Origin of the sequence: Anaerocolumna chitinilytica, from assembly GCF_014218355.1 — a bacterium.
Lineage (GTDB): Bacteria > Bacillota > Clostridia > Lachnospirales > Lachnospiraceae > Anaerocolumna > Anaerocolumna chitinilytica.
Genome location: NZ_AP023368.1, coordinates 230,685 through 288,355, shown reverse-complemented (window position 1 = coordinate 288,355; position 57,671 = coordinate 230,685). Strand labels below are relative to the sequence as shown.

At 38.6% G+C, this 57,671-nt stretch carries 58 protein-coding genes and 1 tRNA gene (2 of these 59 cut by a window edge); 23 read left to right on the top strand and 36 right to left on the bottom strand.

Annotated elements, in window-relative coordinates; translation table 11 throughout:
• The 4 genes from bsdcttw_RS01290 to bsdcttw_RS01275 form a co-directional block, all read right to left on the bottom strand.
• A protein-coding gene (locus tag bsdcttw_RS01290; RefSeq protein WP_207726475.1) for a pre-peptidase C-terminal domain-containing protein crosses the window boundary here: on the bottom strand, positions 1–675 show its start. The gene continues 843 nt to the left of window position 1, outside the view; 675 of the gene's 1,518 nt are visible here — the first part of the coding sequence; its start codon is at positions 673–675; its stop codon lies off the left edge, out of view.
• Positions 676–967: 292 nt separating this feature from the next.
• Positions 968–1,843 (bottom strand): ribokinase, encoded by an 876-nt coding sequence (locus tag bsdcttw_RS01285; RefSeq protein ID WP_185257657.1) that lies wholly within the window; start codon positions 1,841–1,843, stop codon positions 968–970.
• Positions 1,844–2,134: 291 nt separating this feature from the next.
• Positions 2,135–3,187 carry an NAD(P)H-dependent flavin oxidoreductase gene (locus tag bsdcttw_RS01280; RefSeq protein WP_185257656.1) on the bottom strand — a complete coding sequence of 351 codons (1,053 nt, stop codon included), beginning with the start codon at positions 3,185–3,187 and terminating at the stop codon, positions 2,135–2,137.
• Positions 3,188–3,345: 158 nt separating this feature from the next.
• On the bottom strand, positions 3,346–4,170 hold the full coding sequence (locus bsdcttw_RS01275; RefSeq protein WP_185257655.1) for an alpha/beta hydrolase: 825 nt from the start codon (positions 4,168–4,170) through the stop codon (positions 3,346–3,348).
• 192 nt (positions 4,171–4,362) lie between these two features.
• Between bsdcttw_RS01275 and bsdcttw_RS01270 the strand changes: the two genes are divergently transcribed.
• The gene (locus bsdcttw_RS01270; RefSeq protein WP_185257654.1) at positions 4,363–5,238 is read left to right on the top strand and encodes an ROK family protein; all 876 of its coding nucleotides are present in this window, start codon (positions 4,363–4,365) and stop codon (positions 5,236–5,238) included.
• A gap of 108 nt (positions 5,239–5,346) precedes the next feature.
• Here bsdcttw_RS01270 and bsdcttw_RS01265 read toward each other — a convergent pair whose 3' ends face one another.
• Entirely contained in the window at positions 5,347–5,553 is a 207-nt protein-coding gene (locus bsdcttw_RS01265; RefSeq protein WP_185257653.1) for a DUF951 domain-containing protein, read from the bottom strand.
• Between the two features lie 155 nt (positions 5,554–5,708).
• On the opposite strand from bsdcttw_RS01265, the gene trhA reads away from it, so the two are divergent.
• The 3 genes from trhA to bsdcttw_RS01250 all read left to right on the top strand — a co-directional run bounded on the left by trhA (position 5,709) and on the right by bsdcttw_RS01250 (position 7,536).
• On the top strand, positions 5,709–6,380 hold the full coding sequence (trhA, locus tag bsdcttw_RS01260; RefSeq protein WP_185257652.1) for a PAQR family membrane homeostasis protein TrhA: 672 nt from the start codon (positions 5,709–5,711) through the stop codon (positions 6,378–6,380).
• Positions 6,381–6,443: 63 nt separating this feature from the next.
• On the top strand, positions 6,444–6,845 hold the full coding sequence (locus bsdcttw_RS01255; protein ID WP_185257651.1) for a Fur family transcriptional regulator: 402 nt from the start codon (positions 6,444–6,446) through the stop codon (positions 6,843–6,845).
• Between the two features lie 148 nt (positions 6,846–6,993).
• Positions 6,994–7,536, top strand: coding sequence for an NADH peroxidase (locus bsdcttw_RS01250; RefSeq protein WP_185257650.1), 543 nt, complete (start codon positions 6,994–6,996; stop codon positions 7,534–7,536).
• Positions 7,537–7,885: 349 nt separating this feature from the next.
• Here the strand turns inward: bsdcttw_RS01250 and bsdcttw_RS01245 are convergent, their stop codons facing one another.
• Both bsdcttw_RS01245 and bsdcttw_RS01240 read right to left on the bottom strand, forming a co-directional pair.
• Positions 7,886–8,323, bottom strand: coding sequence for a GNAT family N-acetyltransferase (locus bsdcttw_RS01245; RefSeq protein ID WP_185257649.1), 438 nt, complete (start codon positions 8,321–8,323; stop codon positions 7,886–7,888).
• A gap of 356 nt (positions 8,324–8,679) precedes the next feature.
• Complete coding sequence (locus bsdcttw_RS01240) at positions 8,680–9,051, bottom strand: pyridoxamine 5'-phosphate oxidase family protein (protein ID WP_185257648.1); 372 nt, start codon at positions 9,049–9,051, stop codon at positions 8,680–8,682.
• 179 nt (positions 9,052–9,230) lie between these two features.
• Here bsdcttw_RS01240 and pdxR point away from each other — a divergent pair, with 179 nt between their 5' ends.
• Together pdxR and bsdcttw_RS01230 are read left to right on the top strand one after the other, a co-directional pair.
• Positions 9,231–10,655: a MocR-like pyridoxine biosynthesis transcription factor PdxR gene (gene pdxR / locus bsdcttw_RS01235; RefSeq protein ID WP_185257647.1), complete on the top strand. Its 1,425-nt coding sequence runs from the start codon at positions 9,231–9,233 to the stop codon at positions 10,653–10,655.
• 81 nt (positions 10,656–10,736) lie between these two features.
• Positions 10,737–11,480, top strand: a complete 744-nt coding sequence (locus tag bsdcttw_RS01230; protein WP_185257646.1) for a class I SAM-dependent methyltransferase — start codon at positions 10,737–10,739, stop codon at positions 11,478–11,480.
• Positions 11,481–11,673: 193 nt separating this feature from the next.
• Here bsdcttw_RS01230 and bsdcttw_RS01225 read toward each other — a convergent pair whose 3' ends face one another.
• From bsdcttw_RS01225 to bsdcttw_RS01185, 9 genes are all read right to left on the bottom strand, one after another.
• A complete protein-coding gene (locus bsdcttw_RS01225) occupies positions 11,674–12,837 on the bottom strand; it encodes a glycoside hydrolase family 130 protein (protein WP_185257645.1) in 1,164 nt (387 codons plus the stop codon).
• Positions 12,838–12,994: 157 nt separating this feature from the next.
• The gene (locus tag bsdcttw_RS01220) at positions 12,995–14,167 is read right to left on the bottom strand and encodes an AGE family epimerase/isomerase (RefSeq protein WP_185257644.1); all 1,173 of its coding nucleotides are present in this window, start codon (positions 14,165–14,167) and stop codon (positions 12,995–12,997) included.
• A gap of 332 nt (positions 14,168–14,499) precedes the next feature.
• Positions 14,500–16,092, bottom strand: coding sequence for a DEAD/DEAH box helicase (locus tag bsdcttw_RS01215; RefSeq protein WP_185257643.1), 1,593 nt, complete (start codon positions 16,090–16,092; stop codon positions 14,500–14,502).
• A 307-nt stretch (positions 16,093–16,399) separates the two neighbouring features.
• On the bottom strand, positions 16,400–17,380 hold the full coding sequence (locus tag bsdcttw_RS01210) for a DHH family phosphoesterase (RefSeq protein WP_185257642.1): 981 nt from the start codon (positions 17,378–17,380) through the stop codon (positions 16,400–16,402).
• A gap of 272 nt (positions 17,381–17,652) precedes the next feature.
• Positions 17,653–20,244 (bottom strand): ATP-dependent chaperone ClpB, encoded by a 2,592-nt coding sequence (clpB, locus tag bsdcttw_RS01205; RefSeq protein ID WP_185257641.1) that lies wholly within the window; start codon positions 20,242–20,244, stop codon positions 17,653–17,655.
• A 162-nt stretch (positions 20,245–20,406) separates the two neighbouring features.
• Entirely contained in the window at positions 20,407–21,315 is a 909-nt protein-coding gene (locus tag bsdcttw_RS01200) for a sensor histidine kinase (protein WP_185257640.1), read from the bottom strand.
• Positions 21,316–21,359: 44 nt separating this feature from the next.
• Positions 21,360–22,157 carry an ABC transporter permease gene (locus tag bsdcttw_RS01195; protein ID WP_185257639.1) on the bottom strand — a complete coding sequence of 266 codons (798 nt, stop codon included), beginning with the start codon at positions 22,155–22,157 and terminating at the stop codon, positions 21,360–21,362.
• Entirely contained in the window at positions 22,150–23,076 is a 927-nt protein-coding gene (locus bsdcttw_RS01190; protein ID WP_185257638.1) for an ATP-binding cassette domain-containing protein, read from the bottom strand. The genes bsdcttw_RS01195 and bsdcttw_RS01190 overlap by 8 nt, the downstream gene beginning before the upstream one ends.
• A gap of 101 nt (positions 23,077–23,177) precedes the next feature.
• Positions 23,178–23,858 (bottom strand): response regulator transcription factor, encoded by a 681-nt coding sequence (locus bsdcttw_RS01185; protein WP_185257637.1) that lies wholly within the window; start codon positions 23,856–23,858, stop codon positions 23,178–23,180.
• A gap of 216 nt (positions 23,859–24,074) precedes the next feature.
• On the opposite strand from bsdcttw_RS01185, the gene bsdcttw_RS01180 reads away from it, so the two are divergent.
• The 3 genes from bsdcttw_RS01180 (at position 24,075) to bsdcttw_RS01170 (ending at position 27,982) form a co-directional block, all read left to right on the top strand.
• Positions 24,075–24,683, top strand: coding sequence for a hypothetical protein (locus bsdcttw_RS01180; protein WP_185257636.1), 609 nt, complete (start codon positions 24,075–24,077; stop codon positions 24,681–24,683).
• Positions 24,684–25,314: 631 nt separating this feature from the next.
• Positions 25,315–26,172: a YitT family protein gene (locus bsdcttw_RS01175; protein ID WP_185257635.1), complete on the top strand. Its 858-nt coding sequence runs from the start codon at positions 25,315–25,317 to the stop codon at positions 26,170–26,172.
• A 73-nt stretch (positions 26,173–26,245) separates the two neighbouring features.
• Positions 26,246–27,982: a S8 family peptidase gene (locus tag bsdcttw_RS01170; RefSeq protein WP_185257634.1), complete on the top strand. Its 1,737-nt coding sequence runs from the start codon at positions 26,246–26,248 to the stop codon at positions 27,980–27,982.
• On the opposite strand, the gene bsdcttw_RS01165 is transcribed toward bsdcttw_RS01170, so the two are convergent.
• The 6 genes from bsdcttw_RS01165 to bsdcttw_RS01140 all read right to left on the bottom strand — a co-directional run bounded on the left by bsdcttw_RS01165 (position 27,966) and on the right by bsdcttw_RS01140 (position 33,308).
• A complete protein-coding gene (locus bsdcttw_RS01165) occupies positions 27,966–28,994 on the bottom strand; it encodes a M42 family metallopeptidase (protein ID WP_185257633.1) in 1,029 nt (342 codons plus the stop codon). The two genes, bsdcttw_RS01170 and bsdcttw_RS01165, sit on opposite strands and share 17 nt — an antisense overlap.
• A 184-nt stretch (positions 28,995–29,178) precedes the next feature.
• Entirely contained in the window at positions 29,179–29,751 is a 573-nt protein-coding gene (locus bsdcttw_RS01160) for a cyclase family protein (protein ID WP_185257632.1), read from the bottom strand.
• A gap of 40 nt (positions 29,752–29,791) precedes the next feature.
• Positions 29,792–31,072 (bottom strand): LysM peptidoglycan-binding domain-containing protein, encoded by a 1,281-nt coding sequence (locus bsdcttw_RS01155; RefSeq protein WP_185257631.1) that lies wholly within the window; start codon positions 31,070–31,072, stop codon positions 29,792–29,794.
• 115 nt (positions 31,073–31,187) lie between these two features.
• The gene (locus tag bsdcttw_RS01150; protein WP_185257630.1) at positions 31,188–31,943 is read right to left on the bottom strand and encodes an exodeoxyribonuclease III; all 756 of its coding nucleotides are present in this window, start codon (positions 31,941–31,943) and stop codon (positions 31,188–31,190) included.
• Positions 31,944–32,085: 142 nt separating this feature from the next.
• Entirely contained in the window at positions 32,086–32,736 is a 651-nt protein-coding gene (locus tag bsdcttw_RS01145) for an HAD family hydrolase (RefSeq protein ID WP_185257629.1), read from the bottom strand.
• 56 nt (positions 32,737–32,792) lie between these two features.
• Positions 32,793–33,308 carry an STM3941 family protein gene (locus tag bsdcttw_RS01140; protein ID WP_185257628.1) on the bottom strand — a complete coding sequence of 172 codons (516 nt, stop codon included), beginning with the start codon at positions 33,306–33,308 and terminating at the stop codon, positions 32,793–32,795.
• Between the two features lie 293 nt (positions 33,309–33,601).
• Between bsdcttw_RS01140 and bsdcttw_RS01135 the strand changes: the two genes are divergently transcribed.
• The 4 genes from bsdcttw_RS01135 (at position 33,602) to bsdcttw_RS01120 (ending at position 37,678) form a co-directional block, all read left to right on the top strand.
• A complete protein-coding gene (locus tag bsdcttw_RS01135; RefSeq protein WP_185257627.1) occupies positions 33,602–34,780 on the top strand; it encodes an MFS transporter in 1,179 nt (392 codons plus the stop codon).
• A gap of 125 nt (positions 34,781–34,905) precedes the next feature.
• Positions 34,906–35,763 (top strand): Cof-type HAD-IIB family hydrolase, encoded by an 858-nt coding sequence (locus bsdcttw_RS01130; RefSeq protein ID WP_185257626.1) that lies wholly within the window; start codon positions 34,906–34,908, stop codon positions 35,761–35,763.
• Positions 35,756–36,229, top strand: a complete 474-nt coding sequence (locus bsdcttw_RS01125; RefSeq protein ID WP_185259646.1) for a methylated-DNA--[protein]-cysteine S-methyltransferase — start codon at positions 35,756–35,758, stop codon at positions 36,227–36,229. Before bsdcttw_RS01130 ends, bsdcttw_RS01125 begins: the two co-directional genes overlap by 8 nt.
• Before the next feature lie 102 nt (positions 36,230–36,331).
• Positions 36,332–37,678, top strand: coding sequence for an MFS transporter (locus bsdcttw_RS01120; RefSeq protein WP_185257625.1), 1,347 nt, complete (start codon positions 36,332–36,334; stop codon positions 37,676–37,678).
• Positions 37,679–37,797: 119 nt separating this feature from the next.
• On the opposite strand, the gene bsdcttw_RS01115 is transcribed toward bsdcttw_RS01120, so the two are convergent.
• Positions 37,798–38,532 (bottom strand): GntR family transcriptional regulator, encoded by a 735-nt coding sequence (locus bsdcttw_RS01115; RefSeq protein ID WP_185257624.1) that lies wholly within the window; start codon positions 38,530–38,532, stop codon positions 37,798–37,800.
• Between the two features lie 249 nt (positions 38,533–38,781).
• Between bsdcttw_RS01115 and bsdcttw_RS01110 the strand changes: the two genes are divergently transcribed.
• The 8 genes from bsdcttw_RS01110 to bsdcttw_RS01075 are packed head-to-tail and all read left to right on the top strand — an operon-like array spanning position 38,782 to position 46,636.
• Positions 38,782–40,347, top strand: coding sequence for an amidohydrolase (locus bsdcttw_RS01110; protein WP_185257623.1), 1,566 nt, complete (start codon positions 38,782–38,784; stop codon positions 40,345–40,347).
• An 18-nt stretch (positions 40,348–40,365) separates the two neighbouring features.
• Positions 40,366–41,199, top strand: a complete 834-nt coding sequence (locus bsdcttw_RS01105; protein ID WP_185257622.1) for a sugar phosphate isomerase/epimerase family protein — start codon at positions 40,366–40,368, stop codon at positions 41,197–41,199.
• Between the two features lie 26 nt (positions 41,200–41,225).
• Positions 41,226–42,644 (top strand): YfcC family protein, encoded by a 1,419-nt coding sequence (locus bsdcttw_RS01100; protein ID WP_185257621.1) that lies wholly within the window; start codon positions 41,226–41,228, stop codon positions 42,642–42,644.
• A 36-nt stretch (positions 42,645–42,680) separates the two neighbouring features.
• Positions 42,681–43,649, top strand: a complete 969-nt coding sequence (locus bsdcttw_RS01095) for an SIS domain-containing protein (RefSeq protein WP_185257620.1) — start codon at positions 42,681–42,683, stop codon at positions 43,647–43,649.
• A gap of 17 nt (positions 43,650–43,666) precedes the next feature.
• The gene (locus tag bsdcttw_RS01090; RefSeq protein ID WP_185257619.1) at positions 43,667–44,524 is read left to right on the top strand and encodes a PfkB family carbohydrate kinase; all 858 of its coding nucleotides are present in this window, start codon (positions 43,667–43,669) and stop codon (positions 44,522–44,524) included.
• Positions 44,505–45,332 (top strand): fructoselysine 6-kinase, encoded by an 828-nt coding sequence (gene frlD, locus bsdcttw_RS01085; RefSeq protein ID WP_225903758.1) that lies wholly within the window; start codon positions 44,505–44,507, stop codon positions 45,330–45,332. Before bsdcttw_RS01090 ends, frlD begins: the two co-directional genes overlap by 20 nt.
• Before the next feature lie 21 nt (positions 45,333–45,353).
• Complete coding sequence (locus bsdcttw_RS01080; RefSeq protein WP_185257618.1) at positions 45,354–46,214, top strand: amidohydrolase family protein; 861 nt, start codon at positions 45,354–45,356, stop codon at positions 46,212–46,214.
• The gene (locus bsdcttw_RS01075; RefSeq protein WP_185257617.1) at positions 46,208–46,636 is read left to right on the top strand and encodes a secondary thiamine-phosphate synthase enzyme YjbQ; all 429 of its coding nucleotides are present in this window, start codon (positions 46,208–46,210) and stop codon (positions 46,634–46,636) included. Before bsdcttw_RS01080 ends, bsdcttw_RS01075 begins: the two co-directional genes overlap by 7 nt.
• Positions 46,637–46,877: 241 nt before the next feature.
• Here bsdcttw_RS01075 and bsdcttw_RS01070 read toward each other — a convergent pair whose 3' ends face one another.
• Positions 46,878–47,465 carry a hypothetical protein gene (locus bsdcttw_RS01070; protein ID WP_185257616.1) on the bottom strand — a complete coding sequence of 196 codons (588 nt, stop codon included), beginning with the start codon at positions 47,463–47,465 and terminating at the stop codon, positions 46,878–46,880.
• Between the two features lie 223 nt (positions 47,466–47,688).
• Between bsdcttw_RS01070 and bsdcttw_RS01065 the strand changes: the two genes are divergently transcribed.
• Positions 47,689–47,759 (top strand) — tRNA-Gly (locus bsdcttw_RS01065).
• Positions 47,760–47,890: 131 nt separating this feature from the next.
• On the opposite strand, the gene bsdcttw_RS01060 is transcribed toward bsdcttw_RS01065, so the two are convergent.
• The 6 genes from bsdcttw_RS01060 to bsdcttw_RS01035 all read right to left on the bottom strand — a co-directional run bounded on the left by bsdcttw_RS01060 (position 47,891) and on the right by bsdcttw_RS01035 (position 52,837).
• Entirely contained in the window at positions 47,891–48,664 is a 774-nt protein-coding gene (locus bsdcttw_RS01060) for a VCBS repeat-containing protein (protein ID WP_225903757.1), read from the bottom strand.
• A gap of 117 nt (positions 48,665–48,781) precedes the next feature.
• The gene (locus tag bsdcttw_RS01055; protein ID WP_185257615.1) at positions 48,782–49,378 is read right to left on the bottom strand and encodes a hypothetical protein; all 597 of its coding nucleotides are present in this window, start codon (positions 49,376–49,378) and stop codon (positions 48,782–48,784) included.
• A 359-nt stretch (positions 49,379–49,737) separates the two neighbouring features.
• On the bottom strand, positions 49,738–50,013 hold the full coding sequence (locus bsdcttw_RS01050) for a GNAT family N-acetyltransferase (protein ID WP_185259643.1): 276 nt from the start codon (positions 50,011–50,013) through the stop codon (positions 49,738–49,740).
• Positions 50,014–50,061: 48 nt separating this feature from the next.
• Positions 50,062–50,289 (bottom strand): hypothetical protein, encoded by a 228-nt coding sequence (locus bsdcttw_RS01045; protein WP_185257614.1) that lies wholly within the window; start codon positions 50,287–50,289, stop codon positions 50,062–50,064.
• Positions 50,290–50,386: 97 nt separating this feature from the next.
• A complete protein-coding gene (locus bsdcttw_RS01040; protein ID WP_185257613.1) occupies positions 50,387–50,842 on the bottom strand; it encodes a hypothetical protein in 456 nt (151 codons plus the stop codon).
• Positions 50,843–51,418: 576 nt separating this feature from the next.
• Positions 51,419–52,837: an MDR family MFS transporter gene (locus bsdcttw_RS01035; protein ID WP_185257612.1), complete on the bottom strand. Its 1,419-nt coding sequence runs from the start codon at positions 52,835–52,837 to the stop codon at positions 51,419–51,421.
• Between the two features lie 170 nt (positions 52,838–53,007).
• Between bsdcttw_RS01035 and bsdcttw_RS01030 the strand changes: the two genes are divergently transcribed.
• A complete protein-coding gene (locus bsdcttw_RS01030; protein ID WP_185257611.1) occupies positions 53,008–53,763 on the top strand; it encodes a MerR family transcriptional regulator in 756 nt (251 codons plus the stop codon).
• 315 nt (positions 53,764–54,078) lie between these two features.
• Here the strand turns inward: bsdcttw_RS01030 and bsdcttw_RS01025 are convergent, their stop codons facing one another.
• From bsdcttw_RS01025 to bsdcttw_RS01000, 6 genes are all read right to left on the bottom strand, one after another.
• Positions 54,079–54,846 (bottom strand): GNAT family N-acetyltransferase, encoded by a 768-nt coding sequence (locus tag bsdcttw_RS01025; RefSeq protein ID WP_185257610.1) that lies wholly within the window; start codon positions 54,844–54,846, stop codon positions 54,079–54,081.
• A 75-nt stretch (positions 54,847–54,921) separates the two neighbouring features.
• Positions 54,922–55,419 (bottom strand): hypothetical protein, encoded by a 498-nt coding sequence (locus bsdcttw_RS01020; protein ID WP_225903756.1) that lies wholly within the window; start codon positions 55,417–55,419, stop codon positions 54,922–54,924.
• A gap of 34 nt (positions 55,420–55,453) precedes the next feature.
• Entirely contained in the window at positions 55,454–56,161 is a 708-nt protein-coding gene (locus tag bsdcttw_RS01015) for a DUF5131 family protein (protein ID WP_185257609.1), read from the bottom strand.
• Between the two features lie 2 nt (positions 56,162–56,163).
• Positions 56,164–56,631 (bottom strand): hypothetical protein, encoded by a 468-nt coding sequence (locus tag bsdcttw_RS01010; protein ID WP_185257608.1) that lies wholly within the window; start codon positions 56,629–56,631, stop codon positions 56,164–56,166.
• Between the two features lie 77 nt (positions 56,632–56,708).
• Positions 56,709–57,464, bottom strand: a complete 756-nt coding sequence (locus bsdcttw_RS01005) for a nucleotidyltransferase domain-containing protein (protein WP_185257607.1) — start codon at positions 57,462–57,464, stop codon at positions 56,709–56,711.
• 36 nt (positions 57,465–57,500) lie between these two features.
• Positions 57,501–57,671, bottom strand: the end of a protein-coding gene (locus bsdcttw_RS01000) for a VOC family protein (protein ID WP_185257606.1). The gene runs 255 nt beyond the window's last position; the window shows 171 of its 426 coding nt (coding positions 256–426); its start codon lies beyond the right edge, outside the window; the stop codon is at positions 57,501–57,503.

The following is a 57,671-nucleotide window of genomic DNA, read 5'->3' as shown; positions in this document are numbered from 1 at the left end:
ACTAAAACTTTTCCCAAGAGCTTGAGTACATTCTTTATCCTTATATATTGTTCCTTTAATCTCATTAAAAATTTCATAGGACGGTTTCATAGAGATATAAATCCCACCTTTTCTGTCAACAGTGAATGGAATAACTATACTTTTATCCTTTTCAAAATCTCCAAACTGCAATTCGCTGTATCCTTTATCTGTTATTTCATCCAAGGAATTAATAGCATTCACCTTTAATTCCGATATGTTTGTTACCTCCGTTGGGAGTATCTCAATAGTACACGTCAACGAAATTGCTGTATTCGTGCGCTCTCCTGAGGCATTGCTTAATACATAAGAAACATAATAGTTACCTGCATCTAAATCAACTATGGCATCTGTTATTGGAGATGAAGCTGTAATCCCCGTAAACACCTGAACTATTGCCCGATCTTCATCATCAGCTTTGCGAAAAGAAACCTTTAAAATACCAGGTATGCTGTCTTTGTCCGTTATACTTATATTAACTTTAACTTTTCCGTCCTTTGGCATAGTAAAATCGGATTCTTGATAATCATTGTTATTATCCATACTGCAAGTTGTAGTACTCACTTCATATTCTGCAAAAGCAGTAATCTGTGACAGCGAGAATATTGCTATTAATACTACTGTACATAAAAATAATTTTTTTAATAATTTTTTCATTGGTTTTCCCCCTATTATATGTTTCTTTTCAAATAACAGCCTAATTATATCAATATTTTTCCATGCAAACAATAAGCTCCCTACTTTTAATTTACCTAAAATTTGAAAATCCAAAAAATAAGCAGAGCCTTTAAGCTCTGCTCTATTCTTGTCTTACTATCATTTAATATTGATAATTTAAATAAATCCACCAACATCATAAACAACTACTCAAAGAGTTTGTCCCTGTTAAATGGTATAAACGTACGTTAAAAATATCTTGTTATATCAAAGGCATAATGATCCATCCGATTTAACTTCTAACTTCACAAAGCATCGGTATAGAACTGGCAGCTCCTTCCCTGGACACCGCTATAGAGGCTGCTCTGGCAGCGGCATCTAATGCCTCCTCCGGTTCCGCCCCTCCTGCTGTGAGACTTATAAAATATCCCATAAAAGTATCTCCTGCTGCTGTCGTATCCTTTACACTGGTCTTATAGGACTTCTGAGCATAACAGGTGTCCTTATCCTGATAGATGGCTCCCTTTTCACCAAGGGTTAAGAGAATACGCATATCCGGATACCGTTCCAACAGATTTTTTATACATTCTTCTGTGTTTTCAGAGCCTCCTAATTCTACCACTTCAATCTCATTTAATATCAGCCAGGTGATTCCGGATAAATCCATACTCTTTAACGTCTCATCAATAGGTGACGGATTCAGTGCTATTTTAATTCCCTGCTGCTTTGCTTTCTTTAAGACATATTCCAGATTATTAATCTCATTCTGCAGTACTAAAAGCACATCCTCCTGAAAAGCAGAGAAGACTTCATCCACATACTGAGTGGTAATCTCCTGATTGCTTCCTCCAAAGACAAGTATACAATTCTCACCTTCTTTATTAACCTGAACAATAGCATGACCTGTTTGTGAACCGGTAGTATCTAAGAGTGTAGTATCGATTTTATCTTTTTTTAGAACGTCAATTAAAAAATCTGAGTTCTCCCCGATCTTTCCCGCATGATAGACAATCGCTCCGGCTCTTGCCATGGCAATGGACTGGTTCAGACCTTTTCCTCCCGGAAAACGACTGTACTTGGAGGAAGAGAGTGTTTCCCCCGGATGCAGAAAATGCGGCACTTCATACACATGGTCAATATTTAAAGACCCAAAGTTTAATATCTTCATATTATAAAACTCCTTAACATTTTATAGTTATCTCATACGGTTTTTCCTAGTTCTTTTTTACTTCTGTGGTCATCAACCAGTAAATACCATATTTTCTTTATATCATTTATTATCTGTGGAGTCAATGCACTTACAGCCAGCCTTTCCTGATTTTACAATCCAGTACAAAAGAGCCCGCAAAAAAACCCCATGGTTTTCTGCAATACCGCGAAAACCACAGGGCTAAAATTGTGAAATATAAAATGCCTGGCATTTGTATATTCTGTAATTGCTTCTACATCTTAACTGCCTTTAATCAAAATAATCCCCTAGTACTTCTTCCACTCTTCTTATACGATTTTCCAGATAGGCATTAGCTCCGCAGAAGATTAGTGCATTTTCAAGATTGCCTCTGGCTGCATTGACTAATGCATCTGTAATACAATAAGGTGTATCTTTGGGGTCACAGGTTTTAATGCAGCCATGACATCTTTTAATAGGAATCTTTCCAAGGAAAGTTCTTTCAATAAACTCATTCTTAATAGCTCGTCCGGGCATTCCCACAGGGCTTTTGACAATAACGATATCTTCTTTTTTGCAGGCTATATAAGCATCTTTGTAGCGAGGATGAGCATCACACTCCTCCGTAGTTACAAATTTAGTCGCTACCTGGATTCCTCTTACTCCGAGAGAAAAATAACTCTCCATATCCTTCTTATCCTGTATTCCGCCCGCAGTGATAACCGGTATATCCTTACCGTATTTATCTCCGTATTCCTTTGTAAGATTAACAATCTCTTCAATTTCCTTTTGGTAAGCCTGTTCCTCATGGTTCTCCAGCTCATCAAGGGTAAAGCCAAGATGCCCCCCGGCCTTTGGTCCCTCTATCAGTACCGCATCCGGTGCTGTATTTTCTTTTCTATCCCACAGCTTTAAGAGTACTCGGGCTCCTTTTAAGGAAGAAATTATCGGAATCAACTTGGTTTTTGTTCCTTTTACCAATGACGGAAGCTCTAAAGGCAGCCCGGCTCCGGATATAATAATATCGATTCCGTTCTTTACAGCCTCCTTCACATAAAGCTCATAATTCTTGGTGGCTACCATGATATTCACCCCCAATATTCCGCTTCCGGCTATTTTTCTAGCTCTTTTTATATGTTCACCTATCATTCTAAGGTTTGCTTCCAGTGGATTTTTATCATAGTCTTCTTCTGTAAATCCAATTTGAGCGGTTGATATTACACCGATTCCCCCTTTAGCCGCAACAGCTCCGGCCAGGGAACTAAGACTGATACCAACCCCCATTCCACCTTGGATAATGGGCAGCTTCGCAGTTAATTCGCCTATCTTTAATGGCTGATACATCTATTCCCTCTTTTCTACCTGCTGACATAAATCCCGGTACAATTTTTATGCTAATGCCTGCAAGGATTCATCGCAGATTTGTGAATTCTTTTACTCATACACCGGATTTTTTCATATCTTGCAGAAAGAGAGAGAGAAAACAACGCAAAACTATTAACTTACTTCGAATAAATGAATCTTACAGCTTTTTCTAACCACTCTGAAGAAGGATGTTCTTCTCCATATTTCCATCCGCCATTTACGACGCTATTGCCAAGGGAAAGGCCGTGAAATCCTGAAGGGTAGATATGAGCTTCTGTTTCCACTTTACTTTTAGCCAGAGCAGTTGCAAAAAACAATGTATTCTCAACCGGTACAACCGTATCATCCCAGGTGTGCCAGATAAAGGTTCTCGGAGTATCAGCAGCAACCTGCTTATCCAAATCATTAAAGAGTACAAGCTCCTCATCCATTCTCTTATCCCCAAGGAGGCTTTTCATGGAACCTTCATGAGTATATTCACCGCTGGTGATTACCGGGTAGCACAGCACGAGATTATCCGGTCTGACCGTAGCTGCTTTTTTACCGATATACTTTAATACACTTTCTTTATTCCAATGAACGCCGACAGAAGCAGCAAGATGACCTCCTGCAGAGAAACCGCATACGCTGATATTTTCACTGTCCACCTGATATTCCTCACTGTTTTCCCGGATAAATGCCATAGCCGTTAGCGCTTCGCATAATGCAGCCGGAAATCTGGCAGGCGCAACATGATATTTTAACACAAAAGCACAGATGCCTTCCGCCGCAAACCGTAATGCTACTGCTTCCCCTTCTCTCTCAGAGGTAAATTCATAGCCGCCGCCCGGCAAGATTAAAACGGCAGGGTGTTTTCTGTTTTTATCAATTTCACCTGAATTATCAGGAATATATCCCCACAATAAGGCCGGTTCCTTTACTCCGACGGCTTCTACTTTTATTTCTTTTGAAAAAAATCTCATATGTTCTTTCCTCCCTTATGATAATTAAAATATTATTTATGTTTTATAAAGCATATATATTCTGTTTTATGATATCCCATAAAATTATACCGTTCAACCCTATTTTTTATAGTATTTGAAAAATACTACTGTATTTTTTATAGTATTTCCGTTAAAATAGAAATTACGAATATATTTACGGAGGACATAATAATGTTATTAGGCGCATTAGAGGCCGGCGGAACCAAAATGGTTCTTGCGATCGGCAACGAAAACGGAGAAATACTGGAACAGACTTCTATTCCAACTGAAACCCCGGATATTACACTTCCAAAAATCATAGACTATTTTAAAGACAAGGATATTAAAGCTCTTGGTATCGGCTCCTTTGGCCCCATTGACCTGGATAGAAACTCCAAAACCTATGGCTACATAACTTCTACCCCTAAATTAGCATGGGTAAATTGTGATATTGTAGGCACACTTACCAAACACCTCGGAGTTCCGGTCGGTTTTGATACCGATGTCAATGGTTCTGCCTTGGGGGAAGCTACCTGGGGAAGTACAAAAGGCGTTGACAGCAGCATCTATATTACGATTGGAACCGGTGTTGGGGTTGGAGTATACCAAAATGGGAAACTGCTTCATGGTATGCTGCATCCGGAAGCCGGACATGTTCTCTTAAGCCGCCACCCGGAAGACAGCTTTACCGGTGCCTGCCCTTACCACTCCAACTGCTTTGAAGGCCTTGCAGCCGGACCTGCTATTGAAAAACGCTGGGGCAAGAAAGCTTATGAACTTGCACCAGACCATAAAGCCTGGGAATTAGAAGCATATTATATTGCGCAGGCTCTGGTAGGTTACATCTTTACCCTCTCACCTCATAGAATCGTTTTAGGCGGTGGCGTTATGCATCAGACACACCTTTTCCCTATGATCAGAGAACAGGTTATTACGCTCATAAATGGCTATTTAAAAACACCTCTTCTTGAGGATATTGACAACTATATCGTTCCTGCTGCTTTAAATGATGACCAGGGTATAATGGGATGCATTAAATTAGCACTTATGGAATTAGAAGAAAAATAGTATATTAAAGAAACAGACGGTTATCTGATTTATCTACCCAAGTAGGTATAAAAGATACTCCGTCTGTTTCTTTGTTATCATAAATATAAAATTTTGATCCCTCTATGCCTATTTTTGAATTTCTTTATTCTCTTCCTCTTTTCGAATTAATTGTCTTAAGTTTTTTTCTACTAATTTTCTCGGAACCATGATCTGATGGCCGCAGCCTTCGCATTTTAATCGAAAATCCATTCCGATACGCAATACTTCCCACAAACTGCTTCCGCAAGGATGCTGTTTTTTTAGTTTTACAATATCTCCGACTCTAATATCCATCTGATTTTCCAACCTTTCTAAAACAAAATAAAAAAATTTAAATTAACCCCTTGATTTTTTTAAACTACGTGATATAGTATAGATAACTGCTTATGTAGTTTTTAATACTACATCATATATTTATTAATATCACAACATGAAAGGAATGATTTAACATGGCTCAGTTTCTTAAACACCCAAAAGACCCTGGAAGCGCAATCACTCACTTTATCGGCATGCTTATGGCTGTCTTTTCTGCTTTTCCTTTATTGTACAAAGCTTCCAGGACACCTGATAAAACCGGTATCTTAGCGCTTGGCATCTTTGCCCTTAGTATGATATTACTTTATACCGCAAGCACAGTATATCATACCTTTGATTTGTCTGACAAGGTGAACCGGATACTTAAAAAATTCGATCACATGATGATCTTTATATTAATTGCAGGGACCTACACACCTATTTGTCTAATTCCTTTAAAAGGAAAAGTAGGAACAACCCTTTTAATCATTATATGGAGTATGGCCATCCTGGGAATCGTATTAAAGGCCTTTTGGGTTTATTGTCCCAAATGGGTATCCTCCGTTATTTATATCATTATGGGCTGGACTTGCGTATTAGCATTTTCTCCTATATTAAGCACCTTGCCTATTGAAGGCTTTAACTGGCTGTTAGCAGGTGGTATTATCTACACCGTAGGCGGAATCATTTATGCTCTAAAGCTGCCCATATTTAACAGCCGCCACAAGAATTTCGGTTCCCATGAGATATTCCACCTCTTTTGTATCGGCGGAACTGTATGCCACTTTATCTTAATGTATAAGTTCATCGCCGGGAATATTTTTTAAATATTGACAGAATAGCTCACATATGTTAATCTTAGTAATAATTATTGTTATTGGAGGTGAGCTATGACTACAACTAAGTTCAGCCGGCAAAGGGAATCTATTAAGAATTACCTCGCCACTACAAAAGAGCACCCAACAGCTGATATGGTGTATGATAATATTCGGAAGGTATATCCAAATATCAGTCTTGGAACGGTCTATCGTAACCTAAACTTTCTTGTTGAGCAAGGGTCCATCATTAAGATTTCATATGGTGATGGCAGCGACCGCTTTGACGGTAATGTCTTACCTCATTATCATTTTGTTTGTAAGGAATGTTCAGCAGTGGAAGATATTACTTTACCCGAAGGTGCAACAGAATACCTATTGAAATCTGCCACAGAGAATTTTGATGGTACCATAGATGCCAGCAGCACCTACTTTTTTGGGGTTTGCGGTAAATGTCTTAAGAATAGCAAAGAATAAAAATTATCAAATCCGGTATCAGTATTTCTGGTACCGGATTTTTTTACTTATTTTTTAAAAAGACTATTGACAAATAATACAATATGTTATAATATAATTTCAATAACAGTTACTATTATTAAATAAATTATCGAAGGAGATTATTACAATGAAGAAATTTGTCTGTCAGGTATGTGGTTATGTTCATGAAGGAGATTCAGCACCGGAGCAATGTCCCGTTTGTAAGGCACCCTCTACTAAGTTCGCTGAACAAAGCGATGATTTTACATGGGCTTCTGAACATGTAGTAGGTGTTGCACAAGGTGTTAGTGAAGATATCTTAAAAGATTTAAGAGATAACTTTAACGGAGAATGCTGTGAAGTAGGCATGTACTTAGCAATGGCAAGAGTGGCACATAGAGAAGGATATCCTGAGATTGGTATGTATTATGAAAAAGCTGCTTTTGAAGAAGCAGAGCATGCTGCTAAGTTTGCAGAGCTCCTGGGCGAAGTACTCACCTCCAGTACCAAGAAGAATCTTGAGCTGAGAGTTGCTGCCGAGAATGGCGCTACTGCAGGAAAGACAGATCTTGCAAAACGTGCAAAGGCTGCTAATCTGGATGCTATTCATGACACTGTTCACGAGATGGCAAGAGATGAAGCAAGACACGGCAAGGCATTTGCTGGTTTATTAGCAAGATATTTTGGTTAATTCATAATTTTAATTTGGCTTATATCTAAAGTGTGTATAACCCCTTATTATATACACTCCCCCCTTATATATTTTTCCCAAAAAGAAGATAGGTCTCTCAAGGAGCCTATCTTCTTTTTGTATTGAAATGGTACAGATACTCTTTTTCTAAAATCTCAAGAGTAATCCATAGGAAATAACCGCGGTTTTATAACTCATATGGAAAGCTATAGAAATAAGTATTTGAATTTACCGATATATCTTTTTATTTGTTTTAAAACCCTAAACAGACACAATAGACTCATATTTCACTGTCGGTCAAAGATGTACTCTAAACAGATGGTGTCATGACATTTCTACCAAGGAAATCTTAAACTTGTGTTCTAAAAACATAACTTGATTTGGTATATGCCATCTTATTTTCATAAAATCTATGTGCACTGGCTCTTTCGAAGCCAGAAGAAAGTGCTACTATGCCACATCCATTTTCCTTACCCCAAGTTTGTATATATATTAAAAGTTTTTCTCCATATCCTCTTGACCTTTTACTTTCATCGGTGATTAAGTCATAAACCCATATATGTTTTCCATAATATAAGTTTGTAAGCTGGATTACACCTGTAACTACAACAATTTTCCCTTTTTCAAATAGGGCAAACATTTTATAGCCTTCTTTATGCATTTCTTTTATAAGTTGTAAATATTTTTTCTCATCCAAATCAGTTAGTAACTGTTTCATTACTAAAAAAGCATCTTTCCACTGCTCTTCTTCGGTTAATTCTTTAATTGTTATTAAGTCCTCGCCCATTTTTTATTCTCCTATTTATCTAATACAATGTTTACATCATAATTATGATCTTCTATTATTAAAAGCATCCATTTTTATATTTTTTATGGTACCAGTTGTAGGAGGTTATTGAAATGTTTGGAGTAATACCTATTTTAGATAGTCATAAAAATACTCCATTCTATGTTTCACTTTATGATTATATAAAACAAGAAATACAAAAGGGGACGATAAAACATTTTTTTTAGTGCATGGCACAGATGCTCCTACTACCCTAATTAAGTTAAAAATATTTAAAATGAATAACATAAAAGAGTACTTTTTTAGTTATTTCACTAATATAAAGTACTCTTTTCAAGGATTGAGTTTTATTATGACTATAATGTTTGCTTAGCAGTGGTAACTGTTATCTCTAATACTCTACTTAAGAAAGGAAATTTTTTCTTCACCATATCAAAGTCTGGACCCTCTATAAGGAATTTTGCAGTTCCTTCTATTAAAAATCCTGCTCCAGGATGTTGATGTCCCATAACCTCTTTGCTACCTAAAGTAACTTTAACTTTATTATTTGCTTCTATGTTTTTTTGAGTTCTTCTCATGCCTCCTGCAGGTAATAATATCCTGCCATCTTCAGTAACACTAAGAAATGAATGCCAAGTATTAACCACATGTGCCTCATTGTTACTACAAGATACTATAGCTACTACACCTTCATGTGATATAACTTCAAGCAATTTTTCATTCAACATTTAAATTCCTCCTCTTTAATTATTTTTCATTTTTATTTTTTTAAAAGTCTTAAAAAGTCTTAATTTGTGCACATTGACTTTTCAATAAAGCAATTATACAATTGATGTGTACTCATTAAAAGTGCCAATTTGTTTTATTTTATAGGATACAGTTATTCTTAAGGAGAGTGTTTCAGAAAATGATTGTTCTAGATAACGATTCAAGAGTTCCACTATATTTGCAAATTTATGAGCAGTTAAAAGAAGATATAATTTCAGGACAGCTTTTAGAAGGCTGTAAGCTATATTCGACACGAACGCTTGCAACAACATTAAATGTCAGTAGAAATACAGTAGAAAGTGCCTATCTACAACTTTCATCTGAAGGATATGTTACTAGTAAAGCAGGCAGCGGGTTTATAGTTGAAAAACTAGATAGTGAGTTTATCACTAAGTTAAAGCGAGATAACTCTGTCAATAATGAAAAATACATAAATACTACTTTACCTAATATGAATTCTGATAATAATTATAAGTATAATTTCAAATATGGAAAGTTAAATGCTTCTGATTTTCCTTTGCGCTTATGGAGAAGGATATCAAATAAATGCTTGGCCTCTATAGATGCCGAGGTTATGACATCTTATACTAGCAGTAAAGGCGAAAAAGAATTACGAATGGAAATAATGGATTATTTAAATAAGTCAAGAGGTGTCTCCTGTACCGCAGAACAGGTTATTATTACTTCAGGCTTTGAGCTGTGTTTAAGTTTATTATGTCAGATGTTCAAAAACGATTTTTCTAAAGTAGCTTTAGAAGATCCTGGCTACATTGGTGCAAGAAAAATTTTTAACAATAACGGGTATGATGTTGTTCCAATTAGCTTAGACAAGAGTGGAATAAATATTACTGAATTAGAAAATAGTTCTACAAATATTGTATATGTGACCCCCTCACACCAATTTCCGACTGGATCAGTGATGCCAATTCAAAAAAGATTGCAATTATTAGATTGGGCAAGAAGAGAAAATGGAATTATAATTGAAGATGATTATGATAGTGAATTTCGTTACAGTTCAAGGCCAATCCCTTCTATACAAGGGATTGATTCAAAAGGTTGTGTTATATATATTGGTACTTTTTCAAAGTCGTTGTCTCCAAGCTTGCGGTTGAATTATATGGTATTACCCCAATCATTACTAGAATTGTATGATAAACTTTTTATTAGCTACCAAACCTCAGTTCCAGTAGTCGAGCAAAAAATAATCCAACAATTTATGCATTTAGGACATTGGGATAGTCATCTGCGTAAAATATCTCTTCTAAACAAAAGAAGACATGATACTTTAATCTACTCTATTCATAAATTTATGGGAAACAATGTCATTATTCATGGTAAAAATGCAGGTTTGCATATCTTGCTAGAATTAAATAATGGATTATCAGAAGAAGAGATAATAGAAAAGGCTAAAGAATATGGTGTTCTAGTCTCTCCTGTATCTACATATTGGTTACGCAAGGATAAATATCCTAATAATATGGTTTTTCTTGGCTTTAGTGGAATGACTGACAGTGAGATTGCTGAAGGTATTGATTTACTTAGTAAAGCATGGTTTAGTAAATAACTTTTAATACCATTTAATTGTTAACATCATCCATATATTATATAATTAAGTTAGTGTACAAAAGGATGAAAGGATAGTAACATGGAAAATAAAAAGATACATGAAGTTAATAAAACATATTGGAATATGACTGCTGATGATTGGTTTGGTGTAACGGCTCTTCCTGAATATGGAGTTCAGTTTGTTACAGAAAATGAGTTGCATTTATTTGGTGATGTAACCGGGAAAACAATGCTCGAGGTTGGTTGTGGGAGTGGACATTCATTAAAATATCATGCAGATAGAAACGCTGGTGAGTTATGGGGACTTGATATTTCACAAAAGCAACTTGAAAACGCTCAAAGGTTTCTTTCTGAAAATAATTATTCTCCAAAACTGATATGTTCTCCCATGGAAGATGAATGTGGGATACCACAAAACTATTTTGATATAGTTTATTCAATATATGCAATGGGATGGGCAACTGACTTAAAAAAGGTGTTTCAACGTATTTCTTCCTATTTAAAAAAGGATGGTATTTTTATATTTAGTTGGAAACATCCTTTACACGGTTGTACTATAGTGGATGATGGAAAACTTGTTTTTAAGAAAAGTTATTTTGATGAAGAATGGCATAGTCAAATAGTTGATGGTATGGAAATATTATTACCCAATAGAAAGATTTCAACATATATAAACGCTCTAGCAGACACTGGGTTTATTGTCGAACGTATGATAGAGCAAACTGATGAAAAAACCTTACAGCTGAAAGAAGAAGTTGATGATAGGTCGAGAAAGGCACAAAAACTGCCATTATCTTTTGTCTTTAAAGCAAGAAAGGCATAGTGTGAATTAGTATAATCGTATATAAAAATCTTCAATTTCCTTTGAAGTCTGCTTTATTCCCACGACCACATTTAACTATTCCTTTCAATTTTATATATTCATCCAAAAAACCACTCGGAAGCCCTTTACTTCCAGAGTGGTTTTTTGTGAATCCTGCTTCTCACGAAATATATTAAAGTTGGAATACCTGTCTTTATTTTAAGAATTCCAGATTTTTTGCAATCAAGTCACATCTTTGTTTTACACAATCTACAGAGCGCAGAGGATCAGCCGGTGTATTGAAGGTATAATCCAAAAGCTTATCAATTGTAGTGGAGGCTACATGCAGTCTTGTGTCAGAGGAAGCATAGTAGATATACACTTCTCCGTTATCTGTTACAATAGCACCGTTGGTAAAAGCAACGTTGGAGACATCACCTACTCTCTCTTCACCAAGAGGAGCAATAAAGAAACCGGAAGGTTCTGCTATCACCTTGGAAGGCTCTTTTAAATCTGTAGCAAATACATAGATGACATAGCGAAGTCCTGCTGCTGTATTACGTACGCCGTGTGCTATGTGTATCCAGCCCTTTTCAGTCTTAATAGGCACTGCACCTGCTCCATTCTTAGCTTCTGTGATGGTATGGTATTTTCTCTGACTGGTGATGATTTCTTCCCCAATCACAGCATGGGTAATATCTTCACATAGTCCGAAGCCCACGCCACCACCGGAACCGGTGTTGATAAAGTCATCCATGGGTCTGGTGTAAAATGCATATTTACCATTTACAAATTCCGGATGGAGTACAACATTTCTCTGCTGAGGAGAATTTAGAGTCTTTAAGTTATCAAGTCTTTCCCAGGTCTTTAAATCCTTGGTTCTTACAATCCCTGCCTCTGCTTTCGCCGCAGATAAATCATTGCTGGTGGTATCCTTACTCTCTGAACAAAATACGCCGTAGATATAACCGTCTTCATGTTTGGTAAGCCTCATATCATATACATTGGTTTCTTCCTTGCAGGTATCAGGAAGAAGGACAGGGTAATCCCAGAAACGGAATCCGTCTACCGGACTGTCGCTCTCTGCCACACCAAAGAAGGACTTTCTGTCATTCCCTTCAATTCTCGCTACGAGATAATATTTACCGTTTAATTCAATGGCTCCGGAGTTAAATACCGCATTGACGCCAAGACGCTCCATGAAATACGGATTAGTCTCCTCATTTAAATCATATTTCCAAAACAACGGGATATGTTCGTTTGTCAGAACCGGATTTATATATCTGTCGTAAATACCGTTATAGATGGGACTGATTTCATTCTTTTTTGAGATAAGTTTTTCATACTTCTCTAATTGTACATAATAATTGGGATGCATGATATACCTGCCTTTCTTATTTTTGTAATTTTTATTAACTTAATAATTCTTTTAAAATGACTGTACATAAGCTTCCGATTTTTCTGGCCTCTTTTTTTCTTAAGCACAGGTAATAACCTTCCGCTCTAGACTTTCCATTTATGACATTTTAGTTTCTTTACCAGTCAATACCGCGCTTTATGACTTCAAAGCACATTCTTCCATTGTGATAAGGGCATTTCCAAGGTCCCACGATCTCACGCCTGTTAACCGGCTGTCCTTCTTTATTAAGGTCATAGAACCACTCAGAACCTGCTCTTTTATCAATTACGTATTCTTTAATGAAATTCCAAAGGCTCTTTGCCGCTTCCAGATAATCTTCTCTTTCTTTGTTAAGCTGATAGCCGTTTAAAAAGCCAAGAAGAGCTTCCGCTTCCACCCACCAGACCTTGGTTGTGTCTACTTCTCCCTTAAAGCACTCATTGTTCAATGAAATGCCGTCATATCCGGCTTCTAATATATGCTGTCTTAAGTTCTCTGTCACTTCGAACATTTTCCTGGTATATTCTTCATCCTCCAGTACCTCACAGCCTCTGTCAATCAGCCAGGAGGCCTCAATGTCATGTCCGTAGGAATTCAGGTCTGATAGCGTCTTCATATTCTCATCAAAGAATACCTCGAGAATTCTTCTTTCCTTATTATAAAGAACATCTGCAAACTGGTCCATTATCCATTTTAACCGGTCTCCTACTTCCTTCTTATGGTCCACACGATAAAGCTCTGTATATGCTTCAAATACATGAAGAAGCGTGTTCATCGTCTTGCTTGCCATAAGCCCATTCTCGGATAATTTCTCATTATCTACCGGTTCAAAAGTCCTGTCAAAGGCCTCTAAGTAACCAATTGCGTCTTTGCACTTTGTTTCAATCAGATTGTAGATGCCATAAGCGATCTCCAAGGCTTCCTTATCTCCTGTAGCATTATAATATGAAGACAATGCATAAATAGCAAAGGCTTGATTATAAGTATGCTTTATTGTATCCTCCGGTTTTCCCTCAAAAGTAAGGGACCAGTAGACACCGCCATACTCCTTATCCAGACAATGGTCTTTCAGAAAATGGTACGCATAGTGTGCATGCTCCAAGCATTCTTTGTCGTCAATTGTCATATAAGCATTGGAGAAGAACCATAATATTCTGCTGTTTAAGATAACTCCTTTTATTGCATCTTTGTGCAAATTCAGATCAAAATCATAAAAGCCGTAAAAACCGCCGTAGGTTTCGTCTTTCAGACCTTTCCAAAAAGGAATTATCTGCTTTATAAGATTTTCTTTTACTTCATTTATAAACATCGTACTTTCCTATCCTTTCTCATGTTGTCAGGAATTTCATAGGCTAATTATAACATAGCAAAAAGCAATTACAAGTCTTTATAATGCTTTTTATGCACATTATATAGTTGTTTTATAGTGCATTTATAATGCATACAATATACTAATCTTCCGTTGTCCTATTCTCCCCTGCTATCTTCAATAGCTGCAATATACCACAATAACTCTATATGAAACCCCTAATATCTTTTCTCATTATTACCCATAAGCTCTTAAGAGATACCACATCAAAAAAGAAGAGATTATCCATATTTATGTGGACAATCTCTTCCCTTTCACATTCTATTCATTTATTACTTTTTATTAGCTGGCTCTATGTTAATGCTCTTGCCTTTAATCTTAGCATCTTTCATTACCTGGATAACATCTCCGGCATATTCTCTCGGAACCTCAACGAAGGTGTATTTATCATACATATCAATAGAACCGATTAATTTACCAGGCATTCCGGTCTCTCCGGCAATTGCCCCCAGAATGTCTCCCGGCCTTGTATTCTGCTTCTTTCCTATGTTGATAAAGAGTCTTACCATTCCGGCTTCTGCTCCTGTATCTCCATAGTCTTCAAAGGATGCTTTCTCTTCAATCTGTTCATTCTCATCACCCATTGACATCTTTAAGAAAGCAGCTGCAATATCAAGTGCTGTACAATCCTCTGCATTAACTCTCTCTTCAATGATTTCTATCATCTTCGTTAAATCTTCATCTGCAATGATTTTTTGAACACGGTCTAAGATTTTTTCAGCTTTTACAGCAGTAACATCGTTTATGGATGGTATAGGCTGCGCTAAAATCTTAGTCTTGCAATATCTCTGGATATCCTTTAACTTGTATACTTCTTTTCCTACGATAAGAGTAAAAGCTCTGCCGGTTCTTCCTGCTCTTCCGGTTCTTCCGATACGGTGTACATAATACTCGTCATCCTGAGGCACATCATAGTTAAATACAGCTTCTACATCGTCTACATCAATTCCTCTGGCAGCTACGTCTGTTGCAACCAGAATCTCTGTCTTACCATTACGGAAGCTGTGCATTACACGGTCACGCTGCTGCTGCTTCAAATCACCGTGAAGTCCTTCTGCAAAATATCCTCTTCCCTGGAGCACAGATACCAGTTCATCCACCTGCTTCTTGGTATTGCAAAATACCAGAGAGAGTTTGGGATCATACATATCAATCAGCCTGCAAAGCACTTCGTCCTTGTTCTTAGGCTTAACTTCATAATAATACTGTTCAATCTTCGGAACCGTAAGTTCCTTTTTTACCACCTTGATAATCTGAGCATCTTTCTGGTAGGTCTTTGCAATGTCCATAATAGGCTTTGGCATGGTTGCAGAGAATAAAACCGTCTGTCTTTCTTCCGGTGTATCCTTTAAAATTGTCTCGATGTCCTCACGGAATCCCATGTTTAACATCTCATCTGCTTCATCCAGGACAACAAGCTTTACTTCATCAAACTTAACTGTCTTTCTTCTCATGTGGTCCATTACACGACCCGGTGTACCGATAACAATCTGGGTTCCGGCCTTTAAGGAACGAATCTGCTTTGTAATATCCTGTCCACCATATATAGGAAGAACTTTTATCCCATGCATAAAAGTAGCAAGTTTTCTGATTTCATCTGCTATCTGTATAGCCAACTCTCTGGTAGGGCTTAAAACCACTGCCTGTAAATGTTTACTCTTGGGGTCAATGGTTTCTAACAGCGGTATTCCAAAAGCTGCTGTCTTACCTGTACCGGTCTGTGCCTGACCTACAATATCCTTTCCCTCCAGCATAACCGGTATGGCATTGGCCTGGATAGGAGAGGCTTCTTCAAAGCCCATTTCTACAATAGCCTTTAAAATCTGCTCACTAATTCCTAATTCTTCAAATTTAACTGTCTGCATAAATATATTACCCTTTCTAGTCTTGAATTCTTTACCTTGCTGCGGCCTTGTTACTTTTTCCCAAAAACTGTATATTGGTAGTATTCCGAAAATTACCAGTCTTAGTCCCCATAAAAAATTATTACCGCTGTAAGCATCTGCAAAAAGAGATTCATTAAATAAAAGGAGCTTAAACCCATAAAAAAAGCTCTTGGTCTTTTAGGACAGAGAGCTTTATATCACATATTAGCTATATTCCGTAACTATTCTTTTGCTCTAGATGCTTAATCCAGATAAATGTACCGCATGTAGTATAACACAGGGTTTCTTATGTGTCAACTAGTTTCTTTTGTACATACAAAATGAGCCTTTGCTCCACCAGAGCTGACATATCGGCTATCACTGTCTCCCCATAAAGCTCCGGTATAAAGCCGGCTGCCATTACCGCATGGCCTCCTCCGTCTCCTATTCCGCGTAGAGCAGACTTTATAGCTTTACCTGCATCCACTAATGCCGTCTGACTGCGGACGGAGAATTTAAGACCGCCTACACGGTAGGCATACACCACTGTTATATCAAGCTCTGATAAGGACAGTAAGAAATCCGAAATACTGCCAAGGATGGCCTCAGAGTAATCATTGCCTATTCTGACAATACCAAGCCTGCCGTAGATCTTTAGATTGGTAATGGCTTCTTTGTAAGCATTCAGGTCTTCTTTTCTCAAGGAACTGCCTTCTAGTTCATTTAATTTCTCCTGCTCTACTTTATCAAAAAGATAGTAGAATATTTCAACATCCATTTCGGATACATTTCTTGTCAGATTCGCTGTGTCCATCTTGATTCCGTAAGCAAGAGCCGTAGCAACCGGCTCTTCTGGCTCTATTCCATTTTCAAGAAAGTAATTCCCTATTATGGAGGAACATGAGCCAATATCACTTCGAATATCATAAAAAAGATAATTCTCTGTGTTCTGTATGGGGTGATGGTCAATGCAGGCTATAATCTTCCCTGGAAATTTCTTTACGTTCATATTTCCTTCCTGGGAATCTACGAGAAGGATTTCATCTCTCTCTGTCATAGGAAGAGCCTCTCCTTTACAGACAGGAATCGAGATTAACTCGACCATCATCTGAGTATTCAGTTTATCAATCTGCCCGCTGTAACAGATCGTCGAGTCCTTTCCCATTCCCTTTAACAGGGCGGATAGTCCAAAAGCAGAGGCAAGTGCATCCTGGTCGGGGTAGTTATGGGTCTGAATATAGACATGCTTTCCTTTTATAACGGATAGTAATTTCTCTAAGTTAGTCACTTTTAATCCCCCCGGCTCCGGTTTATGAACACTTATTCCTGACCATATTATCTACGGGTATTATATACTATTCTATAGGCCTGCCGCAAGTCCGCTTTGCAGACTGTTCTAATCAGTCTGCAATTCGCCCTAACATATACCATTTAATGGAGAATGAGAACTGCAATTTATCTTTCCCCATAATCGTTTATACTTTTGTAAAATTCCATAATATACTTCCTGACAGATACTTCTTAAATATATGCAGTATCTCCTACAAAAAGAGCATTTCTTTATCTGCTTCTGCGTATGCTGCCGGATAGTAGGCCGTCTTTTACTTCAATTACTATCGTATCCTGTGTTTCTACCTCATCACTTAGAATCAATCTTGCACTTAAGGTCTCTACATTCTTCTGAAGGTAACGTTTTAAAGGTCTTGCTCCATATACCGGGTCGTAGGCTTCCTTCACTACAAATCTCTTAGCTTCCTCTGTCAGTTCTATGGTAATCTCCCTATCAGAAAGTCTTTCATTAAGCTCTGCTATCAACAGGTCTATAATTCCTCTGATATCACCAGGAGTCAGCGGTTTAAAGAGGATCATCTCATCGAGACGATTTAAAAATTCCGGACGGAAATGATTTCTTAAATCATTCATGACCAAATCTTTACAGCCTGCCATGATATTGCCGGCTTCATCAATCCCGTCTAACAGATAAGCAGAGCCGATATTAGAAGTCATTATAAGAATCGTATTCTTAAAATCCACTGTTCTGCCCTGTGAATCCGTAATACGTCCGTCATCCAGTACCTGCAGCAGGACATTAAAGACATCCGGATGGGCTTTCTCAATCTCATCAAAGAGAACCACGGAATAAGGCTTTCTTCTGACTGCTTCCGTAAGCTGTCCGCCTTCTTCATATCCTACATATCCCGGAGGCGCTCCGATAAGTCTGGATACAGAATATTTCTCCATGTATTCGCTCATATCAATGCGGACCATGTTCTGCTCATTGTCAAAAAGGGAGGCGGCAAGAGCCTTGGCAAGCTCAGTCTTACCCACACCGGTAGGTCCAAGGAATAAGAAGGAACCAATGGGTTTTGTGGGATCTTTTATACCTGCCTTGGAGCGGAGAATGGCATCGGACACCAGCTTAACTGCTTCATCTTGTCCCATTACTCTCTTATGAAGTTCCACATCAAGATGCAGGGTCTTTGCTCTCTCACTCTCCGTTAATTTCGCAACGGGAATTCCTGTCCAACGGGATACAATTTTCGCAATTTCTTCTTCACTGACATTCTCATGAACAAGGGTATGCTCTTCACTTCTTACCTTTTCTTCTTCCGCTTCCAGCTGTTTTGTTATCTGGGGCAGTCTGCCGTATTTTAATTCCGCTGCCTTATTAAGGTCATAATTTCTTTCAGCGATTTCTATTTCATTATTCAGACTTTCCAACTCTTCTCTTAATTTCTGTACTCTTTCTACCGAAGACTTTTCATTATCCCACCTGGCCTTACCGGCAATAAAGAGCTCTTTTGTCTCTGCCAGCTCTTTTCTAAGATTCTCAAGTCTCTCCTGGCTTAATCTGTCCGTTTCTTTCTTAAGGGCTGCTTCCTCTATCTCAAGCTGCATTACATGTCTGCTGATGTCATCTAATTCCGTGGGCATGGAATCCAGCTCTGTCTTAATCAATGCACAGGCTTCGTCCACCAAATCGATTGCCTTATCCGGCAGAAAACGGTCGGAGATATAGCGGTTTGATAAAACTGCCGCAGAAACCAAAGCGCTGTCGGTAATCTTTACTCCGTGAAAGACTTCATAACGGTCCTTTAAGCCTCTTAAGATGGAGATGGTATCTTCCACTGTCGGTTCCTCAACCATTACAGGCTGGAAACGTCTCTCAAGAGCGGCATCCTTTTCAATATACATACGGTATTCATTTAATGTAGTGGCACCGATGCAGTGAAGTTCTCCTCTGGCTAACATGGGTTTTAACATATTGCCGGCATCCATAGCCCCTTCTGTCTTGCCTGCACCGACAATTGTGTGAAGCTCATCAATGAATAGGATGATTTCCCCGTCACTGTTTCGGACCTCTTCCAGAACCGCTTTTAATCTCTCTTCGAATTCCCCCCGGTACTTCGCACCGGCTACCAATGCTCCCATATCAAGGGCAAATACCTTTTTGTTCTTTAAAGCATCCGGAACATCCCCTCTGACAATTCTCTGGGCAAGTCCCTCAACTACTGCGGTCTTACCTACTCCGGGCTCTCCAATAAGCACCGGATTGTTCTTCGTCTTACGGGAAAGAATACGGATAAGATTACGAATCTCTGCATCTCTGCCAATAACCGGGTCTAACTTCTGCTCTCTGGCTCTTTCCACCAGGTCCTGGCCGTACTTCTCCAAGGTATCATATGTCGCTTCCGGGTTATCGTTTGTTACCTTTTGATTCCCTCTCACAGACTGGAGAGCCTTTAAGAAACTTTCTCTCGTAATTCCAAAGGTCTTAAAAAGCTCTTTTAATTCTGTACTTGGCTGCTTCAACAGGCTTAGGAAAAGGTGCTCTACCGAGACATACTCGTCTCCCATCCGTTTTGCCTCATCCTCTGCATAAATCAAAACCTTATTTAAATCATTGCTGATATAAAGCTGCCCTCCAGATACCTTGGGCCGTTTCTTCAAAAGCCCTTCTACTTGAGCGGTGAATACTTCGACGACAATTTCCATCTTCTTTAAAAGTTTGCCGATTAGGCTGTCTTCAATTACAAGAAGACTGTAGAGAAGATGCTCTTCATCAATTTCCTGATGGCCATAGTCCATAGCAAGCTTTTCACAATTTTGTGTTACTTGAATTGAATTCTGAGTAAATTTACTGATATTCATATGATTACCCCCTTCATAAGCCCCCAATCCTCATTAGATATTGGGTAATTGGTACTTAAGGTTATTCCGTTTTCTTTAAATGTTCTATTGTTCTATAACTGTTATAACACTTATAACTCAAAAATGCAATACCATTTTTATTTGAAAATCACAATTATTATTTTACTCTTTTTCTCCATTCTCTAAAAGGGGAAGCTTTATACGAAGTGTAAGTTTATTCTGTTCCAACGCCGCACTGACATTACCTCCCATTCGCTCCGTCAGGATTTTCACGATGGATAACCCTAGTCCGCTCTGACTTCCTCTAGCTTTATCTGCAGTATAAAAACGCTCAAAGACTCTGCTGGGATCAAGTTCTAAATTTCCATCAATATAATTACAAAAAGCAAGGACTGCCTGTTTATCTACTGCAGACAGAGATACTTCTACGCTTATTTTACCATGCTGATTGCAATTACGTATCAGATTTCTTATAATGCGCAGCAGACTCTCCTTATCTCCGCGGATAAAGATTGCCTTAGGTTCCTCATAACACAGCAGCAGATGCTGTTCCTCAAAGGCCGGAACTGCTTCTGCAAGGCATTCGGTTACCAGGTTGGTCAGATTTATTTTCTCCAATGTAAGTTCATTTTCTGCAGTAAGAAGATAAGAGTACTCAAAAAAGCGGGAAATAAGCTGTTCCATTTCTCCCGCATATTTTACGGCAACATCTAATTTCATCTGCTGGTCAATTAAGAGTTCATCCTTGTGAAGCAGTTGCAGATATCCTTTGATAGCAGTCAGTGGTGTTCGCAAGTCGTGGGAGATATTTGCTATTAATTCCTTAAAGTTCTTTTCCTCCCGAATGCCGTTAAGGCGGAGGATTTCCTCCGCCTTCAGGCAATTGTTAATATTAACGACCATGTGCTCCAACTGACGATGAATAAATTCCACACTAACCGGTTGTTTAGTGTGTTTTATCAACCGATTCTCCAGCTGCTTGTTGATGCTTTTAAACTGACGCCCCAGAAGAAGGATATAAATAGTCAGAATAGCAATGATTATTACAAGTATTATTACTAATATCTCCATTCTTTTGATTTCCCCCGTCCTTACCTTCTTACTGTATTTGTTGCCTATTTGATTTCTGCTTTACGAAACATCCATATCGAAATTCCAATTATAATCACTATAAACATCAGACTGACAATCAGTGCTTTACAAAGGCTTCCAGCTTCTGTCTTTAAGGTCATAAATAAATATTTCCCGCCAAAAGGAGTAAGTGAATATATCTTATCAAACACTTTGGAATTTCTGGCAAGTATAAGCAATTGTGAACTGAGTATAGAAATGGCATAATATATTCCTACTACCAGCACCGGTTTCTTAATAAAGAGTGCCAGAGGCAGGCATACGCTAAGCTGCGCTGTCAGGATCATTATTAGAACCGCCATCACTGCCGCAAGCTTTAATAGATCTGTCCCATTAATCACCGTGTTAGAATCATTAGCAAGCAAATACAAAAACCCCAAAGCATCTTTTCCTAAGTTAAAATTCCTGTTAAGCCCTAAAGCTATTCCCGTGACCGCCGCATAAGGAAGCAGCATAATAACTACGCCGCAAAAAAATGCAACTGCCTTACTGATAACAATCTTCCCCCTGCTGCATCCGCAGGCAATTGCCTGGTGTATCGTCTTGTTTTCAAAGTCACCGCAGATAAAGGTACCTGCTGCTACACCTCCCAGAATACTCATTACATTTACATCAGATAAAAGAAAGGTAATTCCGCTAAAACCGGCACCAAGTCTGCCTTCTGCAATGGCATTTCCCAGTACCGCCATTATGATGGAGGATAAAACCGTTATCGCTAATAACACTTTAGCAGTAGTTGACTTCAACATCTTATAGATATCCGCATAGATCATGTTAATCATTTTCTTTTCCTCCAACCAGTGATATAAAGTAATCCTCCAGGGTATCTCCCTGAACTGAAAAGTTCGTAACAACGACTCCTTCTTCGAATAATACCTTTGCTACCGTAACCTTCTCATCCAGATAATCGTATAATCGTACTGATTTATCGGGCATAACTTTATACTGGTTCGTATGCAGCCGCATTTCTAGGACCTGTGCCAGCCTTTCCGGCTCCAGACATTCTATTAGAATATGATGTTTACAGTTTTCCTCCAGTTCCATATGTGTTATTGTCCTTAAAAGCTTTCCTTTATGGATAATAATGTAGTCCGTGGCGGTTTGGTAGAGCTCCGGCAGATTATGGCTTGAGATCAGGACCGTCATAAGACGTTCCTCACACAACCTTCGGACTAATTCCCTGATTTCAATTACCCCAAGAGGGTCAAGCCCATTGATAGGCTCATCCAGTATTAAAAAGTCCGGATTACCGATTAAAGCAATAGCAATGCCCAGCCGCTGCTTCATACCAAGAGAAAAATTTCTGGCAGGCTTTTCGCCCGTATCCCTTAACCCTACAATTTTCAGTAATTCTTCTTCTAATCCGGTACCCGGGATTCCCCGCAAAGTTTGATAATAGCGAATATTTTCCCCGGCGCTCATATAGGGAATTATACTTGGATACTCAATCATTGCCCCTATTCGTTTTCTCTCTTCCAGAAGGCTTCCCCCCTTCTGACCAAAGAGTTCTATCATTCCCTCCTCCGGAAAAGCAATACCGGTTATCAAGCGCATTAATGTTGTCTTACCGGCGCCATTTTGCCCAATCAAGCCATATATTTTGCCGGGCTCCAGATCGATTGATACCTGCTGTAAAACTTTACTGCCACGGTAGCTTTTTGAGAGATTTTTTGCTCTTAATACATATTCTTTTTCTTTCATATCCTCACACATCCTTTCTAGCATTAGTTTATCCGATAAAGGTTTAGAAAAGGTTAAGAAAAGAAAGGCTATCGATAAGAAAGAGATAAAATAACTTGCACTTATTTTTTATTTAACCGGTATCCGAGCCCCCAGACAGTCTCTATGTACTCCTTTGCTGTATCTGCATGTTTTATTTTATTTCTTAAATTACTGATATGCGTTTTTATCGTATTATCATCTCCAAGATACTCTTCCTCCCAGATTGTTTCATATAGTTTCGCTCTGGTAAATACTTTGTCCTGATTCTTAAGGAAAAGCTCCATAATAAGATATTCCTTGGCAGTCAGCTCTACTTCCTGACCCTTCACATAGAAATGTTTCCCATTGCTATCCAAAGAAAGTTCTTTGAATTCATATCTCTGTTCTTTATCTTTTTGCCGATGGATTCGTCTAAGCAGTGTCTCAACTCTTGCTGATACTTCACCCAGATCAAATGGTTTTGTTATGTAATCATCCGCTCCCAACCTCAGCAGATCAATCTTCGTATGTACCATATCCTTCGCTGATATAATAATAACCGGCACATCGGAAAAGGCTCGTATCTCCTGTAATACCATATCACCACTTTTGTAGGGAAGCATAATATCAAGCAGGATAAGCTCGAACTCTTCCTCCTTCATCTTTTGTACTCCCTCAATACCCGTATATGCCGGGCATACCTCATATCCAGCTTCCGACAAGGTCTCAGCAAGCATAAAATTAACATCCTTATTATCTTCTACAATTAATATTCTGCTCATTCCTATCTCCATCTATCGTCTTTCGTTTATTTGAACTGCAGGTTTCCATGAATTTTATTTGTATTTTTCTTTTACCAATTATAACACATCTGTATTTCCAAAGAAAATTAGTTTGAATTACCTGAATAAAACCTTTACTTTTTTTCCTTTACATAATAATATTAATTTACACTAATGGTAATTATTTCCTTTCATTCTACCTAAAAGGAGAGAATCATGAAAAAAAGAATGCCTATGATAGTAAGTCTAGCTCTTCTACTGCTTGCCACTATCTCTATAGCAACCAACTATAGTTGTTTAAAAAGATTAACCGTTGCTCACGGATATAATAAAGGAAACGGAGAAAGTCTAACCTATAGCATCGCCTCTGCTTTTGAGGCACCTCGTAATTTTGAAGACTACTCCCTAACAAAAAGTGCAGTAAAAAAACTGGGCTTAGATAATACCTTACCATCTGACGTATCTCTGAAGGAAGTCACGAAGCACAACCTTATCTTAAAGGGTAAGCACAAGAAAGCTGATGGGAAGAACATAATACACATAGACCAATGTATCTTAATAAAAGACTTAAAATCCATGTACCTTTTCTATCATACTTATTTTTCTAATAATGACAATATCATTCATCTATCATTAAACGCCCCCAACGGCAATCTCATCTCTGAAGCAGCTTTTACTGATGAAAAGAAAGGTACAATACTTCGTACTTCAGAAAACTACTTCTGGGACATAGACTACGAAAAATACGAAAAGATAATACTCCATGTGAAAGTATATACGGCTGCTAATAAGTATCTCTATGAACACCAACAGCCTCTTTTCTAGCTTCCCAAGATTTCATCTGCTATTTTAATCAAAAAGTATTCATCTGCTATTATAATCACAAGTATTCATCTGCTATTATAATCACAAGTATTCATCTGCTATCATAATCACAATTATTCATCTGATACTATAATCACAATTATTCATCCGCTATAATATCACAAGTATTCATCTGCTATCTTTACTTCTTCAGATGTCAAGGTTCCCCTAAAACCTTCTACTAATATTATCTATGTAATTGCATTACTTTAGGAAAAACAATGATTGAACAGATGACACGGAGGTTTGCTTTTGAATTTTGTCTCGAAAGGTCCCTTATGACACTTAAGCGGCAGAAGATGTTACCAGGTAAAACAGTGCCACTGTTTGAGCGTCAAAGAATACACACAACCAATTACTTCACCGCGAGTTTGGCACTGTTCTACCTTCCGGTAGCAGCTTCTGGCGCTATAGTGGAATAAGGGTTCTTGAGAACAAAATTCAGAAGCAAACCTCCGTGTCATCGTACGCCCCCATTACGCCCCCATTACCCCCCCTATATACATGTCATTATTTTCTATCACCTTTTTCTTGTCATGCCATTTTCCCTATGCTAAAATAAAAATAAACGTGTATTTTGGGAGGATAATGGATGATTCAAAACAAACACAACTACCTGTCGACGGTCTTTCGGATTTTAATGATTATAACCGGTGCCTGTTTCTCCTCCATTGGGCTTGAAATTTTCTTAATACCAAATAATATCATTGACGGCGGTATCATAGGCTTATCAATTATCAGCAGCTACCTGTCCGGTCTTCCTCTGGGTCTCTTTACCTTTGCACTTAACTTCCCCTTCTTTCTTATCGGCTATAAGCAAATAGGAAAAACCTTTGTACTCTCCACTGCCTTTGCAGTAATCTGCCTTTCCATCGGCGTTTCTATCCTTCATCCGATACCGGGTGTTACCCATGATATTTTTCTGGCTGCAATATTTGGCGGCATTATTAACGGAACCGGCGTAGGTCTGATTATCCGTGCAGGCGGTTCTTTAGACGGTACAGAAATTGTAGCAATTATTCTGGACAAGAAGGTCAGCTTCTCCATCGGCCAGATTGTAATGTTCTTTAACTTCTTTATCCTTAGCGGTGCTGGCTTTATCTATGGCTGGGACAGGGCTATGTATTCACTTGTAGCATATTTTATAGCTTTTAAGATGATTGATATTGTAGTGGAAGGACTGGACGAATCGAAGGCAGTTATGATAGTATCCGATAGAAACGAAGACATCACTTCTGCGATTATAGACAGATTAGGAAGAGGTGTTACCCTTTTAAATGGCCAGGGAGGTTTCTCAAGACTTTCTACCAATGTAATCTATGTAGTGGTTTCCCGTCTGGAAATTGCAAAAATCAAGAATATTGTACATTCTTTTGACAATGATGCTTTGGTTACCATCGGAAGCATCGAAGTTGCCGGAAAGAAATATAAAAAGAAATCAATTCATTAAGTTTCAATTTTTTAGTTCCGTTCTCTCTGCTTTATTCATATAAATAGAATAAATAGTTCTTAGAGGTAGCCATATGACCGAAGCTGAACGGTTTAAAATAGTAAGCGAAAAATATGCTGATTTTATTACCAACGATGATGCCCGTGCTGCCATCTTAAATGCCTATCCTGATGCTTCTGTAAGCCTGAATTTTAATAATCTGTCAGTTATTCATATTCCGGTTGAGAATATGACCTTTGACAGCATTCATAGATTTGGCTTCAGCAGTATTCCGGCTTGCTTTGGTCTGTTAACCTCAAATCCTGATTCTTATGATTATAATCTGAAAAACCTTCCAGTTTCATTCAAGGCAGATGATGGTTATACCGGCAAAGATGTCCTGATTGGATTTATCGATACCGGAATTGATTACAGAAATAAAGCCTTTTTAAAAGAGGATGGCACCAGCAGAATTCTGTCTATTTGGGACCAAAGTATCGAAAATCAAAATAATCCTACCAGGTTTCTCTATGGAACGGAATATAATAATGAGACCATTAACAAAGCTTTAAAATCAGTAAATCCTCTGGAAATAGTACCAAGCATGGATGTAATCGGCCATGGCACCATACTAGCCGGCGTCTCCGGCGGATCAAAGAACGCTGAATATGGTTTTTCCGGTGTCGCTGACAATGTTACCTTCGCTGTGGTAAAATTAAAGCCGGCAAAGGAATATATAAAGAGCTTTTTTTCTATTCCTCCGGATTCCATTTGTTTCCAGGAAAATGATATTATCAGCGGCGTTATCTACCTCCATGAGTTAGCTTTGTCCGTAAATAAACCACTTGTTATCTGTTTGGGTGTTGGTACCAGCCAAAGTGACCATACAGGGAATCGTTTCTTAAGCAGATTATTGGCAACAGTGAGTGAAATAAAAGGAAGAGCTGTTGTCGTATCAGCAGGTAATGAAGGCAACCGGGGAAGTCATTACTATGGCAATATTAAACCGCCGGCTTCTTTTGACGATGTAGTGTTAAATATCGCTGAAAATACCTATGGCTTTACTATGCAGTTCTGGGGAACTGCTCCGAACTGGTTCTGGATTGATGTATATACTCCCGACGGAGGTTTTATTACCAGGATACCCCCTACCACCAATAACAGCATTCTCTATTCCCTTGAGAATATGACTATTATTGCAGACAGCCAGATAAAGGAACCCTATTCCACTGAGCAGTTTATTGTTTTAAGATTCAACAAACCAATTCCGGGACAATGGCATTTCTATGTATATGGTATCAAAGGTGACCTGCCTATGCGTTTTCATTTCTGGCTGCCCATCCACAACTTTTTAACATACGGGACAACATTTGTAGAGCCAAATAACAATACCACCATAGTCGCTCCCGGAAATAACGTAAGTCTGATATGTGCAACCGCCTACAATCCTGCCAACAATACTCTCTACTATTATGCCAGTAAGGGAAATACTATAACTAATATGCCTAAACCAGATATTACCGCCCCCGGCGTTAATGTCCTCAGCCCATATCTAAATAATCAATTCATCCGGGTAACCGGCACCAGTGTGTCCTCCTCCTATATAGCAGGTGTACTGGCTCTTTTGCTGGAATGGGGCATTACTAACGGCAACTTTCCTCAAATGAGCAATGCCCTGTTAAAGAAAATTATTACCCAGAGTGCAACCAGAAGGCCGAATGAGTCCTACCCGAATCCAGACTGGGGTTATGGCGTTGTCGATATTAATCAAATGGGAAGTGTAATCAACTCTATCATAAGCGTTCAGGAAAACTCTATTTTTCGATTATAAACTTCTCCAAAAGTTTTAAAGTGTTTTCCAAGCCCTTAATATGTGTCCGCTCCATTCCATGAGAAGCATGAACTCCTTGTCCTATTAAAGCGCCTCTGATGTTATTTCCACCTCTGAGAGCTGCGGATACATCAGAACCATAATGTGGAAAGATATCAACGGCAAAATCAATGCCGAAACGGTTTGCAAGGTTAATTAACTTTGTAGTCAATTCGTAATCATACGGACCTGCAGAATCCTTAGCACAGATGGATACGGCATATTCACTGCCATTTAAATCCTCACCCAAGGCTCCCATATCCACTGCAATGAATTCGCTGATGTCGGACGGAAGCCAGCTTGCACCAAAACCAACCTCTTCATAGTTACTGATTACAAGTTTTAAATTCTTTCTTGGAACAACCTCTTCCTCGTGCATATCCTTTAAAAGTCCAAGCAGAACGGCTACAGAAGCTTTGTCATCCAAATGCCTGGATTTGATAAAGCCTGAATTTGTGTATTCAAAATTAGGATCAAAGCTGACATAGTCACCTGTATTAATACCAAGTGCAAGTACATCTTCCTTGCTTTTTACCTGTTCATCAATCCTTATCTCCATATTCTTTTCACTTCTCTCCAAGGTCCTTGCATCATCATAGGTGTGGACGGACGGACTCTTGGACAGAATTGTTCCTGTATACGTCTTACCTTCTCTGGTATGTATCTTGCAATAGCTTCCTTCAACGCTTTGAAGAGTAAACCCACCTACCAGGGTGAATCTTAGAAGACCATTAGAGGAAATAGAACGTACCATAGCTCCTAACGTATCCACATGTGCAGATAACCCAAGCGTATCCTCCTCCTGACCGGGAACTGATATGATTAAACCGCCCTTCTTGCTGTATTCACATTGATAATGAAATTCTAATGCTTTCTTTTCAACATATTTCATTACTTCCTTTGTATACCCTGAGGGACTTGGTATATTAACAAGCTCCTTTAATGTTTCAACAATAAATTCCATGGTATCCACTTTTTATCCTCCTGTAATTAATCACTTATCTGCTGTATTATCCGCATTTCAACCATGATATCTTCAGCAGACTTTCATTGGTGCCAGAAAGTCCTGCCATACTATCAGCCTGTCCATTTTAATCCTGCTTTATGATTGTGCAAGAGTCTCACAGCCACTTATTGATTAATCTTTCCTTTTCACTTTACTTATCCAATAAGATTGCTCTTACAGGCGCACCGTCACTGCCGCCTAGCTTAAGGGGAGCAGCAACGAGAAAATATTCGCCTTCTTCTACTTCATCCAGTTTGAGTCCCTCCAGCAGAACTACTTCTTTCTCTAATAGCTCTACATGAACTTCTCTGGGTGCCTCCATGGGTGCAACACTCTGGCTCTCCACTCCGATAAGCTCCAGATTATATTCAAGAATGCACTTAGCAAGCTCCATCGTGATGGTAACGGGGCCTTTTAAGATAACCTTTTTCCGGCTGTGTTTTAATACCTCGTTTAACTCTTCTGCCGTTGGCTGTTTCTCGAAAGCTTTTAATGTACAATCTCCCACACAGTGATAAAGATCCAGCTCTTCTATCGTCTTGCCTTCTCTGACAAAATGAAAAGGTGCATCCATATGAGTACCGTTGTGAGCACACATGGTCAGTATCGTAACGTTACAGACATCTCCTTTTTCCATAGAGCTGTTCCTGACAAAGGAGGGTTTTTCATCCCCGGGAAACACAACACTCGTAAATACTTCCTGGGATATATCATATATTTTCATAGATTTCTTAATCCTGCGCAAACTTCATGCGCGGTCCTTTCTATAGCACTTTTTCTATCGCATATTCCGCATTTATAATCAGCCACAACTGAGGATTATAAACAGTAATATTCCATACACTTATTCCTTTTAAATGATACTTTGACACCAACTCCAGTGTTGCATTAATGGTTTGGGCGTTGATAAACCATACTGCATGATTGATTTGGTTATTCGTAGTATACGTAAAATAAGGAGTTTGTGACAGGTCATCATAATGAATACCTACCTTATTATTACTTGCCAAATCATTTACATTATCAAAAGAAATAACATTTACATTAGATATGCCAGCCACATAAGGCAGTTCCCAATCATAGCCCAAGGTCGCTATACCAATAATTATTTTATCAGGTGGTATATAGTTTAAAACATAATTCAAAAACATTTCTGTTTTATTAATAGATGTAATAGGTGAAGGGGGATTGATATTAAATGCCCATTCATAACTTGAAAATATAATATTTTGAGCTAATCTATTTATGATGGAGTAATCTACTTTTTGGAAACTTACTTCATTGCTTGATTCATTTATATTAGGGTTAATTGTAACAAATACTTGGAAACCCTCACTGTTCAACCTGTTGGTGACATTGGCAAAATAGCTTTCATACAGTTGGATATTGGATAAGCTAATATATTGAAGAGAGAGGTTCAGGCCAAAGTAACCTTTTTCCTTCAATATAACCAGAATGTTATCTATCTGCTTCCTTTGGAACTCTTCGTTCAAAAGCACTTCAAAATCCGCAATGATATTAGCTTCTCCTTGTATTGTAAGGGTAGTTAACAACATTAGCGGAGCTACGCCATACGCTTTTGCTATTTGCACTATTTCTGAATCATCATAGTATGATATAATACCCCCATCCTTTGCAGCCGTGTAGTTCAAGACAGAGATGTAGGTCAGATATGGCAGGGTTTTTCTAAGTGTAGTTTTGTCAATGTTAGGAACAGTATTACCATGTGTTGTGATGGTCCCTCTCTTCTCATATCGAATAACAAGGATATCCCCCGGATATAGGAATTCTCGTTCCGAAAGATAGGGATTATTGGCTAATAATTCTATAAGTGATACCTGAAAAGCATCGGCTATATCCCTTAAGGTGTCTCCCTCTTTCACTGTATAAGTTATTTCCGGTTTAACAATAACCAAGGATTGGCCTACAATTAATTTATCTGCGCTGTCAAGTCCATTATCCTCTATAAGCTTATCTTCTGTAATTCCATAATATTCTGCAATTGACTGGATGGTTTCATTTGGGCTCACGATATGTATTGTCATAACAACTCCTTTCCCTGATATATGCGAAAGACTTCTTTTCCAACATATATCCCAAGGATATCACTATAACAATATATGAAATTATTCTAATTTATTTTCATAAAAAATGATTGATTTATAATTCAATATCCAATTCTACCGGACAATGGTCGCTGCCCAGAGTATCCTTGTGAATAATACTGTCTCTAATCTTATCCTTTAGGACTTCTGATACAATAAAATAGTCAATACGCCAGCCTGCGTTCTTCTCTCTGGCTCGGAACATATAGGACCACCAGGTATAACGGTCCGTATCATCCGGATACAGGTAGCGGAAGGAATCCACAAACCCATTCTCTAAAAGCTCCGTCATCTTATTTCTTTCTTCCTTGGTAAAGCCTGCGTTCATGGTATTGGTCTTGGGATTTTTTAAATCAATTTCCTTATGGGCAACATTTAAGTCCCCACAAAGGATAACCGGTTTTTTCTTATCCAGCTCCTTTAAATAGGCTCTGAAATCATCTTCCCATTCCATACGGTAATCAAGTCTTGCAAGTTCCCGCTTAGAATTGGGAGTATAGACATTCACCAAATAAAAATCATCATATTCCAGTGTAATGACACGGCCTTCCTGGTCATGCTTTTCAATCCCCAGATCATAGGTCACTGCAAGGGGTTCCCTCTTGGCAAATATGGCAGTTCCGGAGTATCCTTTCTTTACAGCGCTGTTCCAGAACTCATAATACCCATCAAAAGAATGCTCCCACTGTTCTTTCTCCATTTTCGTCTCCTGAAGACAGAAAAAGTCTGCATCCTGTTCTTTGAAAAAATCCTCAAATCCTTTCCCAAGGCAAGCTCTTAATCCATTTACATTCCAAGAAATAAATCTCATACTGTTATACCTTATATCGCAGATATCCTGCGGTATTGCCACCGTACCTTAACGTGAAATCTTTTTCACTGAGTAAGAGAATTATAGTGGCATCCTTTCTTTCCGAATTTTCTCCTACTCTTTTTACACGCTTTCTCTTCGCCTAGCCGAGCAATAATTCTTTCAATTCCTTCAAATCCTTAACAATGGCATCTGCTCCTGCCTCTGTTAATTCTTCTTTGTTTCCAAACCCATACAATACCCCGATGGAACTTATGCCGTTCTCCTTCGCTCCTTCTATGTCGTGGTACCTGTCACCTATCATAACTGCCTGCTCTTTGTCGCTGATACCGTTCTTCTCCAGAGCATAAGCTATGATGTCGCCTTTTTTTCTTCTGGTATCATCTAATGTGGCACCGCAAATATCCGTAAAATAACCTTCCAGATGGAAGTGTTCCATAATCTCTCTTGCAAATTTCTCCGGCTTGGAGGTTGCAAGTATTAAGATTTCACCTTCCTTTACCAAGGCTTCCAGAAAGGAATCCATTCCTTCATACTTCAAATTCATGAAGATTCCTTTCTCTTTAAAATACTCCCTATAGCGGACAGTAGCTTCCTTTATCTCTTCCTCATTCAGATTCCAGAATTCTTTCAAGCCATCTATTAAAGGGGGTCCTATATGCCTGTTTAACGTGTTCAGATCTTCCACTTCTATCCCTACATGATGAAGCGCATACTGCAACGATTTAGTAATCCCTTCCTGGGGATTGGTTAGGGTTCCGTCTAAGTCAAACAATAGATATTTCTTCTTCATGCCGCGTATGTCCTGCCTTTCTGTCATGTGCAGGAAAATATCTTTGCATTTTCCTGCTAATCGTATAAGCTCCGGTAATCATCCAAACGTTTTTTCAAAAGGGTATAGATATCTTCTAAAGACATATCCTTGGCATTCCCTACATAGAGCAAAAACGCCGGTTTGTCGTAATTCTTATTATCAATTGCTTTTTGCTGCTTTATGGGTGAGAGCTTCTTTATAAAGGAGTCTTCATCCCTTGGTATTATTCCAATGGCATTATCTTCCTTTGCAATGCAAAACCTGTCAATGTCCTGGTAGGATAATCTGCCTATGGAATTTTTGGAGGAACTGTCGATAATACTATCAAAGGTTATCGTAATCAGAGGTTTTTTCTGGGAAGCTTTCATAAGATTCATAATACACCGGATGCCAAAGACCACGGCTGTTATAAAGCCTAATAAGCTAAGTACCATAACCCTCTCCCTTAACCCTGTCACCCACAGAGTGACTGCCAGAAAAAGAAGAGCGAAAGAACGAAAAAAGCACCTCACTGCTTTCGTCTGTTTTTCTTCAATAATAATCTTTTCCACGTTTCTCCCATCCGCGTGTCCGTACGCATCTTTCCATACTTTCTTTCATTTTATATGGAACGCTTTAAAAATGCAAGTAAACATGGTGAATTTTGTTATATTCACCTTGCTGTAAAGCAATATCTGAAATTTATTCTGCTTTTATTTGCTTAAGAAAAATGCTATACTGGACGTATTATTGTAATAAGAAAGAGGTCTTCTATGAATCATCCGATCTAAGTATCAAAATAAAGAATTTTACGCTGTATCTGACAGCTTTATTTTGATGCTTAAAATTAGAAAGGATCTCTCATATGAAGCCATATCGAAACATCTGGCTCATGTATGCCATCGCCTTTTTGCAGGGCATGGTATTCTATGGGCCAATTGCTACTTTATATCGTCAGGCTGCCGGTATCAACATCTTTCAGATAACCCTGATTGAAAGTATTTCTCTTGCCCTTTGCCTGCTCTTTGAACTCCCCTGGGGCATAGTGGCAGACCGGATAGGTTACAAAAAGACCATGGTATTCTGCTTTATGCTGTATTTCATATCAAAAATTGTTTTCTGGAAAGCAGATGGTTTCGGAGGATTTTTGACTGAAAGAATCCTGCTCAGTATCGTAATATCCGGTGTTTCCGGTGTCGATAGCAGTATTTTATATCTATCCTGCAAAAAAGACCAATCTCAGAAGGTCTTTGGTATCTATAATTATATACAGACTACAGGACTGCTTATAGCCTCGGTCGTGTTTTCACTATTTATAAAAGACAACTACAGACTGGCGGGTTTCTTAACTGTCTGCAGTTATGGATTAGCAGCAGCTCTTACCCTTCTGCTGGTTGAGGTAAAGGGAGAAAGTGAGGTTAGGCCGGGGGTGTCAGAATTTCTTGCTCTGTTAAAGCGCATTGTGAAAACCAAGCATCTTCTGCTGTTTTTGGCCGCCGTCGCACTGCTAAATGAGACCCATCAGACCATAACAGTATTCTTAAACCAGCTGCAATATGTAAAGAATGGCTTATCCAATACTGCTATTGGCTATATCTACATCCTAGTTACACTGGCTGGCTTGCTGGGAGTTTTCTCTGACGGACTGACTCGTAAATTAGGGATACAAAAGTTCGCAGTCCTTTTATATACTGCTGCAGCCACGGCCTGCCTGCTTCTTGGATTAACAAATAGCCCCTGGTTATCCGTGGTCTCTATCCTATTACTTCGAATCAGTTTCAGCCTGTTCCAGCCGTTACAGACAGAACTGCAGAACCGTCAGGTTATAACTTCAAACCGCGCAACAGAACTTAGTATTAATGCTATTATTATTGATGGTGTAGGTATCACTACGAATCTAATCTATGGCAGGCTGGCGGAGGTGAATATCATAATGCCTATGTTTTCAGGAGTATTCTTCTGTATCCTTGGATTGCTCTTCTTTAAACTTTGGCAACGTGGTATAAAAGGAACTGTATTCCGGTATACCAAGCCCAGAAATTAATTTGACGTTTCACAGAAGCTTTAGTATACTTATTACAGTACAATTTTCTGACGGTATTAGGTGTATACACGTTTACACCGATGCCGCCTGTTTAAGCTGTTAATGCTCTTAGAAAGAGGAAGATAATGAAAACTCTGTACATCTCAGATTTAGATGGAACGCTTCTTAACAGTCAGGCTGAACTTAATCCTTACACCATAGAAACTATTAATACTTTAATAGAAAAGGGTATGCACTTTACGGTAGCAACAGCCAGGACCGCAGCTACGGTATCAAAGATTCTGGCCCCGCTAAACCTCTCTGTTCCCGTAGTTTTAATGAACGGCGTTATCCGCTATGATATGAAACAAAAGGAATATTTAAATACCCTATACCTCCCGGAGAAAACGGTTTCCTTCATTCTTCGTACTGCCAAGCAATTTCATTTGACCGGTTTTTTATACCAGATTAAAGACAATTCTCTGACCACCTATTATGAGAATCTGACAAATAGCGGCATGCTGGAATATTACACCGAGCGGAAGGTCAAATTCAATAAAACATTTATTCAGAAGGAGGATCTTATAGATGCTGCCAGTGAACATAGTATCTATTTTGCCATGATTGACAAAATGGAACTACTGCTTCCGGCTTACGAGATATATAAGAACCTGCCCGGCGTCTCCACTGCTTTTTATCAGGACAATTATAACAAGGAAGGTATGTGGTTCCTTGAGGTATTCAGCAATAAAGCCACCAAATACAACGCTGTAATGGGCTTAAGAGAAACCTGCGGCTATGACAGAGTCATCTGCTTTGGCGACAATCTTAATGACTTGCCCATGTTCAAAGCCAGCGACATTACCTGCGCAGTTGCCAATGCCAAAGACGAAGTGAAAGCAGCTGCCACCTACATAATACAGAAAAACACAGAAGACGGAGTCGCCAGATGGCTTATAGACCATTTTAAAAAAGATGGAAGGGCTGGTGAAGTTGATGATTAATTCCATTGTTTTTGACACTGTAATAGGACGGCTTTATATCGCAGAAAGGGATGGAGCAGTTTCACATCTTTTATTTGCTCAGGAGGATGATCCAGAGGCCTATAAGGAAGAAGGAAGCCTTACACCCCTGCTAGCAGAAACCAAAGACCAGATTCTCTCCTATCTGGCAGGCACACGGACAAGCTTTAACCTGCCCTTAGCCCCCAAAGGAACTCCCTTTCAGGAGCGAGTATGGAACGCCCTTCTGACAATCCCTTACGGGCAGACGATAAGCTATAAAGAACTTGCTGTAAGAGCCGGCAATCCCAAAGCCTGCCGTGCCGTTGGTATGGCAAATAACAGGAATCCCATCTCCCTTATCATTCCCTGCCACCGGGTAATCGGTGCAGATGGAAAGCTCGTAGGTTACGGAGGCGGTCTTCCCATAAAAGAGCACCTTTTACGCCTGGAAGGAGCTTTGGTCTAGTCTTTAAGAACTTTTTATATTTTAAAACTACATAACATATTCCTTCTATAAACCATATAAACAGCGTTCTGCATCTAACAATGCAAATTACTGAGAATTTAGGTGATTTGTACAGGTGCAGAACGCTTTATCAAGGTCATTATTCTAACAAACGAGGTAATCATGGAAACCATCGCCAAGAGGCTTACACTTAAGTTCGGTTTTATCCAGTCCAGTTACTGGATCAGTCAGTGTGCAATAAATAGTTTTGCCGCCGTATATCTTCATGCCAAGGATTTTGAAAACACCCAGATAGGTTTTATCCTATCCTTTGCCGCTATTTTGTCCATGCTGTTACAGCCCCTTGTAGCCTCCTTTGCTGACAAATCAAAGAAGATCACACTGCGCTATATGATGCTGGTGCTTATGTTTATTGTAATGGGACTTGGAGTATTGCTCTATCTGCTCCCTAACTCCTTTTTATTAATTACCATAATCTATATCTTAATTAATGCCATTGAATATACCTTGAATCCTTTATTTAACTCCCTTGCCATGGAATACATGAATCAAGGCGTTCCCATGAATTATGGCCTTGGAAGAGGAATGGGTTCCATTGCCTTTGCTGTTATGTCTATTTTTCTGGGCTTCCTGGTGAATCGATTCGGAGCAGATGCTATACTCCCTGTATTCCTGTTGTGCTATCTCCTTGTAATCTTATCAACCTTTCTCTTTCGAGAAAAGCTTCCAAGCCTTTCAGAGGAGCAAAAGGCCCTTTATGGAATCCAGGAAGCTGAGGCAAAAGAAGAATCCAGTAATCTTCTTACCTTCTTTCTAAATCATAAAACATTTATGGTAATGCTTTGCGGTATAGCCATGCTATTCTATTCTCACATATTGATTAACACCTTTTTAATTAATATCATGGAAAATGTAGGCGGAAACAGCTCGGACATGGGCGTATCCCTTTCCATCTCGGCAGCTCTTGAGCTGCCTACCATGGCATTATTTATATTAATTGTAAGAAAGATAAAAGGCAGCAGCTTAATTAAGATCTCTGCATTTTTCTTTACCATAAAAGCCCTGATTACCCTCCTTGCAACCAATGTCGCCCTTGTCCATCTATCCATGTCCTTTCAATTAATTTCCTTTGCCTTGTTCACACCGGCATCCATTTACTATGTAAATGACCTGATTGAAAGGGAGAACCGTGTAAAAGGACAATCCATGTTAGGTGTTGCCAACATCGGAATTGCCGGAACTCTGGCCAATCTGACCGGCGGAAGACTTCTCGATACCTTTGGAGTAGGAAAGATGCTCTTAGTCGGAACCATTGTAACTGCCCTAGGCTTTGTCCTCATCTTGCTTAGTGTAAAAGACCCGGTCAAAGCGCCAATAGAGAAACCTATAGCTGACCCAGTGGAAGAATTACTAAGAGAGCCGGGTGCAACGAAGGAACCGGCTATATAATGCTATGAGATAGTATCTATAATACCTATGATGATAGAAATGAAGCAAAAAAGGAATAAAGAAAGCAACGTTACATCAGCTTTCTTTATTCCTTTTTTCATTTAAGAATCAAAAGATAATCATGCTTTCGTATAATCTTCCAGATAGAACCGATAACGCTCACTGATAATATATTGCTTACCGATATGTACAAGTTCCTTTCTGGAATCATACATCTGGCAGTACAGATAAAAAAGAGGCTCTCCGCCGGATACCTGCAATTTTTTAGCAATATCTCCATTTGCTTTGACTACATCGATATAAGAATTAGTGGAAATGGAGACATGTATTCCATGTTTTTCTTCCAATAAGCGATATAAAGAACCGTCTAAAGCTTCGTTTAAAAGAAAGGAAAAACGCGGATATGGAAAAAGATTATTCTCACACATGATAGGAGAACCATCTGCCAGACGGATACGCTGCAGAAAGATGGCAGGGCTGCCAGGTTCTTCATTCATAGCTTTAGCGTCTTCCGGTGTCAAATGGATGATTTCTTTTTTTGTAACTATACTGGTAGGGTTCATACCATTTGCTTCACAAGCTTCACTAAAGCTAAGCAAATGTTCAATTTTGCGCTGTATTTTGTGTTCCTGCACAAAAGTACCTTTACCCTGTTTTTTTGATAAAAATCCTTCTCTTGAAAGTTCTTCTATAGCACGGCGCACCGTAATACGGCTTACGTTATATTGTTCGCTGATTTCTGTCTCGGTAGGAATCTTTTCTCCATAATGCAATTCACCTGTTTTAATAGCATTTTTAATTTCTTCCTTTAGTTGCAGGTATAAAGGAATCGCATTATCAGGATTTAATTTCATAGTTGTAACTCCTTTGTAAAGATTTATCTAAGTTCACTATACTATAGTTGGCGGGGAATAACAAGCTTATTCTGCCAAAGGCCAATTATTTGTATAATTTTGGCTATTATTTGTACATTGTGCACAAAATTTCAACTCATAATAATAACAAATGACAAAAGATAAGAATTTCAAAATTTATAATTGTATATAACGTTATAATATGATATAGTGAAAATACGCAAAAACGAAATGGGAGGGTATTAAAAAATGTGCAATATTAATATTGATTTAATCTTGCGCTCCAATTACATTTTCACAGGTATAAATGAAGAACCTGAAAAAGGCTACATCGCTGTTTCCGGTAACACAATCGTTAAAGTAGGAAGGGATGACTCTTACAAAGAATTAATTGGAGAAAATACGAAGGTCTTGGATTTGAAGGACCAGCTTATAACACCGGGTTTTGTAGATGTACATACCTTTTTTACCGGATATGCCATCTACCATATTGGAATGAACCTTTCAGAGGTCGATTCAGAAGAGAAGTGCCTTCAAAAGATGAAAGAATATGAAAGAACACTTAAGGAAGTGCAGACTATTTACGGCCATGGATGGGATGTAAAGAAGTTTCCGGCAAAAGGCCTGGAGGAGCTATTAAATCAGAACTATCCGGAGAGACCCGTTATATTATTTTCAGCTGACAGAAGCTCCTGTATCATGAACCAAGCCGCAAAGGATGCTTACGGATTTACATCTTTTACCTGTTATCCGGAGGCATATTACAGAATCATGCGGGAGTATTTAAATGACAGAACTTTTATTGAAAAAGAATTCAAGGATTATATGAAATTATTAAACAGCAGAGGTGTTACCACTGTTAAGGAAATGGGATTTGATGATTTCTATGGTTTTGATTCGTTCTTAAAAGAAAAAGAGGAAAACAAAGAATTAACCCTGCGAATATTTTTTATGTCACAGCCCGTTGGGGAAGGAATTAATATTGAACACGGAAAACGAATGAGAGAAAAGTTTACCGGCGACTTTGTCCGATTTTCAGGCTATAACCGGATGACGGACGGAACCGTAGCAAGTAAAAAGGGAGACTTGTTAAAACCCTATGAAGGAACTGATTCCTGCTGCTCAATCCATATTGACTATGAGGGGATCGAGAAGGAAGTTCTCCTGGCAGATCAAAATAGCTTCCGATATTCCCTCCATGCCCAGGGGGATGGTGCAGTTCATAAGGTATTGGATATTTTTGATAAGTGCAAAAAAGAAAATAATAAAGTAGTAAACAGGCATGCAATTACAGACATGGAGTTTACAGCTCCAAAAGATTTAGAGCGTATGGGAGAACTGGGGGTAATAGGAGAAATCTATTTTCAGATTATGTCATTAGATCCCGGTGATGAAGTCAAGGCGGCAATCCTTAAAACCATTGGTAAGGAACGAGGACAGTATTACTGGAACCGGAGAAAAATGATAGACAGCGGAGTCGTACTATCCGGAGCCACGGACCTGCCCCTTATGATAACAGATATTCCGGAATCCATCTATCATGGATGCGGTGGATATTTTCCGGAGGGAGGGGAACCATTTAACAAACATAATACCATAACCATTGCTGAAATATTGAAAGCCTGGACTTTAGGCGGTCAGAAAAATCTCGAAATGGAAGTAAAATATGGGACCCTGGAAGAAGGAAAAATCGCAGATATTACCGTACTGGATCATAATGTATTTCAAGTTCCTATGGAACAAGTGCGGGATGTCAAGGTATCCATGACAATCGTTGATGGACGTATCGTATACGAGAAAGAGTCTGCTAATTAAAATAAAGGAGGAAAAGAAATGAAACTAATTGACAGAGAACAGATAGCTGCCATGAATATTCATTATCTCTATTATTCTTTGGAATATTTTTTAGATACCCAGGCGGCATTAGGAGTAAAGACTATCGAATTATGGCCCGGAGCTCCCCACTTCTTTCTGGATTCCATGACCTATTCTGACTGCAGGGAAATAAGGCATAAAATTGAATCTCGCGGGCTTACGGCAAGAATCATCACGCCGGAGAACTGTACCTATCAATATCAGTTTGCAGCTCAAGTACCTGAAATCTATGAGAAAAGCTTTCAGTATTTTAAGAATGGATTAAAAGCAGGAGCAGAGCTTGGCTGCAAGATCATGGCAATCAATTCCGGTTGGGGGTATTGGAACGAGGACAGGGAGGAAGCCTGGAAACGTTCTGCCAATATGCTTGCGAGGCTGGCGGAAGAAGCTAAAAAAGAAGGCATCTGCCTTGCGATGGAATCTTTAAGGCCACAGGAGTCTCAACTGGTAACGACGCTTGGCAATACAAAAAGGATGTTCGATGAAATCAATCATCCTCATTTAAAAGTAATGATTGATACCACTGCAATGGGGGTTGCAGGAGAAACCTTGGAGGAATGGTTTGATGTTTTTGGAGAAGACATCATACATATGCATTTTATTGATGGAAATCCATATGGACATCTTATCTGGGGAGACGGAAATCATGATTTAGAGAGCTGGTTAAAAGTACTTGATCAGAGAGGGTATAAAGGTTACTTAGGACAGGAAATTACGGATTTTGATTATTTTGAAAAGCCGGATTCCCATGATATGCGAAATATGGCAGCTTATGAACCATTTATTAGATAAAAACTGTATTGGAGAGAGGTACGATTATGACTGAAAAGAAAAGATTTAAAATCGCTTTGCCCCATGTTTATACCTTAGCATTTGTATTAATTGTTGTATTTGCAATAATGACTTGGATCTTACCAAGCGGACAGTTTCAAAGACAATTAATCGATACGCCGGCAGGCGAAAGGGAAGTAGCAATTTCCGGAACCTATAAAGTAATTGAAAAAGTGAGTAACGACGGAGCTGATCTGCGTCAGGGGTTGTTAGAAATTCTGATGGCACCTACCAGGGGGATTCAGGCAGCTGCCGATGTGGTAGCCTTTATTCTTTTAATTGGCGGAACCTTTCAGATTCTGACAAAGACCAATGCCATGAATATGGGAATCCGCAGAGTAATCAGAAAACTTCAGGGAAAAGAGGTATTGCTCATCCCGATATTGATGCTACTGTTTGGTATCGGCGGAACTACATTTGGCATGTCGGAAGAAGTCATTCCATTTTACATTATGCTCATTCCCATATTCTTTGCAATGGGTTATGATTCCATGACCACCTTTATGGTCGTATTTTTAGGACCCCAGATCGGTTATGCAGCTTCCACCACCAATCCCTTTAACGTACTTATTGCTCAGGGAGTTGCAGGAATTCAGGGAAATCCTCAGCTAATCTACCGCTTTATCTGGTGGATTATCATGATGACCATCTCCATTATCTTTGTTATGCGCTATGCATCAAAGGTCCATAAGAATCCGACCAGTTCCATTACCTACAAAGATGATCTGCTTAAGAAACAGGAATTTGCAATGGATGAAGAGAACACAGAATTTTCCCTCCGTCACAAATTAGTACTTGGCATTTTTGCTCTTGGCATGGGTACAATTGTGTTCGGCATCTTAAAATACCACTGGTACATGGATGAAATATCTGCCATATTCCTAATCATGGGTATCTTAATGGGTATTGCAGGCGGTCTGAAAGAAAAAGAAATAGCCGAAGAATTTGTAACTGGAGTCAAGGATCTGGCATTTGCTGCCGTAGTAGTTGGTGTCTGCCGTGGTATCTTAGTAGTTGCTGAAGGCGGAATGATTATTGATACCATATTAAACACTTTATCCAACAGCCTTGCCAATATCGGCAGCGTGGCATTTACAACAGTTATGTATCTGGTACAGTCCCTGCTTTCTATCCTGGTACCTTCCTCTTCTGCCCTAGCTTCCCTTACCATGCCTATTATGGCTCCGCTATGCGACTTACAGGGAGTTAATCCGGAAGCAAGTGTCACAGTTATGCAATTTGCAAATCAGCTGACGAATATGATCAGCCCCACCGCAGGTATGACCGTAGCCGGACTTGCAGTTTGTAAGATTACCTTTGGACAATGGTGGAAAACAATCTGGAAATTCTTTATCGTTATCACAATTTTAGCTATGGTATTCTGTGCAATTTCCGCACAGCTTTAACATAAACAATGAAATAAATTTTATGGAGGATAAACAATGAATGCAAGAGAATTAGTACAACAAATATTAAAAAAACATGGGGAAATCAAGGATATTTATTTTGTTGCCTGCGGCGGCTCTTTGGTCGATTTATATCCGGGTTTCTATTTTATACAAGCAGAATCAGAAACCATGCATGGAGCTTGGTATACCAGTAAAGAATTTGTGATTGCTCCGCCGAAACATCTGGGTAAAAACAGTCTTGTATTTATCTGTTCCCACGGCGGTAATACAAAGGAAACTGTAGAAGCAGCTCATCTGGGTAAAAACAGTGGGGCGGCTGTCATTACCATGACACACAATCCGAATTCAGCCTGCAATGATGATTCCATGATACCTGTAGTTTATGATTGGTCAGATACAGTGAATGAAAAGGATAAACCCCAGGGAATCGTACTTCGTGTCCTGAACGAACTCATGAAAGTACAGGAACCGAATTATAAATTATATGATGGGATTGCAGACGGCATTGAAAAAATTGACGGCATTGTACGCGCGGCAGTAAATAAGGTAAAGAACCGCACCTGGGTATTCGCGGAAAAATATGCGGACGAACCTTTCCTATATATTATGGGTTCCGGTGCTTCTTATTCCCAAGCTTACGGATTTTCTATCTGCTCCCTCCAGGAAATGCAGTGGATGGATTGCTGTTACCTGCATTCCGGAGAATACTTCCATGGACCCTTTGAAGTAACAGATGAAGATCATTTATATATCCTTCTGATGAGTAAAGGTCCGAACCGCGTCATGGATGAAAGAGCACTTACCTTCTTAAAGAAATATGCTAAGAAATATGAAGTGATAGATGCGGAAGAATTGGGTATCGGTGCAATAGATGATTCCTGCGTGGAATACTTTAACCCTATCCTCTTTTATGCGATGAGTGTTGCTTACCGCACCGGCCTGCAGGATAAACGCCGCCATCCTTTGGATATGAGACGCTATATGGGTGTAGTGGAATATTAATAGAAAGAGGTATGATTATGGGTAAATATAATGTAAATGTATTAGGTTTCGGTGATAATGTCGTAGATAAATATGAACATTTAAAAACCATGTATCCGGGCGGAAATTGTGTGAATTTTGCTGTCTATGCAAATATGTTCGGAGCAGCCAGAAGCGCTTATATGGGGTACTTTGGAAATGATAAGGAAGCTGAACATGTAATAAATACACTTCAGGAGATTGGCATCGAAATGATAAAGTGTCAGCAGCTGGATGGGGAAAACGGATGTGCAAGAGCGACTTTAATAGATGGGGACAGAGTATTCTTAGGTTCCAATGAAGGTGGTATCCGCGGAGAAACTCCTTTTATTCTGGATCAGTTTGATTTGGAGTATATCAGGCAATTCGACCTGGTACATTCCGGTAATTACTGTTTTATGGAAAAAGAGCTGTATAAAATTAAGAAAGCAGGCATTTTTATTTCCTATGACTTTTCCGATGATTCTACGGACGAGTATTACAGGGAGGTCGCTCCTGATGTAGATTTTGCCTTTTGCTCCTTTGACGGAACCGAAGAAGAAACCAAGGAACGCTTAAAATGGATCGTTTCTCTTGGACCTAAGCTTGCCTGTGCTTCCAGAGGTGCTGACGGATGTATTTTATTTGACGGGGAGCAGTTCTATCAACAGCCGGCAGAACCAATCGAAAAGGTAGTGGATACTATGGGTGCCGGTGATTCCTTAATTACTTCCTTCCTGGTGGGCTACCTTGACCGCTTGAAAAAAGGCTGCAGCCGTGACTTAGCAATCAGGGAAAGCTTATCAGAAGCTGCCAGGTTTGCTGCAAAAATATGTTGTATCGACGGAGCGTTTGGCTATGGAAAAAAATATGATTAAGGAAAGAATCCCGGATATAAAAGCAATTGGTGTAGGTTTCTCCTGTGTTGATGTTTATGAAAAACTCAATAAATTCTATCCCACCGGAAACGGTGTGGATTGGGGCATTCACTTAAAACGTTTGGGAGTTCCCGTAAGTATCTTAAGTGTTGTAGGAACGGATATCTATGGGGAAAAGATGCGGGAAGCATTAGAAAAGGAAGGAATTGATATTTCCCACCTGCATACTGCTAAAGGTGAAACTTGTAAAATGATGATGGACTTAATCAATGGCATAGACCGGGTTCATTTAGAAGCAATTGACGGCGTTATGCTGGATTTTAAGCTTACAGAGGAAGATAAGGAATATATCAAGAATTTTCAGTTTATGCATACGGACCTTTTTGGAAATGTATTGAATGATCTTGCGGAGATTAGAGCTGCCGGCGTAAAAGTAGTAATGGATTTTTCTACTTTTTGTGAGGATCCTCAATATAACCGAGAAGAGAATTACAAAAATGTAGATTACGCATTTTTATCCTATGACAAAGAAGATGAATATATTAAGAGCCTCCTAAAGAAGATTCGTTCCTTCGGAGCAAAGATCGTTACTGCCACTTTAGGTGAAAATGGAAGCATTAGCTATGATGGTGAAAACTTTTACCGCCAGGGTATTGTGCCGGTAAAAGTCGTAAATACCGTTGGTGCAGGAGATTCCTATATAGCCGGTTTTACATACGGCATCATGATGGGATGGGATATTCCTGCCTGTATGGAATTTGGTGCAAAGATCAGTGCAGAGGTTGTAACAAGATTTGAACCATATTAATTACGGGAAAGGAGGAAACCTATGATTATTGATATGCATATACACCCCATCTATTACAAATCCATTTGTAATAACCCCGAGGAATTGGAGTTCCGTTCCAGAGCATTTGGTGTATACAAACAGTCTCCTTATGATTATGAAGAGATGTTTGTTGAAATGGAATACGGCAGGGTAGACAAAGCTGCTCTCCTGCCCTTAGACTTAACCACAACCGAAGGAGGCTGTATCGTAACCAATGACCAGATAGCACAACTGGTATCAGAGCATCCGGAGCGGTTTATTGGCTTTGCAAGTGTTGATCCCCACAGAAACGACGCACTTGAAGTGCTGGATTATGCCTTTGGCACTCTTAAGCTGAAAGGATTGAAACTAAATCCGGCAAAACAGCATTTTTACCCAATGGATGATTGTATGCAGCCAATATATCAAAAATGTCTGGAATATAATAAGCCTGTTATCTTCCATGCGGGGCTTAGTTGGGAGCCTGACTGCATAACGGAATATGCCCATCCCTTAAAGTTTGAAGGGGTTGCTGTGAAATATCCGAACCTCCGTATCTGTCTGGCTCATTTCGCCTGGCCCTTTGTACGGGAGACGGTTATGTTGATGATTAAATATCCTAATGTTTATACCGACACTTCCGTCTTATATATGGATTCACCGGAAGAATCCATGATGCGGCTGTTTACGGTTGATATGGGACCTTTATGGACAGAAAGGGCACTGTACAACCAGATTATGTTCGGTTCAAACGGCCCCCGATTCCGGCAGTTTAAATTACTTCGGGCCTTGGATAAAGTACCTATGAGGGAATATGCAAGAGAGAACATCTATTATAAGAATGCTTTGAGATTCTTAGGAGAGGAGGCGGCAGAATGGTAGACCTGCAGAAAATTACCTGGATGAGCAGAAAACCGGAGCAGTTTCATATGATTACCAAAGAAGTTCATGATATCGTTGAAAAAAGCCCGGTAAAGAACGGATTGGTACTGGTTGTAACTGCTCATACCACCACAGGAATCATGGTAAATGAAGGGCTCCCCTGTGTAGAAACAGATATTTCAGATACCCTGACCCGAATTGTACCTTTGGAGGCAGATTATGCCCATGCCCATTTCCTTCCCAGTTATGGTGCCACAGGAAATAACTCTACCGGACATATAAAAAGTCTTATCTGTGGAAATCATTGCGTATTTCCGGTAGTAGACGGAAAGATTATCTGCGGTGGTGCCCAGGATATCTATATTGTAGAATTCGACGGGCCTCAGACCAGAAAAGTATTTGTGGAAGTGTTTGGTGATTAATGGATACTCTGTTGTTTATCGGATAAGGCGGTACAATAGAAACAGGTTACATCTGCTGAAAGAGAAAATCAAGTAAGAGGCGGTGACTAGCCACCATCCTCTCCCACTGCCCTGGGATTCGAGACTTACACCCGTTTAGATATATGCCTGCCAGGCACAAATTAAGAAAGGCCAAGCATCACAGAAATGTTCTGGATGCATGGCCTTTTAATTTATTTATAGAAATAAATCTCCCTCACTATTAATATCTTGCCTCACGTTGTTTTGAAGTTCTAACGCTTGCGGGTATAGATACCACCTTTTGAAGGGGTTTCCAGACAGCAAATGCAATTGTAAAGTCAATCATACTATGAATAATGGTGCCGACTCCTACTAATAAAATGACTGAGAAAAGGTATCCTTTATCATAATAACCGCTGGTCATGTTATTTCCCCAATAGAAAAAGGTAACTACGGTAACCTCGCAAACAGCATGAATTAATGCCATCAGTAAACCGAATGTTACAAATCCGCCGGTCGTGTTCAAGAAATTCTTATTCTTCTTAAGCAGGATAGAGCCAACTACCGCAAATACAATATGGGATAATGCTCTTAAAACAACAACGATCGGAAAGATTCCTGCCAGCAAAAATCCAATGGCGGAAATAATCGCTACTGCTACTGCAATATAAGGTGAAATGAACATTGCTATAAAGATGGGCACATGACTTGCTAGGGTAAAGGATGCAGGCTCTAATATAAATTTAGGCGCAAACATCGGAATCAGAATGGCAATAGCCGAAAGCAGTGCTGCAATGGTCATGGTTTGTACGGAATTCTTAGTATTCATGTTAGATGTCCCCCGTTTTTGGTTTTAATGATTAAAGAAAGTCAGCTACTTTACTCTTAAATGTTACTATCATGTTAGCTGTCTTGTCACCTGTAATTGACTGTAGTTTACAGTAAAATGAGTGCACTGTCAAGTATAAAAATATCGAATTAAAAATTTTGCTGATTTTACAGTTGAATTTTCCTTTATATGGATTTATAATAGGGGTACGTTCCAATCATATGCGGATATGGTTCACTGGCAGAATGCGAGCTTCCCAAGCTTGAGACGCGGGTTCGATTCCCGTTATCCGCTGTTAAAAAAAAGGTACTATAACCCTTGGTTTTGAGGGATATAGTACCTTTTTTATTACTGTAGATGAACCATAAGAAGCGAAGATTGCAAGAATAAAAGTGTGAATCCAATGGTGAATGTGTATTTACTTCTCATCCTACCGGTGGATTCAAAAGCAGGCCCGGTATCACGGCTGACATCCGTGTAGAATAAAATTCTTTTCCATCCCACGAGAGTACATTCTCGATATACCCCAAGGTATCACTGTTTATAGGTCCAATGATCCGTTGATATACCAAAAGCTCATAGGCATTTACTTCTTCGTTCTGAATAAATGGCATTATCGCATTTACACCCAGAACATCCCCTTGAATCGGCATTTTTAACATACCCGATTCATCATAATACTGTGATACGTATTCATCGCCTTTGTAACTTACATCCAATACAAATAGTTTATCATGGTTGACATTGTATACCACAACCCTATAAAGATCAATGTAATCCACCTTATACTGAAACAAGGCATTATATTGATTAAAGTTAAAAATTTCTGTGGGTATATTATTAATATAAGCATAGATATAAAAATAGCCATAACCGCCGCTGCCGCCTGAATTTATACTTAATTTAATATCATCCACACCATCTGCTGTAAAATCACCGAGAAATAACCTGGGATTATATCCGGCATTAAAATCCGGAGTAATGGTGCTGTTTTTACCTGAATATCCATCCTCAATAACGATTGAAATATTATCTACAAAACTTGATTTTGTGTCCGCTGTTTTACTGCCATATAAATATACTTTATCAGGAATACCATCACCAGTCACATCTCCCTCTTGCATTGTAAGAAGATATCTATTCTTCATTAAATCCTCTTCATATGGCAGCATATCATTTTTTCTAATCTGTTGGCTCATATCATCGCCTCCAATAAAAATTCAATTCTTAAGAGCTGTTTTGGCAGATGTGCAGGCGATCTGTCAAATACCCCCGTCATGCAAAAGCTAATTGCAGGACCAGGGGTATAATTAATTTTATAGAACCTGCACCAAGTAAGCAGGAGATTGAGGAGGAATGCTAAGGGTCTCGTATATGGCATGTTCCACCCGTACTTTCTGCCCAGGTTGAATTGCTTCTAATGGAATGGCGTTACCATTTTGATCCAGAATCATTGTTTCATCAGAAATGTTGAACATCATCTGATCATACATGTCATAGGGGTTTCCGGTGAGAAGGAGACCATTAATTGTATCAACACTTACAACACGGTCCGTTGTTATATAAAAAGAAGCTTCTTCTTGCAATACTAAAATCCGGTACGCGCTTGATTGAGGGGGAATACTTCTTGTCACTGCAGAAGAGAAATCTGCATCTATTCGCATTCCCTCTTGTAAATCATACATATTAAGTGATATTCCCTTTTCATCGATGATAATGGTGTTATTCGCTACATTTAGCCTGATTTCCTGCATGCTAGTCATATTGTTCTCGTCGCTTACTTCGTAATATATTAAAATATACCCTGTACTTTCTGTGTTTGCAGCAACTTCCTCAATTAGAGCGTTATCTACATGTATTATTGTTTCACCTGGAAATATCATACCCTGTGGAGCGGAACTAGTATAATTCATAATTATCCTCGAATACAAATTATTCTAGTTATAATATATGTTAGTTCAACAAGAAGTTACGGCTTCCGGTATAATAAAATGGTGCATTAGGATAACGGGCTACCGAAGGACCGCTATTTTCTTCGCCCGTGACATAAATCATGTTACTGATTTGTCACCTGGCGACTATGTCCTTCCCATCTGACAAACAATAAATAAGGACTTCCCGGGTTTCGTACATATTCGATTCCCGTTATCCGCTGTAATAAAAAAGTAGTTACTGCACTGGTTTTAGTGTAGTAACTACTTTTTTGTTATGTAAATATAGAAGACGCAGTGAGAATAAAAGTACTAATCTTCTGGTGAGGGAATTTTTCTCACTACATTACTCCATTCTTATTCCATTTAATAGAAGTCTTATAACCAAGTTTTTCATACCATGGTGCTACACCTGTAAAGTGAATATAACTATAATTATATCCTTCATCTTTTAGAATCTGAGTTACATTCTTAACCATTGTCAACCCAATTCCTTTATTACGATATTCTGGAAGCGTTCCAACGCAACCTGGTCCTCCTATTTTAATTTCGCGTCCACTTATGTTGCGTACACCCATATCCTCAATAAGGCAGAAACTCGCAACTTTTCCATCTATATATCCACAATATACTCTATGTTTACCGTTATAAGATTGTGTCCAATATTATACAACTTTTCCTACTGCTTCCTTTAATTCATCAAGGTCTCCATTATAATATCCAAAGGAAATACTATCGTCTAATTTCCTATCATATTTCTTTGGCTCAAATTTATCCAAATGAAGAATCATTTCATCACAAATCCATTGGTCTGGAAGATTGCGAATATTTTCCCTTTCAAAAAAATTTGGATACATGCAGTCCAATAGTGATATGTAATCCTGTTTATTCATGTGCTTTTTCTCCTAATAAATATAATAGGCAGTTTATGTTCCTTACAAAGTTGGAATTTATCGCTTTATGTTATGCTTATTTGGTACTATGGATTACTTATTCTTTGACTTTACATAAATAATACATCTCTGGGAATTCCATATCAAAAATTCCCTCAGGATATATTTCTACAAAGAGAGATGTATCTATTGGGATATTATTCTGTTTCGCCCAATTTTCACCCTCTACATATTTCTTGCCACATTTCTCACCTAACAATTTATCAATGTTTTCAGCATTAAAATGATTTTGTATATATTTACCTTCTGGGACGGTAAATGTTGTATATTCATGGCTTTGTTCATCATCTATTACTTCGATACCTATAAAATAATACTCGTTAGGATGACTTCCAATCCAAAGCCCATAATGTGAACAATGTTCCTTTTTACCTTTAGCAATGTTTTTCATATCATCAATTTTGCCATATAATTCGTATCCGCTTTTTGCACCAAAAACTTTAATTCCCTTTTCAATAGTTATGACTTTAAATTCGTTTTTTTCAATATACAAACTATTTCTCCTCCTGAATATAATAAAATAATCCGCACTTCAAACTGTCTAACAAATAAATACCACTTATATTTTTTCAAAGTATATATCTTATGAATATCTTCTACTTCGCATTATTGCTATTATCAGAAATTAAATTTCTTATCTAAGAATTACTCTTTTATCATTCGAAATCAATTTAACCATATTTTACCACTATTATTGACAAATTAAAATACTTACTTACAGTTGGTAAGTTACCCAGCAAACATTAGTAATTTATGTAATATAACTCGGATACCAAACGACGCCCATTATCTTAAAATAAAACATTATTCACTAACAAACTGTCTCTTTGCGACCATGTCCTGACCATTTGACAAGTATCAAGCAAATCTACTACTAACAAACTGTCACCTGGCGACCCTGTCCTAACCAAATAACAATCATTAAATAAGCCCTTCCCTGTTTTTTGTACATATTCGATTCCCGTTCTCCGCTATAAAGATTCAGAGCATCAGCCCAAAAGCTGATGCTCTATTTATATGCCATATTTACAATTTCCTAGCAGCGCTTAACTATTTTCAATTAAATAAACTATTTCTCAACTTTCTTGTTCGTCAAAAATATAGTCGGAATAAACAATACCAAGCTAAGGACTAAGGCTACCTTGAAACCATCGTGATAAGCAGTGGTCATGAGCGGAATTGTTGGTACTTTGCCTTGGATTGAAAAGCTGACAACCGTTGCAAGCACTGCTGAACCAAATGCTCCACCAATATTTTGCATGAGTCTGGTTCCGACACTTGCTTGCGCAATTTCTTGTTTAACCATGCCAGTGTATGCATCCGTCATCATTGGAATGGTGACACCACCGATTCCTATACCACGAACCAATAAGACAACGCACACAACAATGAGTGAAGATGTCTTACCAAAGAGGACAAATGGTATTGTACCAGCAATGGCTAAAATCAAACTTATCAGGACAACCTTACGAGCACCGAATTTATCCGTTAGCTTACCAATCAACGGGCGGGCAGCTAACATCCCAATACCTTGGGGAATCAAGATTAATCCAGTATTCAGTACTGAGAAGCCCTTAATGTTTTGGAAAAATAAAGGCAATAGTAACATTGGACCGTTGGTGGCAATCCCTGCAAGAAACAAGCCTACCATTACAGCACTGAAACTTTTGGACTTAAATAAGTGCAATGGTAGAATTGCATGTTCCTTTTTGATAGCAGCGTATATGATATAAATTGCTAGAAGTACGACTCCGGCAACAATGCAGCCAATAGTCGTGCTGTTATTGAAGGCAGCATTTTTCGCAGCTTTTGTAATCCCATAGATCAAAATTGCTGAACTGGCACCTAATAATAGGATACCAATAAAGTCGAATTTTGCTTTCTTGTTAACCGGCGTGAAGTTAGGTAACTTTAAAATCATCAAAGCGATGGCAAGAATACCAATTGGTACATTAACAAAGAAAATGTAACGCCATGATAAGAATTGGACAATTACTGCTCCAATAACCGGTCCAAGGATTGGGCCCAATACCATTGGGATACCAACGGTTGACATCAACCGGCCTACTCGTTCGCTGCCGGCGACTTCAATACACAAAGTAGTCACCAATGTCATAATAAAGCCGGAACTGATACCTTGAATAATTCGGAAAATAATCAGTGAATGAATACTCCAGCTAAGTCCCGAAGTAATCGAAGCAGCTAAGAATAACATATTGGCACCAATCATTAACCATTTACCATTGAATCGTTGGACTATCCAACCTACAAATGGTACTGAAATTGCCATAGCTAATACATATCCTGTTATTACCCATTGAATTGAATCAAGTCCGGTACTAAAATCATTACTCAAATGCTTAATGGCAATGTTGACCATCGTTGAATCAAATAATGGCATAATTGCTCCAAGCACTAAAATCCAGGCAATGTTCATAATGTTCTTTGGTATCGGCTCAAGTTCCGGAGCCTTTTTATTTTTACTCATCTTAAATAAATCCTCCTTATTATTGCGGTGTTTTCCTTATTGTTATTTTGCTTTACAAAGCACCGCTTATGACTTATTATGAGAGCATAATCTATAACGTTGCGTTCGAGTCAACTAGTTTTTAATAAAATATTTCAATGGCTAGTTAATCAGAGAAAGAAGGAAGAAAATTGAAAAGCGTTAATGAAGTGAGTAAACTGTCCGGTGTTAGCCGCCGCACTTTACAATATTATGATGAAATCGGATTATTGCCGCCCAGTGAGGTGAAAGAATCGGGTTACCGCTATTATGACGAGGAGAGTTTGCGCCGCTTATGGAGCATTTTATTTTATAAGGAGCTCGGCTTTTCTCTTCATGACATTCAGTTAATTCTTGAAAATCCAAAGGAAATGGAAAAGGAGTTACTGCGGCAACACAAACAAGTTCTTATGGAAAAACAAGCTCAATTGCAGAAGATGATACAATCAGTTGATAGTATTTTAAATGATAAGTTTGATATTTTAATGCTTAGAGACTTTGAGAAAAATCGTATTGAAATATTAAAGAAAACCTACGCAAATGAAATCCGAGCTTTTTTAGAAAGTTCCTTTTTTCTTCCATTAGTGAAAAGCGGCATATTACAGAGCCGTACATCTCTTATTAAAAACGCCTCAAATATAATGAACCTGGATTTTGGCAAGATCATTAATCTCTGCGGGGATGTCATACAAAAGTTTCGTGAGGCCATGAAGGACGGCCCAGAGAGTTTACCTGCAAAAGAGGCGGTTACTGTTTATAGAGAATTATTGACCATGTGGGTTCCCTGTGATGATGCCACTTTTCGTGAAATCGGGCAGGCTTATTTGACATATAAAGAAGGTTTAGACCAAAAGACACCGGGACTTGCTGAATTTGTACATGAGGCTATTTTGCATATCTATCCATAATTAGAATGAACATATTCAATCGTAGTAAAGCGTAACATATTACGTACTTTCTAGGTATTCGCTTCTCGTTATCTGCTGAAATAAAAGCCATGCCATACCATTTTTCAGGTATAGCATGGCTATATTGTACTTCCAATAAGAATATTAGGAGCATAAAATATTATCCCTACTACATATTCTTTCCTTTTTTCTTTGAACTCATATAAGTTATTGAAATAGCAACGGCTAACCCCATGACTATCCAAGGCAGAGCTGCTCCAAAAAAATCTAACATCTTAGTTACCTCCCGTATCCTATATTTATTTACTAATGAACCTACTTGTTCATATTTGCAATAAAATCATTTGTTTTTGCGGTAACCTGGACCCACGCCGGTCTGAAGCCGCTTTTAACCGCATTTCTCGCTGACTTAATATTGGACCAGGCGCAGCAATAGAACGGTACGATATTCCTGTCTAGTACTTCACTGGCAAGTATACTTGTAAGACTGGAAGCAATCCCTTGCTGTCTGTATTCAGGCAATACATCGACTCCTATCTGCCACATCGTATCGCAATCCGCAGAACACCCAGCAAGGCCGATTAGTTTACCACGGTCATATGCACCAACAGCCAACTTGTCTAACTGCTTGCGGTCGTTACATAACGCATTACTCCATTCCGGCAAATAATATTCTTCAAACATTCCTTCTTCCAGAATCTTAGTTTCATAATTACAGGCTAAGGGTTTAATAGAATCCATGTCCGGTAAGAAATATTCCGCCATAAAGCAGATATTTAGTTGAAAATCTTTGAGCCTTTCCATTAATACGTGTAAGTTAGGTGTTTCAAGACAATGCTCAACAGGAAATTTGTTTATATATTCACTTACTATATCTACTAATTCCTCAGAAACAGAGGCTACTATGTTACTTCCATAGGATGTCAAATCACAGTAAAATGGCAACTCCAAATACCTTCTGGCATCGGAATTTTTTTCAGAGATTACTATTATATTCTCAGTCTTTCTAAAATCATCTATGCTGCAATTGCTGTCAATAGCGGATTGCTGCAGCGCAATCCTCATGATTTCTTTATTTGTCATACCTTCTCCTCTTAGTATACGTTATTCATAACTTATAGGAACCTCTTATGAATAAACAATCTGTATAACCTGCCTTTACCTTGCATTTTGGTGGGTTACATAAATATGTCCAATTCCAAAAGCAACAGCGCTTATTACTAACAAGTAGTGCCTAGAGGTTATCCCGCTTAATAGAAAGATTGCCGTCGGTATAACCGCAAGGGTCATGCTTTTCCAAAAAGTTATTTTATGAAAATACAGAATCCAGATGCACCAATATAAAATCAAAAACACTGTGTTACCAACAAAATAAGTTATATATGCCTCTGCTGAGGGGAAACCAAACTCAGCCAAGCCAATATTGAAAATAATGAGAAACATTGATGAATATCTGCCTATTTGTTCAATCCAACTCATTACTTTATTTTTGCATTTATTCTCAATACCATGAAACTTTACAGCATAGATAATGTTGGGGAGTAACATCAATATAACAATTACTAAACCAAATAGATTTATCCAACTTGCTTTGTTATTTTCAGCAATCAATATAGATACCGGTCCATCAGAACCGCCAATCACGGTGATATTCATATTTTAACTCCTCCGGTCTTTGGTACAGACAAGCCTAAAAATTAATGTCTGCCTTTTTGGCTTGACTGCAAAGCTGCTGAACTTTAAGGGTATAATTTTTCCCATCTTTCACAAAATGTGTACCGCATTGTCTAAATTCAAAATGAGTATCTGTATTGATGCATTGGGATCTTAGTGACAATACCCAATCATAGTTCAAAGGCCGTGCATTGTAATCTGATTCACCGCCAACCACCACAAGTTCAACATCATCAAGGTATTTTTCAATATCGACCTGCTCTATAAGAGGCTGACAAATAACATTTTTATGCTTGATTAGCAGCTTACTAAAAATAGACAGTCTGTAATCTGCCATTTCCTGATTTTCTATGGTACATCCCACCGTAACATTATCATAGCCAGCTCCCCAATCATCAGGAATACAATCCTGAAAACGTTCTATCCGTTTTGTTAAGAAAATAAAATGCAGGTCTGACCGTTCTTTTATCATTTGCCAGCAAGCAACTCTCCAAGCATCTGCATCAGGCAGTAAAAAATCAGAGGAAAAGCATAAATAGACTACTTGTCCCCCTTTGATTCGGTATTCACCTTTTTTATTTTTCTCGATAGGAGCCCTAAATTTATCTGTTTGTATAATGTCGTTCGTATCAATGCCTCGTTTGCTATCGCCCTTATGTATATAACAGAATCTGCAGCCTTCACTATACTTGTGGCAGCCTCTCCATGGATTCCACACCGCCATAATTAAAACCTTGATTTTTCATAGTTATATGGAACACTGGTTCCAGCAACTACATCTTCAATTTTTTCAAGGATTAACCAATCGTCCATATTACCTTGATGTTCAAAAGTAAGGGCCGGCTCAATAGTTCTTATATCGGAAAATTCAACAAGACACAGGCACTTTTTATGCCAGCGCTCCTTTTGTTTATCAGTTAAGTTTAGTTTGCTTTGATTCTCCTCAAGAATTTTTACAATTTCATCATCCGTGAGCTTGGCATAATTTTGAACAGCTTTAACTGTTGCCTGAACAGATATTTCAGTAGTTCCCTTTTCCATGAAATACAAAGTCTCACCTTCAAACACTCTGCTATGTGGGATTTTTCGGCCGGCAGCGCCTCTCACTACCATCGTCTTTGTTCCGTTCAGAATTTTATTCAGGACGCGTTCTCCTGTCTTTCCGGAATTATCACAATAAACTAAATGCACCATATAAGGGCTCTCCTTCTTATTATATCATAATGAATCCAGTTCGGTTTCAAATATATATTGAAATGTTCCTATGTGTCTCAATAAAGTTCTTCATGCAGTTCCTGATACCATTCTTCTGCGTCCTTTATTCTAACTTCCATCTCATCCAAGGATTTCACTTGAATCAACTTCTCCAGACGAGCAACCACTACCCTTGGCATATGCATTGAGATATGAAGTAAATAATGGTATGGATATAAAGGGGTATACTTTAATCTCAAAAGCATAACAAGAGGCTCAATAACAAACTTATTGTAATATGCGTAACTTTCCGGGAAAGTGCCTCTGCTAATATATTTTCTTACCCGGAGATGCTGGCTGTATCTGTAATCACATTCCTGTTTACAATTTTCTTTGTTTTTAATAATTTCCTGAGCATCAGCTTCTTCAAATCGTATAACCTCGTCTTTATCAAATATAACCAGGGCTCCTTCTACGATATCATTCTTAATGTAATGATATTCCTTTCTGTCCCTTGAGTGGAGCTGCCAATTAAAGTCCAATACCAAATACGGACTTGAACCCTTTATATGATATACAATCTGACCAAGCTTCGGATGATCATTTCCGGTTTCGTCCCGCTCATCCAGCTCACCTAATTTTCTTAGGGCAGTTTCAACATGGTCCAAAGCATCTTTTACATAGTCATCTTCAACATCAATCCAGTAATCGATATCTGAATATTCGTCCGCATGTCCCATAGCAAAGGAACCCTCTAACCATAATGCATATATGTAAGGAAATGGCTGCAGCTCATTTTTAAGTATAGCTGTAATTTCTTTTTCTGTAATCATTCTGCCTCCGGTAATTTGTGAATTACTTGATGATTTTTATAACAACCCAAATTGGGGACTCTCAATTATTGATTTCATTTGACATAAGCAAAAAGGGTGTCCGGCAGGGTCAAGCATAACTCTCCAATCATCAGAAAATTGCTCCTCTGCAATTACTGCTCCACAATGAATTGCATGTTGAACTGCTTTCTCCAAATCATTTACAGC

Coding starts and splice junctions, on each gene's coding strand:
- bsdcttw_RS01285 (WP_185257657.1), bottom strand. CDS start 1,843: ATGAAGATATTAAACTTTGGGTCTTTAAATATTGACCATGTGTATGAA.
- bsdcttw_RS01280 (WP_185257656.1), bottom strand. CDS start 3,187: ATGTATCAGCCATTAAAGATAGGCGAATTAACTGCGAAGCTGCCCATT.
- bsdcttw_RS01275 (WP_185257655.1), bottom strand. CDS start 4,170: ATGAGATTTTTTTCAAAAGAAATAAAAGTAGAAGCCGTCGGAGTAAAG.
- bsdcttw_RS01270 (WP_185257654.1), top strand. CDS start 4,363: ATGTTATTAGGCGCATTAGAGGCCGGCGGAACCAAAATGGTTCTTGCG.
- bsdcttw_RS01265 (WP_185257653.1), bottom strand. CDS start 5,553: ATGGATATTAGAGTCGGAGATATTGTAAAACTAAAAAAACAGCATCCT.
- trhA (WP_185257652.1), top strand. CDS start 5,709: ATGGCTCAGTTTCTTAAACACCCAAAAGACCCTGGAAGCGCAATCACT.
- bsdcttw_RS01255 (WP_185257651.1), top strand. CDS start 6,444: ATGACTACAACTAAGTTCAGCCGGCAAAGGGAATCTATTAAGAATTAC.
- bsdcttw_RS01250 (WP_185257650.1), top strand. CDS start 6,994: ATGAAGAAATTTGTCTGTCAGGTATGTGGTTATGTTCATGAAGGAGAT.
- bsdcttw_RS01245 (WP_185257649.1), bottom strand. CDS start 8,323: ATGGGCGAGGACTTAATAACAATTAAAGAATTAACCGAAGAAGAGCAG.
- bsdcttw_RS01240 (WP_185257648.1), bottom strand. CDS start 9,051: ATGTTGAATGAAAAATTGCTTGAAGTTATATCACATGAAGGTGTAGTA.
- pdxR (WP_185257647.1), top strand. CDS start 9,231: ATGATTGTTCTAGATAACGATTCAAGAGTTCCACTATATTTGCAAATT.
- bsdcttw_RS01230 (WP_185257646.1), top strand. CDS start 10,737: ATGGAAAATAAAAAGATACATGAAGTTAATAAAACATATTGGAATATG.
- bsdcttw_RS01225 (WP_185257645.1), bottom strand. CDS start 12,837: ATGCATCCCAATTATTATGTACAATTAGAGAAGTATGAAAAACTTATC.
- bsdcttw_RS01220 (WP_185257644.1), bottom strand. CDS start 14,167: ATGTTTATAAATGAAGTAAAAGAAAATCTTATAAAGCAGATAATTCCT.
- bsdcttw_RS01215 (WP_185257643.1), bottom strand. CDS start 16,092: ATGCAGACAGTTAAATTTGAAGAATTAGGAATTAGTGAGCAGATTTTA.
- clpB (WP_185257641.1), bottom strand. CDS start 20,244: ATGAATATCAGTAAATTTACTCAGAATTCAATTCAAGTAACACAAAAT.
- bsdcttw_RS01200 (WP_185257640.1), bottom strand. CDS start 21,315: ATGGAGATATTAGTAATAATACTTGTAATAATCATTGCTATTCTGACT.
- bsdcttw_RS01195 (WP_185257639.1), bottom strand. CDS start 22,157: ATGATTAACATGATCTATGCGGATATCTATAAGATGTTGAAGTCAACT.
- bsdcttw_RS01190 (WP_185257638.1), bottom strand. CDS start 23,076: ATGAAAGAAAAAGAATATGTATTAAGAGCAAAAAATCTCTCAAAAAGC.
- bsdcttw_RS01185 (WP_185257637.1), bottom strand. CDS start 23,858: ATGAGCAGAATATTAATTGTAGAAGATAATAAGGATGTTAATTTTATG.
- bsdcttw_RS01180 (WP_185257636.1), top strand. CDS start 24,075: ATGAAAAAAAGAATGCCTATGATAGTAAGTCTAGCTCTTCTACTGCTT.
- bsdcttw_RS01175 (WP_185257635.1), top strand. CDS start 25,315: ATGATTCAAAACAAACACAACTACCTGTCGACGGTCTTTCGGATTTTA.
- bsdcttw_RS01170 (WP_185257634.1), top strand. CDS start 26,246: ATGACCGAAGCTGAACGGTTTAAAATAGTAAGCGAAAAATATGCTGAT.
- bsdcttw_RS01160 (WP_185257632.1), bottom strand. CDS start 29,751: ATGAAAATATATGATATATCCCAGGAAGTATTTACGAGTGTTGTGTTT.
- bsdcttw_RS01155 (WP_185257631.1), bottom strand. CDS start 31,072: ATGACAATACATATCGTGAGCCCAAATGAAACCATCCAGTCAATTGCA.
- bsdcttw_RS01150 (WP_185257630.1), bottom strand. CDS start 31,943: ATGAGATTTATTTCTTGGAATGTAAATGGATTAAGAGCTTGCCTTGGG.
- bsdcttw_RS01145 (WP_185257629.1), bottom strand. CDS start 32,736: ATGAAGAAGAAATATCTATTGTTTGACTTAGACGGAACCCTAACCAAT.
- bsdcttw_RS01135 (WP_185257627.1), top strand. CDS start 33,602: ATGAAGCCATATCGAAACATCTGGCTCATGTATGCCATCGCCTTTTTG.
- bsdcttw_RS01130 (WP_185257626.1), top strand. CDS start 34,906: ATGAAAACTCTGTACATCTCAGATTTAGATGGAACGCTTCTTAACAGT.
- bsdcttw_RS01125 (WP_185259646.1), top strand. CDS start 35,756: ATGATTAATTCCATTGTTTTTGACACTGTAATAGGACGGCTTTATATC.
- bsdcttw_RS01115 (WP_185257624.1), bottom strand. CDS start 38,532: ATGAAATTAAATCCTGATAATGCGATTCCTTTATACCTGCAACTAAAG.
- bsdcttw_RS01110 (WP_185257623.1), top strand. CDS start 38,782: ATGTGCAATATTAATATTGATTTAATCTTGCGCTCCAATTACATTTTC.
- bsdcttw_RS01105 (WP_185257622.1), top strand. CDS start 40,366: ATGAAACTAATTGACAGAGAACAGATAGCTGCCATGAATATTCATTAT.
- bsdcttw_RS01100 (WP_185257621.1), top strand. CDS start 41,226: ATGACTGAAAAGAAAAGATTTAAAATCGCTTTGCCCCATGTTTATACC.
- bsdcttw_RS01095 (WP_185257620.1), top strand. CDS start 42,681: ATGAATGCAAGAGAATTAGTACAACAAATATTAAAAAAACATGGGGAA.
- bsdcttw_RS01090 (WP_185257619.1), top strand. CDS start 43,667: ATGGGTAAATATAATGTAAATGTATTAGGTTTCGGTGATAATGTCGTA.
- frlD (WP_225903758.1), top strand. CDS start 44,505: ATGGAAAAAAATATGATTAAGGAAAGAATCCCGGATATAAAAGCAATT.
- bsdcttw_RS01080 (WP_185257618.1), top strand. CDS start 45,354: ATGATTATTGATATGCATATACACCCCATCTATTACAAATCCATTTGT.
- bsdcttw_RS01075 (WP_185257617.1), top strand. CDS start 46,208: ATGGTAGACCTGCAGAAAATTACCTGGATGAGCAGAAAACCGGAGCAG.
- bsdcttw_RS01070 (WP_185257616.1), bottom strand. CDS start 47,465: ATGAATACTAAGAATTCCGTACAAACCATGACCATTGCAGCACTGCTT.
- bsdcttw_RS01060 (WP_225903757.1), bottom strand. CDS start 48,664: ATGAGCCAACAGATTAGAAAAAATGATATGCTGCCATATGAAGAGGAT.
- bsdcttw_RS01055 (WP_185257615.1), bottom strand. CDS start 49,378: ATGAATTATACTAGTTCCGCTCCACAGGGTATGATATTTCCAGGTGAA.
- bsdcttw_RS01045 (WP_185257614.1), bottom strand. CDS start 50,289: ATGAATAAACAGGATTACATATCACTATTGGACTGCATGTATCCAAAT.
- bsdcttw_RS01035 (WP_185257612.1), bottom strand. CDS start 52,837: ATGAGTAAAAATAAAAAGGCTCCGGAACTTGAGCCGATACCAAAGAAC.
- bsdcttw_RS01025 (WP_185257610.1), bottom strand. CDS start 54,846: ATGACAAATAAAGAAATCATGAGGATTGCGCTGCAGCAATCCGCTATT.
- bsdcttw_RS01020 (WP_225903756.1), bottom strand. CDS start 55,419: ATGAATATCACCGTGATTGGCGGTTCTGATGGACCGGTATCTATATTG.
- bsdcttw_RS01015 (WP_185257609.1), bottom strand. CDS start 56,161: ATGGCGGTGTGGAATCCATGGAGAGGCTGCCACAAGTATAGTGAAGGC.
- bsdcttw_RS01010 (WP_185257608.1), bottom strand. CDS start 56,631: ATGGTGCATTTAGTTTATTGTGATAATTCCGGAAAGACAGGAGAACGC.
- bsdcttw_RS01005 (WP_185257607.1), bottom strand. CDS start 57,464: ATGATTACAGAAAAAGAAATTACAGCTATACTTAAAAATGAGCTGCAG.